This window comes from Nostoc sp. CALU 546, from assembly GCF_048836525.1.
In genome coordinates this window covers 1-57,671 of the sequence record NZ_JAWJTF010000055.1, presented here as the reverse complement: position 1 = coordinate 57,671, position 57,671 = coordinate 1, and the positions used below count along the sequence as shown (strand labels likewise).

54 protein-coding genes, 2 tRNA genes, 1 rRNA gene and 1 other RNA gene (1 of these 58 running past the window's edge) are annotated in these 57,671 nt (G+C 41.6%); 21 read left to right on the top strand and 37 right to left on the bottom strand.

Annotated elements, in window-relative coordinates; translation table 11 throughout:
• Positions 1-673, top strand: the 3' portion of a protein-coding gene (locus RRG12_RS24495) for a manganese catalase family protein (protein ID WP_069073296.1). Its footprint begins 20 nt before the window's first position; the window shows 673 of its 693 coding nt (coding positions 21-693); its start codon lies off the left edge, out of view; it ends in the stop codon at positions 671-673.
• Positions 674-1,008: 335 nt separating this feature from the next.
• Positions 1,009-1,749, top strand: a complete 741-nt coding sequence (locus RRG12_RS24490; RefSeq protein ID WP_420760968.1) for a DUF3891 family protein — start codon at positions 1,009-1,011, stop codon at positions 1,747-1,749.
• A gap of 102 nt (positions 1,750-1,851) precedes the next feature.
• Here RRG12_RS24490 and psaK read toward each other — a convergent pair whose 3' ends face one another.
• Positions 1,852-2,112 (bottom strand): photosystem I reaction center subunit PsaK, encoded by a 261-nt coding sequence (gene psaK, locus RRG12_RS24485; RefSeq protein ID WP_069073294.1) that lies wholly within the window; start codon positions 2,110-2,112, stop codon positions 1,852-1,854.
• A gap of 738 nt (positions 2,113-2,850) precedes the next feature.
• Between psaK and RRG12_RS24480 the strand changes: the two genes are divergently transcribed.
• Entirely contained in the window at positions 2,851-4,116 is a 1,266-nt protein-coding gene (locus RRG12_RS24480; RefSeq protein ID WP_420760967.1) for a glycosyltransferase family 4 protein, read from the top strand.
• A gap of 530 nt (positions 4,117-4,646) precedes the next feature.
• Positions 4,647-6,380 carry an Rqc2 family fibronectin-binding protein gene (locus RRG12_RS24475; RefSeq protein WP_420760966.1) on the top strand — a complete coding sequence of 578 codons (1,734 nt, stop codon included), beginning with the start codon at positions 4,647-4,649 and terminating at the stop codon, positions 6,378-6,380.
• A 131-nt stretch (positions 6,381-6,511) separates the two neighbouring features.
• Here the strand turns inward: RRG12_RS24475 and tnpA are convergent, their stop codons facing one another.
• Positions 6,512-6,922, bottom strand: coding sequence for an IS200/IS605 family transposase (gene tnpA / locus RRG12_RS24470; protein ID WP_420760965.1), 411 nt, complete (start codon positions 6,920-6,922; stop codon positions 6,512-6,514).
• Positions 6,923-6,959: 37 nt separating this feature from the next.
• On the opposite strand from tnpA, the gene RRG12_RS24465 reads away from it, so the two are divergent.
• Positions 6,960-7,091: a hypothetical protein gene (locus RRG12_RS24465; RefSeq protein WP_420760964.1), complete on the top strand. Its 132-nt coding sequence runs from the start codon at positions 6,960-6,962 to the stop codon at positions 7,089-7,091.
• Positions 7,092-7,334: 243 nt separating this feature from the next.
• Here RRG12_RS24465 and RRG12_RS24460 read toward each other — a convergent pair whose 3' ends face one another.
• On the bottom strand, positions 7,335-9,965 hold the full coding sequence (locus RRG12_RS24460) for a DNA polymerase III subunit alpha (protein WP_420760963.1): 2,631 nt from the start codon (positions 9,963-9,965) through the stop codon (positions 7,335-7,337).
• 193 nt (positions 9,966-10,158) lie between these two features.
• Between RRG12_RS24460 and RRG12_RS24455 the strand changes: the two genes are divergently transcribed.
• Entirely contained in the window at positions 10,159-11,451 is a 1,293-nt protein-coding gene (locus RRG12_RS24455) for a dicarboxylate/amino acid:cation symporter (RefSeq protein ID WP_420760962.1), read from the top strand.
• A gap of 20 nt (positions 11,452-11,471) precedes the next feature.
• On the opposite strand, the gene RRG12_RS24450 is transcribed toward RRG12_RS24455, so the two are convergent.
• From RRG12_RS24450 to RRG12_RS24430, 5 genes are all read right to left on the bottom strand, one after another.
• Entirely contained in the window at positions 11,472-11,651 is a 180-nt protein-coding gene (locus RRG12_RS24450; RefSeq protein ID WP_069073290.1) for a hypothetical protein, read from the bottom strand.
• A 177-nt stretch (positions 11,652-11,828) separates the two neighbouring features.
• On the bottom strand, positions 11,829-11,987 hold the full coding sequence (locus RRG12_RS24445; protein ID WP_420760961.1) for a hypothetical protein: 159 nt from the start codon (positions 11,985-11,987) through the stop codon (positions 11,829-11,831).
• A gap of 308 nt (positions 11,988-12,295) precedes the next feature.
• On the bottom strand, positions 12,296-13,411 hold the full coding sequence (locus RRG12_RS24440; protein WP_420760960.1) for a hypothetical protein: 1,116 nt from the start codon (positions 13,409-13,411) through the stop codon (positions 12,296-12,298).
• 420 nt (positions 13,412-13,831) lie between these two features.
• The gene (locus RRG12_RS24435; RefSeq protein ID WP_420760959.1) at positions 13,832-15,544 is read right to left on the bottom strand and encodes a diflavin flavoprotein; all 1,713 of its coding nucleotides are present in this window, start codon (positions 15,542-15,544) and stop codon (positions 13,832-13,834) included.
• A 187-nt stretch (positions 15,545-15,731) separates the two neighbouring features.
• Positions 15,732-17,471, bottom strand: coding sequence for a diflavin flavoprotein (locus RRG12_RS24430; RefSeq protein ID WP_069073286.1), 1,740 nt, complete (start codon positions 17,469-17,471; stop codon positions 15,732-15,734).
• Between the two features lie 1,182 nt (positions 17,472-18,653).
• On the opposite strand from RRG12_RS24430, the gene RRG12_RS24425 reads away from it, so the two are divergent.
• Positions 18,654-19,109 (top strand): helix-turn-helix domain-containing protein, encoded by a 456-nt coding sequence (locus RRG12_RS24425; protein ID WP_420760958.1) that lies wholly within the window; start codon positions 18,654-18,656, stop codon positions 19,107-19,109.
• A gap of 384 nt (positions 19,110-19,493) precedes the next feature.
• Here the strand turns inward: RRG12_RS24425 and ssrA are convergent.
• The 10 genes from ssrA to petL all read right to left on the bottom strand — a co-directional run bounded on the left by ssrA (position 19,494) and on the right by petL (position 26,978).
• Positions 19,494-19,883, bottom strand: a transfer-messenger RNA (tmRNA) gene (gene ssrA, locus RRG12_RS24420).
• A gap of 171 nt (positions 19,884-20,054) precedes the next feature.
• A complete protein-coding gene (locus tag RRG12_RS24415) occupies positions 20,055-21,002 on the bottom strand; it encodes a F0F1 ATP synthase subunit gamma (RefSeq protein ID WP_069073284.1) in 948 nt (315 codons plus the stop codon).
• A 97-nt stretch (positions 21,003-21,099) separates the two neighbouring features.
• Complete coding sequence (gene atpA / locus RRG12_RS24410) at positions 21,100-22,620, bottom strand: F0F1 ATP synthase subunit alpha (RefSeq protein ID WP_069073283.1); 1,521 nt, start codon at positions 22,618-22,620, stop codon at positions 21,100-21,102.
• 140 nt (positions 22,621-22,760) lie between these two features.
• The gene (atpH, locus tag RRG12_RS24405) at positions 22,761-23,315 is read right to left on the bottom strand and encodes an ATP synthase F1 subunit delta (protein WP_069073282.1); all 555 of its coding nucleotides are present in this window, start codon (positions 23,313-23,315) and stop codon (positions 22,761-22,763) included.
• Positions 23,312-23,884, bottom strand: a complete 573-nt coding sequence (locus RRG12_RS24400; RefSeq protein WP_181929327.1) for a F0F1 ATP synthase subunit B — start codon at positions 23,882-23,884, stop codon at positions 23,312-23,314. The genes atpH and RRG12_RS24400 overlap by 4 nt, the downstream gene beginning before the upstream one ends.
• A gap of 216 nt (positions 23,885-24,100) precedes the next feature.
• Complete coding sequence (locus tag RRG12_RS24395; protein WP_181929326.1) at positions 24,101-24,532, bottom strand: F0F1 ATP synthase subunit B'; 432 nt, start codon at positions 24,530-24,532, stop codon at positions 24,101-24,103.
• A gap of 424 nt (positions 24,533-24,956) precedes the next feature.
• On the bottom strand, positions 24,957-25,202 hold the full coding sequence (gene atpE, locus RRG12_RS24390) for an ATP synthase F0 subunit C (protein WP_012411162.1): 246 nt from the start codon (positions 25,200-25,202) through the stop codon (positions 24,957-24,959).
• Positions 25,203-25,350: 148 nt separating this feature from the next.
• On the bottom strand, positions 25,351-26,112 hold the full coding sequence (gene atpB, locus RRG12_RS24385) for a F0F1 ATP synthase subunit A (RefSeq protein ID WP_012411161.1): 762 nt from the start codon (positions 26,110-26,112) through the stop codon (positions 25,351-25,353).
• Positions 26,113-26,172: 60 nt separating this feature from the next.
• On the bottom strand, positions 26,173-26,613 hold the full coding sequence (locus tag RRG12_RS24380; protein WP_069073279.1) for an ATP synthase subunit I: 441 nt from the start codon (positions 26,611-26,613) through the stop codon (positions 26,173-26,175).
• Between the two features lie 269 nt (positions 26,614-26,882).
• Positions 26,883-26,978, bottom strand: a complete 96-nt coding sequence (gene petL / locus RRG12_RS24375; protein WP_084227316.1) for a cytochrome b6-f complex subunit PetL — start codon at positions 26,976-26,978, stop codon at positions 26,883-26,885.
• A gap of 214 nt (positions 26,979-27,192) precedes the next feature.
• Here petL and aroB point away from each other — a divergent pair, with 214 nt between their 5' ends.
• The 3 genes from aroB to RRG12_RS24360 all read left to right on the top strand — a co-directional run bounded on the left by aroB (position 27,193) and on the right by RRG12_RS24360 (position 29,446).
• Positions 27,193-28,305, top strand: coding sequence for a 3-dehydroquinate synthase (gene aroB / locus RRG12_RS24370; RefSeq protein ID WP_420760971.1), 1,113 nt, complete (start codon positions 27,193-27,195; stop codon positions 28,303-28,305).
• A gap of 82 nt (positions 28,306-28,387) precedes the next feature.
• On the top strand, positions 28,388-28,966 hold the full coding sequence (locus RRG12_RS24365) for a Uma2 family endonuclease (protein ID WP_420760957.1): 579 nt from the start codon (positions 28,388-28,390) through the stop codon (positions 28,964-28,966).
• Between the two features lie 171 nt (positions 28,967-29,137).
• Complete coding sequence (locus tag RRG12_RS24360) at positions 29,138-29,446, top strand: hypothetical protein (protein WP_420760956.1); 309 nt, start codon at positions 29,138-29,140, stop codon at positions 29,444-29,446.
• A 182-nt stretch (positions 29,447-29,628) separates the two neighbouring features.
• On the opposite strand, the gene RRG12_RS24355 is transcribed toward RRG12_RS24360, so the two are convergent.
• Positions 29,629-29,838 carry a hypothetical protein gene (locus RRG12_RS24355; protein WP_069073276.1) on the bottom strand — a complete coding sequence of 70 codons (210 nt, stop codon included), beginning with the start codon at positions 29,836-29,838 and terminating at the stop codon, positions 29,629-29,631.
• Positions 29,839-30,169: 331 nt separating this feature from the next.
• On the opposite strand from RRG12_RS24355, the gene trxA reads away from it, so the two are divergent.
• The gene (trxA, locus tag RRG12_RS24350) at positions 30,170-30,517 is read left to right on the top strand and encodes a thioredoxin (protein ID WP_069073275.1); all 348 of its coding nucleotides are present in this window, start codon (positions 30,170-30,172) and stop codon (positions 30,515-30,517) included.
• A gap of 437 nt (positions 30,518-30,954) precedes the next feature.
• On the opposite strand, the gene RRG12_RS24345 is transcribed toward trxA, so the two are convergent.
• The 4 genes from RRG12_RS24345 to RRG12_RS24330 all read right to left on the bottom strand — a co-directional run bounded on the left by RRG12_RS24345 (position 30,955) and on the right by RRG12_RS24330 (position 35,704).
• Positions 30,955-31,482 (bottom strand): dihydrofolate reductase family protein, encoded by a 528-nt coding sequence (locus RRG12_RS24345; RefSeq protein WP_420760955.1) that lies wholly within the window; start codon positions 31,480-31,482, stop codon positions 30,955-30,957.
• A gap of 35 nt (positions 31,483-31,517) precedes the next feature.
• The gene (locus tag RRG12_RS24340) at positions 31,518-31,772 is read right to left on the bottom strand and encodes a TIGR03643 family protein (protein ID WP_181929320.1); all 255 of its coding nucleotides are present in this window, start codon (positions 31,770-31,772) and stop codon (positions 31,518-31,520) included.
• A gap of 155 nt (positions 31,773-31,927) precedes the next feature.
• Complete coding sequence (locus RRG12_RS24335) at positions 31,928-33,730, bottom strand: ABC transporter ATP-binding protein (protein WP_069073272.1); 1,803 nt, start codon at positions 33,728-33,730, stop codon at positions 31,928-31,930.
• A gap of 180 nt (positions 33,731-33,910) precedes the next feature.
• Positions 33,911-35,704: an ABC transporter ATP-binding protein gene (locus RRG12_RS24330; RefSeq protein ID WP_420760954.1), complete on the bottom strand. Its 1,794-nt coding sequence runs from the start codon at positions 35,702-35,704 to the stop codon at positions 33,911-33,913.
• A 198-nt stretch (positions 35,705-35,902) separates the two neighbouring features.
• Between RRG12_RS24330 and RRG12_RS24325 the strand changes: the two genes are divergently transcribed.
• Entirely contained in the window at positions 35,903-36,967 is a 1,065-nt protein-coding gene (locus RRG12_RS24325) for an L-histidine N(alpha)-methyltransferase (RefSeq protein ID WP_420760953.1), read from the top strand.
• 124 nt (positions 36,968-37,091) lie between these two features.
• On the opposite strand, the gene RRG12_RS24320 is transcribed toward RRG12_RS24325, so the two are convergent.
• The 3 genes from RRG12_RS24320 to RRG12_RS24310 form a co-directional block, all read right to left on the bottom strand.
• Positions 37,092-37,304: a type II toxin-antitoxin system HicB family antitoxin gene (locus RRG12_RS24320; protein WP_069073269.1), complete on the bottom strand. Its 213-nt coding sequence runs from the start codon at positions 37,302-37,304 to the stop codon at positions 37,092-37,094.
• Positions 37,288-37,554, bottom strand: a complete 267-nt coding sequence (locus RRG12_RS24315; protein WP_069073268.1) for a toxin HicA — start codon at positions 37,552-37,554, stop codon at positions 37,288-37,290. The genes RRG12_RS24320 and RRG12_RS24315 overlap by 17 nt, the downstream gene beginning before the upstream one ends.
• Before the next feature lie 71 nt (positions 37,555-37,625).
• On the bottom strand, positions 37,626-37,817 hold the full coding sequence (locus RRG12_RS24310; RefSeq protein WP_069073267.1) for a hypothetical protein: 192 nt from the start codon (positions 37,815-37,817) through the stop codon (positions 37,626-37,628).
• Between the two features lie 67 nt (positions 37,818-37,884).
• Here RRG12_RS24310 and RRG12_RS24305 point away from each other — a divergent pair, with 67 nt between their 5' ends.
• From RRG12_RS24305 to RRG12_RS24295, 3 genes are all read left to right on the top strand, one after another.
• Positions 37,885-38,655: a pentapeptide repeat-containing protein gene (locus tag RRG12_RS24305; RefSeq protein WP_420760952.1), complete on the top strand. Its 771-nt coding sequence runs from the start codon at positions 37,885-37,887 to the stop codon at positions 38,653-38,655.
• A 70-nt stretch (positions 38,656-38,725) separates the two neighbouring features.
• The gene (locus tag RRG12_RS24300; protein WP_420760951.1) at positions 38,726-39,349 is read left to right on the top strand and encodes a TenA family protein; all 624 of its coding nucleotides are present in this window, start codon (positions 38,726-38,728) and stop codon (positions 39,347-39,349) included.
• A 72-nt stretch (positions 39,350-39,421) separates the two neighbouring features.
• On the top strand, positions 39,422-40,753 hold the full coding sequence (locus tag RRG12_RS24295; RefSeq protein ID WP_420760950.1) for a lipid-A-disaccharide synthase: 1,332 nt from the start codon (positions 39,422-39,424) through the stop codon (positions 40,751-40,753).
• A gap of 35 nt (positions 40,754-40,788) precedes the next feature.
• Here RRG12_RS24295 and RRG12_RS24290 read toward each other — a convergent pair whose 3' ends face one another.
• The 7 genes from RRG12_RS24290 to RRG12_RS24260 form a co-directional block, all read right to left on the bottom strand.
• Positions 40,789-41,979: an RNA-guided endonuclease InsQ/TnpB family protein gene (locus tag RRG12_RS24290; RefSeq protein WP_420760949.1), complete on the bottom strand. Its 1,191-nt coding sequence runs from the start codon at positions 41,977-41,979 to the stop codon at positions 40,789-40,791.
• Between the two features lie 152 nt (positions 41,980-42,131).
• The gene (locus RRG12_RS24285; RefSeq protein ID WP_420760948.1) at positions 42,132-42,710 is read right to left on the bottom strand and encodes a hypothetical protein; all 579 of its coding nucleotides are present in this window, start codon (positions 42,708-42,710) and stop codon (positions 42,132-42,134) included.
• Between the two features lie 148 nt (positions 42,711-42,858).
• Positions 42,859-43,245, bottom strand: coding sequence for a hypothetical protein (locus tag RRG12_RS24280; RefSeq protein WP_069073262.1), 387 nt, complete (start codon positions 43,243-43,245; stop codon positions 42,859-42,861).
• A 197-nt stretch (positions 43,246-43,442) separates the two neighbouring features.
• Positions 43,443-43,515: transfer RNA gene (locus tag RRG12_RS24275), tRNA-Phe, on the bottom strand.
• Between the two features lie 74 nt (positions 43,516-43,589).
• Positions 43,590-44,459, bottom strand: coding sequence for a metal ABC transporter permease (locus RRG12_RS24270; RefSeq protein ID WP_420760947.1), 870 nt, complete (start codon positions 44,457-44,459; stop codon positions 43,590-43,592).
• Positions 44,460-44,504: 45 nt separating this feature from the next.
• A complete protein-coding gene (locus RRG12_RS24265; protein ID WP_420760946.1) occupies positions 44,505-45,281 on the bottom strand; it encodes a metal ABC transporter ATP-binding protein in 777 nt (258 codons plus the stop codon).
• Positions 45,282-45,386: 105 nt separating this feature from the next.
• Positions 45,387-46,337 carry a metal ABC transporter substrate-binding protein gene (locus RRG12_RS24260; protein ID WP_420760970.1) on the bottom strand — a complete coding sequence of 317 codons (951 nt, stop codon included), beginning with the start codon at positions 46,335-46,337 and terminating at the stop codon, positions 45,387-45,389.
• 406 nt (positions 46,338-46,743) lie between these two features.
• Between RRG12_RS24260 and RRG12_RS24255 the strand changes: the two genes are divergently transcribed.
• Positions 46,744-48,366 (top strand): iron uptake porin, encoded by a 1,623-nt coding sequence (locus RRG12_RS24255; RefSeq protein WP_420760945.1) that lies wholly within the window; start codon positions 46,744-46,746, stop codon positions 48,364-48,366.
• Positions 48,367-49,003: 637 nt separating this feature from the next.
• On the opposite strand, the gene murA is transcribed toward RRG12_RS24255, so the two are convergent.
• Positions 49,004-50,371: a UDP-N-acetylglucosamine 1-carboxyvinyltransferase gene (murA, locus tag RRG12_RS24250; protein WP_420760969.1), complete on the bottom strand. Its 1,368-nt coding sequence runs from the start codon at positions 50,369-50,371 to the stop codon at positions 49,004-49,006.
• 408 nt (positions 50,372-50,779) lie between these two features.
• Between murA and RRG12_RS24245 the strand changes: the two genes are divergently transcribed.
• Together RRG12_RS24245 and RRG12_RS24240 are read left to right on the top strand one after the other, a co-directional pair.
• Positions 50,780-50,861: transfer RNA gene (locus RRG12_RS24245), tRNA-Leu, on the top strand.
• 71 nt (positions 50,862-50,932) lie between these two features.
• Positions 50,933-51,715, top strand: a complete 783-nt coding sequence (locus RRG12_RS24240) for a TrmH family RNA methyltransferase (RefSeq protein ID WP_420760944.1) — start codon at positions 50,933-50,935, stop codon at positions 51,713-51,715.
• A gap of 23 nt (positions 51,716-51,738) precedes the next feature.
• On the opposite strand, the gene RRG12_RS24235 is transcribed toward RRG12_RS24240, so the two are convergent.
• Positions 51,739-51,987, bottom strand: coding sequence for a hypothetical protein (locus tag RRG12_RS24235; protein WP_069073299.1), 249 nt, complete (start codon positions 51,985-51,987; stop codon positions 51,739-51,741).
• 382 nt (positions 51,988-52,369) lie between these two features.
• Here RRG12_RS24235 and RRG12_RS24230 point away from each other — a divergent pair, with 382 nt between their 5' ends.
• Positions 52,370-54,040 (top strand): dipeptide ABC transporter ATP-binding protein, encoded by a 1,671-nt coding sequence (locus RRG12_RS24230; protein WP_420760943.1) that lies wholly within the window; start codon positions 52,370-52,372, stop codon positions 54,038-54,040.
• 68 nt (positions 54,041-54,108) lie between these two features.
• Here RRG12_RS24230 and RRG12_RS24225 read toward each other — a convergent pair whose 3' ends face one another.
• Positions 54,109-55,032 carry a hypothetical protein gene (locus RRG12_RS24225; RefSeq protein WP_420760942.1) on the bottom strand — a complete coding sequence of 308 codons (924 nt, stop codon included), beginning with the start codon at positions 55,030-55,032 and terminating at the stop codon, positions 54,109-54,111.
• Positions 55,033-55,763: 731 nt separating this feature from the next.
• Between RRG12_RS24225 and RRG12_RS24220 the strand changes: the two genes are divergently transcribed.
• Complete coding sequence (locus tag RRG12_RS24220; protein ID WP_420760941.1) at positions 55,764-56,267, top strand: GNAT family N-acetyltransferase; 504 nt, start codon at positions 55,764-55,766, stop codon at positions 56,265-56,267.
• A gap of 35 nt (positions 56,268-56,302) precedes the next feature.
• On the opposite strand, the gene nadC is transcribed toward RRG12_RS24220, so the two are convergent.
• Complete coding sequence (gene nadC / locus RRG12_RS24215) at positions 56,303-57,169, bottom strand: carboxylating nicotinate-nucleotide diphosphorylase (protein ID WP_420760940.1); 867 nt, start codon at positions 57,167-57,169, stop codon at positions 56,303-56,305.
• A gap of 313 nt (positions 57,170-57,482) precedes the next feature.
• On the opposite strand from nadC, the gene RRG12_RS24210 reads away from it, so the two are divergent.
• Positions 57,483-57,671, top strand: a 16S ribosomal RNA gene (locus RRG12_RS24210); the annotation flags it as partial.

The window sequence follows — 57,671 nt, the reverse complement described above, 5'->3', positions numbered from 1 at the left end:
GACTATTCGTGCAGTTAACGTTAGTGAGCCAAATCCTCGTTTTGCTCAGTTACTTTTAGAGCAGTTTGGCGGCGCTACTGGAGAATTGAGTGCAGCACTTCAATATTGGGTTCAATCATTCCACGTTGAAAATGCTGGCATTAAAGATATGCTCCAAGACATTGCAATCGAGGAATTCAGCCATTTAGAAATGGTTGGTAAACTCATTGAAGCTCATACTAAAAATGTAGATCAAACTGAGGCTTATAAGAGTACTCTCTTTGCAGTCCGAGGAATTGGGCCTCATTTTCTAGATAGCCAAGGTACTGCTTGGACTGCAAGCTACTTGAATGAGGGTGGAGATGTAGTGCGTGATTTAAGAGCCAATGTTGCAGCAGAAGCAGGCGCTCGTCAGACTTACGAATCATTGATCAAGTTGGCAACCGACAAAGGAACTCAAGAGACTTTAGTGCATCTGTTAACACGAGAAATTTCTCATACTCAGATGTTTATGAAAGCTCTAGATTCACTAGGTAAGTTGACAGATCCATTCTTTGGTAATGTTAAGCCAGATGATACTGTTGCTCTCTACTACAACCTATCTACAAACGGAAATGGTAAAGATGAACGTGGCCCTTGGAATTCGGAGCCAACATTCAAATATATTGCTGATCCGCTAGAAAGTCACTCTTAATTGCATAGGTTGCAGTTAGAGTATAGGTTGATTTGATGTAAAGAGATTTTTAACAGATTCTTGAAAAGTTCAATCATCCGGTAGACAGCCACTCTCTTTAGTAATTGTTGGGCTGTTGAGCTATCTCTCATAAACAAAAAGATTCCTGACTTTTTAGAAAAGTCGGGAATTTCAACTGAGTATTTGGTTATTACACTCAAGTGAAAATACCTATAGTTATTATTCAGTCACACTAAAAAAGTTAGAGCGATCGCTCATCAATATCTACATCAACATTTCTGATTTCAGAAATTAATTCAACTCAAATTCAAAACTCAGAATTAGGAGATTAACTTGTGATTGTCAACGCTATGCCAAATGGTTGGGAAGTCATTTATCATCGTGCCCATGCTCTATTAGCAGCTCAACTGGCGGGACAATGGCGACGTAAAGATGCTCCAGCAAGGTTATATGAAACGATGACTGCAATTTCCCATCACGATGACCTAGAAAAAGAGTGGGAAGAAGATATTTTGACTGAAGCGGGTGTGCCAAAGGACTTCACCCTCAACTCAAATGCCGATGCAGATGCCGGTGTCGAGAATTTGGCTGATCTGGCAAAGAATGCCCTTTACCGTGGACGATGGGTGGCTCTATTAATCTCCATGCACATCAGCCGTTTAAATGAGCCAAGGCGGGGAAAGTCTTCAAAACTAGACAAAGTTTTGGATGAACAACTTCAAAATCAGCAACGTTGGCGCAAAGAACTGGGGATAAAAAAGGAGGAAGTTGATGCAGCCTATGCATTTATGCAATGGTGCGATCGCCTTTCTCTTATCTTATGTCAGCAACAACTACCTGAAGATGAGCGGTGTTTAGAGATTAGCAAGGGCCCTGAAGGTCAGCGCTATGACATCATGCAGCGCAGTGATAACTTGGTTGTTGTGAAACCGTGGCCGTTCCAGGACAATGAATTTACAGTCAACGTCGAAGCTTGCGAACTCTCCCAGGTAAAATTTGAAAGTAGTAACGAACTAACTAAAGCACTACAAGAAGCTCCCATTAAGGTACTAGAGTGGACATTTGTTAAGAGTTAGATAGTTGTCGCCACCACAATAAAAAAGAGCCAGAGAACTAACTCTCTGGCTCAAAGCTGGAGACAAAAGAATCTTCAAATAAAAGCTAACTTGGGTAAGAATCTAAATTCTTCCCAGGTTATGCAGCCCTAAGACAACGCCCACTCCTAAGATGTGACCAAAGGCGGTAGTTGCTAAAAGCGCTGGTAAACCAAAACCACCAAATAAATTAGATGAGGGTAGTTTTGGCTCTGCGTTGGGATACTTGATACTAGATTTGCCAAAGGCAATGGCAACAATATTAGCGAGAATGATAATCAGCCCAACTGTAGGACTCCATTGTAGGGGTGTAGTTGCAGCAGCGAGTAAGGTTGAAGTAAACACCTGATTTGCTCCTGAAATTTATTAATGATTGAAAATATAATCTGAAACTTTCTGAAGTAAATTCAATAGATTACTCAATTTTGCATCAATATTTAACAGTTATTCTCATTACTTAATACAATGTGAGTTGATCGTGACGCAAAAATCGCCAAAAAGCTTGATGGTTTCTCTACAAGATACTTGCGATCGCACATTATCTTCTAAAACAGAGTTCGTAGAATATGCTTAAATCCTGGAATTGACTGTGATAGATGGTTAGAATTTCAACAGCACGTAGAGCGGCTGCTTTTTCGCTTCGTCGAACTCACGTTAATGTATCTATCTATGGGACTATATCTGCACAAACAAGACGAAAGATATAATTTTTATCTATCAAAAGTATTAGATATTCTGAATTAATACAGCAATCCGAATTGAAATAAGAGAAAGCACGGAAGCTTAAAGTAAGTATCTGTATGCTTTTTAGCCATTTTGCCTTTCAAAGAAGATATACAAAAAAATATAATTTGAATCTATCAAAAGTGTGAGATACAAGTATAGAAATACTCCTATATCTAAAGAAATTAAATATTTGTACGCAACCTACATAGTATACTTCTGCTAGGAAGATGTAAATAAATATTAGACATAGTAAATTAAGATAAATATTAATCAAAGTTCCTAAACAATTCAAGGAAGCGTGCTATACACGAACTTGAAACAGCCTAAAACTTTGTGAAAATCAGCAACACACAAACTATGAACTCTACCACCGAAAAACGTATCGCCTTAATTTCCGTCCACGGAGATCCGGCGATTGAAATAGGGAAAGAAGAAGCTGGGGGACAAAATGTTTATGTGCGCCAGGTGGGTAAAGCACTAGCGCAGCTAGGATGGCAAGTTGATATGTTTACCCGCAAAGTGAGTCTGGAACAAGACTCGATTGTTCAACACAGCAAAAATTGTCGAACTATTCGTTTAAAAGCTGGCCCCCTTGAGTTTGTGCCGCGAGATGATATTTTTGAATATCTGCCAGAATTTCGGGATAATTTCCTCAAATTTCAAGTAGAAAATGACATTACATACCAGTTAGTTCACACTAACTACTGGCTCTCTAGTTGGGTGGGGATGGAGTTAAAGAAAATCCAACAGAGTAAACAGGTTCACACCTATCACTCCTTGGGAGCAGTCAAGTACAACACTATAGAAGATATCCCTCTGATTGCCAGTCAGCGATTAGCAGTAGAAAAAGAGGTGTTGGAAATAGCAGAGCGAATTGTGGCGACAAGTCCGCAAGAACAGCAACATATGCGATCGCTAGTTTCCACTGAAGGTAATATCGATATCATTCCCTGTGGTACAGATATTCAGCGGTTTGGTTCGATTGCACGAGAAGCAGCCAGGGCTGAATTGGGAATTGATAAAGAAACCAAAGTTGTATTATATGTAGGTCGTTTTGACCCACGCAAAGGGATAGAAACCTTGGTGCGGGCAGTAAATGAGTCTGGGCTACGCGATTCCAAGAATCTCCAGCTAATTATTGGTGGTGGTAGTACTCCTGGTAACAGCGACGGAATTGAACGCGATCGCATTGAGCAAATTGTCAACGAATTAGGCATAAGCGACTTTACTACTTTTGCCGGTCGTTTGAGTCAAGATATTTTGCCAACTTATTACGCAGCTGCCGATGTTTGCGTTGTTCCCAGTCACTACGAACCCTTTGGACTCGTAGCGATCGAGGCGATGGCAAGCGGTACACCAGTTGTAGCTAGCGATGTCGGTGGACTTCAGTTTACGGTGGTTAATGAAGAAACTGGTTTATTGGCTCCACCGCAAGATGTAGATGCCTTTGCTTCTGCCATCGACAGAATTCTCTTAAATCCAGAATGGCGAGATGAATTGGGTAAAGCTGGCAGAAAGCGCGTCGAAAACAAGTTTAGTTGGCATGGTGTTGCAACTCAGTTGAGTGAACTTTATACCGAACTGCTACAACCAGTTAAAGAAACTTTGTTGCTCACTAAATAACCTTCCAACCAATCCAATAGGATTTGGATCAGATCATCTACATACCGATAACTTTTGTAGAGACGCAAATTTTGCGTCTTTTTACGTCTGAAGTTCCCATGAACAACCTTAAAACAAATGGTATTGCCAACTAAACTTGTACGGAATTTGGCAATACAATTTGCTTATTTGAGTAATTGCTAATATCAATATAGGACTCATATTTGATTTGGTGAAAAAACTCAGTACAACTAAGAAGCCCTCCAATACTGCTCAGGTTTTGGATTTTTAACTCGGAATTGGGTTTTGGGAAAAGGTTAAAGGGTAAAGGTTAAAGGTTTTTTCTTTCCCTTTTCCCCAAAACCCGACAAGTATTGAAAAGCCCTATTGCCTAACTATTGCCTATTACCTATTGCCTATTGCCTGTTGCCTATTGCCTGTTGCCTGTTGCCTATTGCCTGTCTCCGCAAATTCGTTCATAAATCAAAGCGGATTCCTATATTAGAGACGATAGAAGTATACTGAGCATCGACCTTTGAACGCGAATAGCTATGCAACCAGTTGACTTCACGACCCTTACAGCTACTTGTAGCGAAATACGCGCTAACTGGCTGCCCTCGCGGACAGAGCAGGTTTATCAGCGCGATCGCTACACTATTGCCATCGCATTACGCACCCTGAAACAGCGGGATTGGCTACAGATTTCTTGGCATCCGCAAGCTGCACATATTTGTATTGGTGATCCACCGCCGCGATCGCCAGACACTTTTACCTTTAGCCAACAACTGATACACCAATTGGGTGGTTTGGCGCTGGTAGCTATTGAAGCGATCGCTCCTTGGGAGCGGGTTATTGATTTGCAATTTGCTCGTCGTCCCGGAGAAAGTGCCCTGTATCATGTCTATGCAGAAATTATGGGCAAGTATAGCAACGTCATTCTCACCGACGCTAACAATATAATTATCACCGCCGCTCATCAAGTCAGTCAGCAACAATCTAGTGTCCGTCCCATCCAAACCGGACAACCTTATGAAACCCCACCGAAACTGACTGGCACTGTCCCTAGTTTGAACGAATCCCAAGAACGTTGGCAAGAACGGGTAAGTTTAGTCCCAGGGGCAATCAAGCGGCAATTGCTCAAGAGTTATAGTGGCTTGAGTGCAGCACTGCTGGAGTTAATGCTGCTAGAAGCAAATATTGCACCAGAAACATCCACCGATACTCTCAACCCCGACGACTGGCGACGGTTGTTTGAGCGTTGGCAAGAATGGCTGCAAGCCTTGGATTCCAAAAAATTTCAACCCGCTTGGACAAAAGATGGCTACACCGTCATGGGTTGGGGTGCAGTTGAAAAGGTCAAAAATATCCAAGAGTTGCTTAACTGTTATTACAGTAACCAGATAGACCAACAGTTATTTTCCCAATTGCGCCATCAGTTGAGTCAGAAATTGAATAATATTCTGGCGAAATTACGGAATAAAGCTCAAACCTTTAAGACGCGTTTGCAGCAATCAGATCAAGCCGATGATTATCGGCAAAAAGCTGATTTATTGATGGCTCACCTGCAAAACTGGGAACCGGGGATGAAAGAAATTATCCTGGCTGATTTTGAGACAAATTTGCCAATTGCGATCGCACTTCAGCCAGATAAAAATGCCGTCCAAAATGCCCAAAGTCTTTACAAACAGCACCAAAAGCTGAAACGCGCTCGTGCTGCTGTAGAACCGCTACTATTGGAAGTGCAGACAGAAATTGATTATTTAGAGCAAGTAGAAGCTGCGATAAGCCAAATAGATAATTACCAAACAGCAGAAGATTTGCGAGCTTTAGAAGAAATCCGCGAAGAGTTGATTGGGCAAAAGTATCTGGAAGATCCAGAATATCGCAGTCGGAGTGCAAATGAACCCCTCAGCACCAATTTTCATCGTTACCTTACCCCCAGTGGCTTTGAAGTATTAATTGGTCGTAACAATCGCCAAAATGACCAATTGACCTTTCGTGTAGCAGGGGATTATGACATCTGGTTCCACGCTCAAGAAATTCCAGGGAGCCATGTATTACTACGCTTAGAACCGGGTGCTGTTGCAGAAGAAGCTGATTTGCAATTTGTAGCTAATCTCGCTGCATATTACAGTCGCGCCCGTCAGAGTGAGCAAGTGGCAGTAGTTTACACTCAGCCAAAACACGTCTACAAACCCAAAGGCGCAAAACCGGGAATTGCCATTTACAAGCAAGAAACCATCCTTTGGGGAAAACCGCAATTAACAATTCAAAATTCAAAATGACGTTCTTTACTTCACCAAAACCTAAATCAGTTATTTTAGTTGTTCTCCGCTTGCTTTTTTCTCTGGGTGCAAATTGATTAAATTAATCAGCTTTGAGTTGCCTGTAGATATTAGCAGTTTCTTTTTCTTGGTTATGCGCCTGCTTTTTCTAAATGGGAATTTACTGTGCCTTCAAGATGATGTATTTTTTGATTTTGAACATATATAACAGCTTGCTCAAGTTGCTTACTGCCCAAAGAAAATATACCATATCCTTCTTGCCAAGCAAATTTTTCTGATGTAGGGTAAAGATTCTGGTTGAAATGGTGAGAACTACTTCCTTTAATTTTTTTCACAAACTCTGCGATCGCGATTGTTGGCGGGATAGATACTACTAAATGTATGTGATCTTCAATACTTCCAATGGCATGGAGTCTACAATTTAAACTATTGGATTTATTAATGATGTAATTATAAAGCTCAGTTTCTTTATCGGAGGTAATTAGAGGTTGGCGTTCTTTTGTTGCCCAAACAATATGATAATAAAGTCGCCACAGAGACATAATATTTTTTAAATTTTGTATTTATTTACATATATTTATGTTTCCCATATTGCTGGAAAAAATTATCATATTAGCAGTGTCCGTCAGCCAGCCAGAAGGCAGCAGCCAGCCGCCAGCCAGCAGCCAGCCAGGGAATGAAATTCCCTGTCTGAAAGCTAAAGTCGTCTGAAGACGACTATGTGAAACTAGTCAACAATTAAACCAAGTTTTTTCTAGTCCTCTTCTAGAGGACTTGCACCATTAGACAGGGAATTCTATTCCCTGGCTGGCTGGCGGTTTGGTTGCTAAACCAATGAATTTGGTTAGCGGGATGCCCCCAACTAAAACCCATCAAACCCTGGTATTATTGGCGCATCTTCTTTAGTTTTACGCGGTTTCCACCCCACAATAGTTAAAACTAATACCCCTCATCTCAATTCGGTAAACCCTCTACCCGCATTAAATCCAATTCCCGTTCAAATATTTCATCAATTGGCAACATTTGACCATCAACAGTCATAAACTTATGGTCTTTTGTCGCCCGAATAATTGAACCATCTTCCAAACAATACTCAAATACTTCTTGTTGTCCGCGATCGTGCCACTGTGCTACAGGTTGCGTGTAAATATTTCCATTACTATCAACACTGTACACAGTACATTCAATGCCTTTTTCGACAATTTCTCCAATCGGCATTAATCCATATTCTACTGTCAATATTTCTGTGTCATAGCTTAAACAATATTCAGCAAACTTCAACATTTGCTCAAATAATTCATCCGCGACTTTTTTCTGAACGCCATTTTTCGCTGCGCCATCCACGAATTTTTCTCGCTGCTTTTGCATCTCAGAAACTTTCTTTTTACCCATCGCCCGACGCAGCAAGTCAGCTTGTCCTAAAGAATATCCCGCCATATCTTGAGCAATTTTCATGATTTGCTCTTGATAGACCATAATTCCATAGGTTTCGTCTAATATTGGTTCCAGAATGGTATGTTGATAATCAATTTTTTCTCGACCATGTTTGCGGTTGATAAATTTAGGTATCAGTCCCGCATCTAATGGGCCCGGTCGATAAAGTGCCAAAATTGAAGAAATATCTTCTATATTAGAAGGTTTCAAATCTCGCACGATCTGACGCATCCCGGAAGATTCTAATTGAAATATTCCTTCTAACTCACCTGCTTCTAATAATTCATAAGTTTTTTGGACATCTTTTGGCAAAGCACTATGTTCACCTTTAGCTAATATCCTCTGGGCTTTTCTTTCCTGGCGGGGAATTTCATCAGGATCGACCCGATATCCTCTCGTTTCTTGAATCAAATCCACAGTTTTTTGAATTAGCGTCAGGTTCCGCAAACCCAGAAAATCCATTTTCAACAAACCCATTGATTCCAAGTCTTCCATGAAATATTGGGTAATTACAGAACCGTCATTATTCTTTTGTAACGGCACAATTTCATCAAGTGGGTCGGCAGAAATTACCACACCTGCTGCATGAACACCAAAAGTTTTGTTAGTTCCTTCAATTCGCATTGCCATATCAAGCCAATGGCGAACATGGGGTTCTTTATCATATTTCTCTTTAAACTCTGGTTCTGGAGTTTTATCAGAAACCATAACCTTGAGTTTCGTTGGTTTACCCCGCACCACAGGAATCATTTTCGCCATTTTGTCAGCTTCCCCGTATGGAATATTCAACACTCTGGCGACATCTTTCAAAACCGCTTTAGAAGTTAGACGGTTAAAAGTAATAATTTGAGCAACTCTATCTGCACCATATTTTTCAGTTACATATTCAATAACTTTATCCCGTTGTTCAATACAGAAATCCGTATCAATATCAGGCATGGATTTCCGTTCTGGGTTCAAAAAACGCTCGAATAGTAACCCATGATGTACAGGATCAATATTAGTGATTCGCATTGCATAAGCAACTAATGAACCAGCCGCCGAACCCCGACCTGGCCCCACAGGAATATTATTATCTCTAGCAAATTTGATGTAGTCCCATACAACTAAAAAGTATTTGGAAAAACCCATCTGCTGAATCATTTTCAGTTCGTATTCCAATCTTTCTTTATAGACGGAATCGACTTCCTGGCGAGATTTGCGATTTAAGCGTTCTAAAAGTCCGCTCCATGCAACATCTTCGGCGTAAGTGTCAGCAGTATGACCAGAAGGAATGGGGGGTGTAGGAATCTGAGGCTCACCCATGATATGGTAAGGCTCGACTTTATCGGCGACTTCTTCGGTAGTTGCGATCGCTTCGGCAATTACATCATCCGGTAAATGGTCACGAAATAGCTGCCGCATCTCCTCACCAGATTTGAGATACTCCGTACCGCTGTAACGCATCCGCTTATCTTCAACAATTAATTTGCCAGTTTGAATACATAGCAAAGCGTCGTGGGCTTCAACGTCAAAACAAGATATAAAATGTGAATCATTAGTGGCAATGATTTTAATGCCTAGTTCCCGCGCAATTTTGACTATTTCAACATTCACAATCCGGTCTTCTTGGGAACCGTGGTCTTGAATTTCTAGATAATAATCATCACCAAATACATCTTTATACCACTGAGCAACTTTCCGCGCGGCATCTGGTCTATTACTGAGAATCGCTTGGGGGACTTCTCCACCCAAACAAGCGCTGGTGACGATCAAGCCTTCATGATATTCTTTTAATAAATCTTTATTAATACAAGGACGAGAAAAAATTCCTTTACCTTGAACACCTTTGAGGTGAGAAATTGTGGTTAATTTGACTAAATTTTTGTAACCTTTGGTATTTTTAGCTAAAACTACTTGATGATATTTGGGGCGGCGTTCTTGTTTCTCGATATCGCCGTTAATTACATACATTTCATTGCCGATAATCGGCTTAATATTTTGACTCCGGCAAATTTTGATCAGTTCAACGGCTCCATACATGACACCATGATCGGTAAGAGCGATCGCTTTCATTCCCAGTGCGATCGCTTGATTCACTAACTCTGGTAGCTGACTTGCCCCATCGAGCAAACTGTAGTCACTGTGAATATGTAACGGGACAAAGGACATAAGCATCTCCAACCACAAGCCAAGATACCTCTAGGGGCCTACCTTGTGGTATACCCTTTCGAGCTAGATTTTGCAAACCAACGGAATCTTAGATTAACAGTTTTTACCCAAAATTAAAGCTGTTCTTTTTCCGAAATTGTCACTATCATTAGTGTTGTTTTAACAGTTACAGCAGTTAACCAGTATTTAACTAATGAGTCAAACAGAGAGTACTACTTCGCCTGCAACCAAAACTCGCCCTTGGTGGCAGCGTATCCCTCTCACGTTGCAAATTCTCATCGCCTTAGTAGTGGCAGTCAGTGTCGGAATTGCCCTTGGTGCAGGGAATCCCAATCCCAGCAATGCTTCCTTAATCAATAATTTAGCAATTCCGGCGGAATTGGTGCTAAAGGCTCTCCGCGCCTTGGCTACACCCCTAATTCTGGTAGCAGTGCTGCATACTTTGATGACTACCAACATCCCTGGGACAGCCGGACGGCGGCTGGCAGTGCTACTTTTAACCAACACTACCGTAGCTATTTTAGTGGGGCTTTTCGTCGCGAATGTACTACGTCCGGGGACTTGGGGAAATGTAACGACCTCAACAAGTACAGAAATAGCTCCTCAGAGTCTTGACCCTTGGGGAATACTCAAAGATGCTGTCCCGGAGGCTATTCTCAAGCCATTGGTTGATAATAATGTCATCCAACTAATTGTGATTGCTCTAAGTTTTGGCATCGTTCTGCGGGCATTAAAATCTGAACAAATCGCTCAAGGCAAGAATGGATTCCAGCCGATAGAGGATGTCATCGGAATTTTATTTGAAGCGGTAGTCCGCGTCCTCAACTGGGTAATTGCCTTAGTGCCGTTCGCAGTCTTTGGAATTGTTGCTAAAACCGTGGCGATGCAGGGCTTTGCACCATTTAAATCTTTGGCTGCATTTATCGTCGCGGTGTTGTTAGCGCTGGTATTGCAAGCGTGTTACTACCTCACCAGAGTAAAATTTGGTTCTTGGGTACACCCGCTAAAATTTCTAGCTGGCGGTTCTGATGCCTTTTTGACAGCTTTCTCAACTTCTTCCTCGGCGGCAGCAATGCCCATAACCTTTGAAGTTTTGCAAACAAAAGTCGGTTTAAGGGAATCTTCTGCTGCCTTGGGGGCATTAGTCGGGGCAAATTTCAACAATGATGGCACTGCCCTCTATGAAGCAATGTCTGCGTTGTACATTTCCCAACTAATTGGGCAACATCTAAGTCTAGGACAGCAGTTAATTGTCATTCTTACCTCGATTTTTGCATCTGTAGGTGCGGCGAATATTCCCAATGCTGGACTGGTAACGATGACACTGGTCTTCACTTCTGTCGGCTTACCTACCCAGTATATTGCTTTGCTAGTTACTGTAGACTGGTTTCTAGATCGCTGCCGTACCGCGATTAATGTTATGGGAGATATGACTGTCAGTGCTTTACTTGACGGCAAAAAGCCCCATTCTGTAAACGAGGCTTAGTTTGCCGGTTTTTTAGCTCGCTAATGCTGTTGAGGCCCTTTGGCATCACATTCTTTAGTCCAGCAGCGTTCTAGAAGTTGCAGACGCCAGATCAATGCAAAGCGTTGAGGATTCAATACTAATTTAGTATCGTGACTAAATAAGGGCTGGTTCAAATACTGCCAAAGGGGAAATTGGATTTTGGTGTGTTTTGGAGTCATAAGAACAACAAATATTATAAAAGTTTAGTGGCCATAGTTGGCATTTTGTCTAAAAACTGCCTTGATACTCTTTTTCTAGTTAAAGGCTACACTGCGTTTTTACAATTGTCTTGGTGGCAATTGCGGAATTTCAGCAAATGAATTTATATTGTTTCCGCTTTAATACTGAAATTGCACTCACCCCTGACCATTGATGACATCAGCTAAGTTGTCAAAACCATTGATATTATTTTTCAGGTCATTCAGAAAGGTGACTGTGTTCTTGTTGAAGATGATGCTTTGGATGGAGTTGGCTGTAAGGATATCAAAGGCTGTCACTAATTGTAATTGGCTCATTAAATAGGATATTACCCACTGCTGAGAGATTATCTAGTTTTTCCACAGCAAAGTTTTGCAGGATAACTTATTCATCAGCCATTCCTTCAAAAGTGATTTCCAGATTGTTACTATTCATGAGTGAGTAGTAGATTTCGGGCAGTTAGAGGATATTTTAAAAGTTGCAAAATATACTAGAAATTCCGCTTCCAAACCTCTCCTCAAAAGTGCAAGAGGCTTTTAAACCCCCATTACCTTGTAGAGAATAGGACTAGGGGGGTTAAGTTTCCGAGGCTTAAATGTTAGCAATCATACTTTTCAAATAACCTCTAAGTTCGCTGGCCTTGCTTTCTAGAATCGATAATGTGGATTCCTATATCTATACCTTTAATATTGCAACTTATATACGACAAAAGCGCATAAATAAAGATAACTATGCCCAGCATCTCTAGCACTTCTTCTATAGTTGTTATGAAGACATAAAGCATGCTATTGGGGGTGTAGTAATATTCATAATATCCGCCTACCAATTCAGTAGCAATTGCACCCGCTACGTAAATTGTTCCAGAAATGAAAAATAAGCGTCGTGTCTTGCCAGGAAGAGTCGTGACAAATCGCCCAAATACTAGCAAAAAGAGGAGTACGAAGATAGCACCCGCAATCACCCAAGCATAGTAAAGAAAACCACTAGTATTAAATGTACCTCGCAGTGGTGTAGTTAGTCTTTCATGAAGACCGATCAATTCATCTAAGAATAAACCAGCAAAAACTATTGACAATCCTCTCCATGCCCAGACATCTTTATTCTTAGCTAACCTCTGAGCTTGGAAGATGATCTCCAGCAGAATAGAACAAAATAGTAAAGCTCCTCCAGAGTAAATTGTCGGAATATTATCTTCGCTGTTGAGATCGAATAGAATTCTAAAGATATCTCTCCCAGGGAAGTCAGGTAGATAGTAGACATTGTAATTAGCCAAAAGACTGATAATAGCCAAGCAAAGTACTACGCCAAGCAGTAATTTGAGGGTTTTGTTGGCAGAAAGATATACTTTCAATTTATGCGATGATTGCAATGGTGCGATCGCATCTACTGGTTTTATATAACTCTTTGACTCAATTACAGAGATGCGATCGCTGTTACCATTGTCTGAATAAGACTGGTTTTTCAAGATTTTGCGTCGCTCTGGCAATACAACATTTGACATGAAGTACTCAATGGTTTGCTGTCTAACAAAACCATGCATTGCCAGAATTTTTCCCAACTGCTCACCACTCAACTTTTGTATCTTAAGTGCTGTGTCTAATTCATCTGAAGTGATTAGTTCAGCTTCAACCAAATACATCCCAAGAGGCTTAAGCTCAAAACTTTGCGCGTCTATTTTCCTAATCAATAATATCTCCTTATTTTCACTGGCTAAATGTAATAAATTGTCTGACTTGGTCATGAAACATTACAATTACTGATTAACTCAGATTTTAAAGATTTCATAACCTTCTCTTAATCATATTTTGATGAAGCTAAATTCTTCACTATATACGTGTAAACTTATGATAAAAAAGTGTGAATTTATTATGTAGATACGTCAGTTCTACGGTTGCTGTTATTTTTAAATGCATTGATACAGGATTTGATCTCATGGTTTATAGCAGCCATCACTGACCAGCAGAACGCGCTTTTACCTGAAAACCTTTTTCCTAACAAAAAAATAAATCCACCTACACATGAAAGTGATAGATGGATTTATTTAGATGTATAAACATCTAGTGAAGTTGATTGTATTTCTAGCAGATAAAGTAAGTAACAAAAATGCTGCTAGAGTTGGATTGCAGGGTAATCTTCTAAGTTAGAGACTACCTGTAAAGATTTAGTAATGAGTGCCAGTTTTGCGATGGTTGATGGCAGTAACAGCATCAGGCTTGAGTAATTTGCCTTCGTCCACGGTTGCATACACAACCCAATGATCGCCACATTCCAAACGTTGATTGACTGAGCATTCCAAATATGCTAAAGCGTCGGTAAGGACAGTACAACCGTTATCTGCAACTGCTGTACTAAAGTTGGCAAATCGATCTTCCCCAGGCGCGAAAGATTTACGGAAATGCTTCATGTACTCTTGATGATTGCCTTCAGGTAAAATATTTAAGGCAAACTTCCCGCCTGGATACATTAAAGATTCGATCGCTCGCTCTTTAGCGATCGCAACTGTTATTCCGGGTGGATTGAAGGTGGCCTGAGAAACCCAAGCGCCTAGCATTGCGGTAGACACTTCTCCTTGTTTAGCTGTCACCACGCAAACGGAACCAACAATCCGACCAACAGCCTGTTCCACTGGGGTAGCAGCTTGTTGTGGTACACGTACCTTTTTAGCCTTTTTCAGTGTTTGGGCAAAGTCTGTACCTAGTTCTTCACAGAATTTGAGAGTGACATCATCAGGTTTAAACTTCACCTTCAGGGTGTCAAAGCCAAAGCGATATCCAGAATCTCGGAGTTTACCTTCGATTAAGTCAAATGCTTCGCCACTCCAGCCGTATGAACCAAATACCCCAGCGAGTTTACTGTTGTCACCGCTTGAGATCACAATCCCTAAAGCAGTATGAATGGGAGTTGGTGCATGACCACCGATGGTAGGAGAACCAATGATAAAACCCTCTGACTGTGCTAGGTTGATACGAATTTCATCAGGGGTAGCAAATTCGCAGTTGATTGATTTAACTGCAACTCCACCTTTAGTTAATCCCAGAGCGATCGCTTGTGCTAAAGTCGCCGTATTCCCGTAAGCTGAAGCGTAAAGTAGGGCAACGGAAATTTCGCGATCGTTATGAGAACGGCTCCATTCTCCATAAGCTTTGGTGAGTTCGATTAAGCTGCTACGTACCAAAGGCCCATGACCCACAGCATACATTCTCACCTGCAAATCTGATATTTTCTCCAAAGCTGCTTGCACATGAGGAGTTTGGGGAGCCATCAGGCAGTTAAAGTAGTAACGCTGGTCTTCTTTGAGCGCTTCCCAGTTATCATCAAACACTTCATCACCACAGAGATGAGTTGCAAATAACTTATCTGTGTAGAGAATTTGAGTTTGCTGATCGTAGGTACAAAGTCCTTCCGGCCAACGCGGACTAGGAGTGGGTAAAAATTTTAAAACATGACCCTTGCCTAAATCCAGAGTTTCTTTCCCCCGCATCACCAAGACTTTCAAATCATGATCTAGGAAAGCAGCACGCAAATTGTTCGCACCGGGAAGAGAACAGACAAAAGTTACCTGTGGTGCCAATTCTAAAATTGCTTTGAGGGTTGCAACTCGATTGGGACTAAAATGACCCAGGATTATATAATCCAAATGTTGCAAATCTAAAGTCTGCCGCAATGCCTCTAAATAAATTTCGGTAAAGCTTTCTGGCGGTGGATCAATAAGTGCGGTTTTATCAGCTTCAATTAAATAGCAATTGGAGGTAGTACCTCTTTCAAGTGCGTATTCAATTTCAAACCGCAGACGTGACCAACTACGTGCTCTGATCGCCTTAGTATTTGTAGCAATTGGTAAAACTTGTACGTCGCGTGGCTTGGAATTGGTCATAGCTGTTTTAAAGTTGGGGAATAGGGAATAGGGAATAGGGAATAGGGAATAGGGAACAGGGAACAGGGAACAGGGAACAGGGAACAGGGAATAGGTTATAGAGTATGGATCATAGGAAACAGGGGATAGTTTTCTTTTCTGTCCCCTGTCACCTGTCCCCTGTCACCTATTACCTCTTCCCTATTTCTTAGTAGTAATTACCTACTTTGCGATGGCGAACAGCTGTCAGCCCATCGTTTTTGGAAACACGACCTTCTTGGACGGTGCAGTATAAAATCCAGTGGTCGCTGCATTCCATGCTGCTCTGTATTTCACATTCCATGTATGCCAGAGCATCTGTCAGAATTGGTGAACCGTTTTTCGCGGTTTGAGTTTTTACTCCCGCGAAGCGATCAGCACCGGGATGCAAGCGCTTGAGGAAGTGTTTCTTGAGTTCTTGATAATTGCCTTCTTCCAAAACGTTGAGGACGAAGCGATCGCCTACTTGCATTAAGGAATCAATGGCGCGGTCTTTAGCAACGGCAATTGTGAATCCTAATGGTTGCAAACTCGCTTGCGTTACCCAGGATGCCAGCATTGCACTGGATACATTTTCTTTTTTAGTTGTGACTATATATAGTCCGCTGCTAATGCGACCCAGCGCCTTTTCCATGTTGACATCAAGGGACTTGATTTGCTTGATGTTGCGATCGCGCACTAGCAATTGTCCGATGTCTTTACCCGCTTCTTCACACAACTGGAATGTTGATGCGCTGGGAGCCTCTCTAATCCGAATCGCTGGGAAGGCTTCTTTGATGCCAGAATCGAGAAATTTTCTTCGGAGTGTATCAATGGGTTCATCATCCCCACCGTAACATTCAAACAGCCCAATCAGTTGCTTGTTCTTGGCGACAGCTAGCACCGAACTGATGCTAGCTTGGGCGGCGGCGGAGGTAGTTGGAGGCATACCAATAATGATGCCTGCTGCTCTCCCAGCTAGTTCTTGAATTTCTTGGCTTTCAGCAGTACTCAGATCCAGTACTTCTACGCCAACGCCAGTTTTCAGTATACCTTCGGCAATTGCGTGACCAAGGCGTTCACCATACCCATATTCTGAGACAAAAAACAAGCCAACTGTTGTTTCTGCTTTAGCTTGTTTTTGGCTCCAATTTTCGTAGCACCCGGTTAGAACATCTAAGTGGTGGTATAATAAAGGCCCGTGACCATTGGCGATTATATTAATCTTCCCTAGCTCACCCATCCGCTTCATCGCATTCAGCAGCGAACGAGCGTTAGGGCCCATTAAGCAGTCATAGTAAAATCTAAAGTCAGCTTCGATCGCTTCTAAATCTTCATCGAAGGTGCGATCGTCACAGAAGTGCATCCCAAAAGCATCACAGGTATAGAGAATTTGGGTTTTGCGGTCAAAGCTAAAGATTGTATCCGGCCAGTGCAGGTTAGGCGCACTCACGAATTCCATTTCGTGTCCTTTGCCGATATCTATGCGATCGCCACTTTTGACAATCCGCTTGGAAAAAGGATCGTGTACTAAGCCTTCTAAAAACTGAAGTGCAACTTTTGAGGCTAAGACGGTAGCTCTAGGAGCTAACTGGAGGACATCTTCTACTAAGCCGCTATGATCTGGCTCTGTGTGACTAACAATTATGTAATCAATTGTCTTGGGGTTAACAAGACCTTTGAGAGTCTCTAAATACAGGTGACGAAACTTCTGGTGAGAAGTATCAATCAAAACTGTTTGTTCGCCCCTAATTAGATATGAATTATAGGTTGTACCGTTTTGCAGTCCGAATTCGATATCGAAGCGATCGCGATCCCAATCAAGAGAGCGAATCGCCGTTGTATTAGGGGCAATTTCTACAGTTTGTATAGTTAACCGATGTTGAACGTTCTCTGCGTGGGCATCGCCGGTCGTAGACATCGCTACCATTATTCGTCTCCGATCGCAAATTAACAGGTTTTTCTTCTGCCCCCATTCTCTCTATTATTTTTTGTTTAAGTTGTAATAAATATCAGTTTTTGAAAAATTTAACTTGTATCAATTATGGCTGTTTTTTAGCAAAAAATATGACTCGGAAATATACTACATATTAATTTTTTCTAAGAATTTACTGAGTAGTTAATTTTGCTATTTATCTATTCATGTCTTAATTCAAAAATATCATCTCTATTATATTATTTGACAATAAAAACTGAAAACCTGCAAACTAAAAAAAATTACACGTTTAAGACTGTTATATTAGCCTTTATTTTTGAAAATGACCTATAAATGCTAATTACAGACCATAATTTACAAATAAATCTGATGATTGTGGCACACATTATTGAGCGATCGCAAAATAAATATCTTAAAAAAATAGATTGAAATATCAATCATAAAAAGCTGGTTTTTTTAAGATACTCTCTTACAACTAAGTATAAAAGTGGGAAAGGTAGGAAAGGTAGGAAAAGTAAGATAAGTTGTTTTAGATTTTAAATCTACATCAAATAAAGCTGCTAACACTGCTTTCTCAAATTGGTATTGAATATATTTTTATCTCAAGCAAGAATCTAGTTGTGTAAAATATAAATTTTATGTAAACTTGATGAAGCAGATACTTTTTTGGAGATTAGCAAAGCAATTTTGCAGAGACTAGTTGAATCAAAAGAAACTAGGCTTGCATATCTTTTTTTATTCATCCAAATGGAAAATAGCGTAAAAATCATTTTTAAAGTTTCCATAAATCTCCGTAACCATACGAATCATCTCAGAAGTTTGGTGATACAGTCCTTTATTATCGACTTTAGACATTAATCAGAATAACGCCAGCAAATTCTTATTTTCATAGCCATAAGCTACAGCTTCAGGCTATTAAATAAATTTGCCTATACAGGCTAATGGTGTCATCTCTGATATGCCTAACTTTTTACAAAAATTGCTGATGATAAATTGCAAACTTTGATAATGTTCTCGATCCAAATACTTATCACGTAGCAGTCTTCTAGACGCTGACAACCTTAATACTTGTAGTTTAGCTTTTAGAGAGTGTAATAAAATACCAAGCTACTTAAGTATATAGGCGTAAATAGACATAAAAATGGCAAAAATTTATTTCATAAAAGGTTATTAACTATGGGATGCCGATTAAAAGTCTTTCTAACTGAGGAAGAAAAGCTGACTTTAGAAGAGTTGAGAAAAGCCAAAGATGTACCTCAACGTACTAGGGATCGTGCTCAAGTTTTACTACTGAATACTCGCGGCTTAAAAAATGAGCAAATTGCTAAAGGCCTGAACTGGGCGATTTCAACAGTACGTCAAACCCTTCATCGCTGGGAAAAGATGGGTTTAGTGGGTTTATGGGATGCTCCTGGCCGAGGAGGAAAACCGCGATATTCGGAATCAGATTTGGTTTATCTAGAAAATTGTTTAGCTCAAGAGTCAGAGAGTTATAACTCTAAAGAATTAGCAAAAAAACTGGCATCTGAGCGTCAAGTCAACTTGAGTGCAGATAGATTACGACGGGTACTTAAAAAAAGGGGAAGGAGGTTTGGAAGCGCACGCAAAGAACCCCAGAAACAGAATAATTAGCTGATTGAAGAAGAATTCAGAAGTCAGAATGGGCTAAACCTTAGCTATCCGCTAACAGGAGTCAGAATAAAGACGCTCTCTACAAGACGCTAAAAGCGAACGCGGACTCGCTTTCCACAACGCTATCAGTCGGGGATTCAGACCGGCGCAGGAATTGTTGCACCACCAACTTGAAAATTTGGTGGGGGTGCAAAAACGTCGATTATTCAGACGCGACTCGAAAATACTCGCTCTAAGTGAAGCATCCCGAAGGGTATACGCTACGAAGCACCGCCAGTCATACAGAAAACATTGCTGAATTCTGACTCCTGACTCCTGAATTCTGTTCGATAAAACAAAATCCACCTAAACATTAAAGTGTTTGGTGGATTTGTTACTTATTTTTAGTGGATCCGAGCAGAGTCGAACTGCTGTCCAAATTGGGTATTGACCCCCCGCTCATTCACAGGTTTAGCCTTTCTGACCCTCAAGGCGGGAATCGTTCATTATCCCGAACGTAGGATGCTCTGATTTAATCTTAGCCAGCAAGCCAACCAGAGAACGCTTGCTAGAGCATCCGTTGGGGGTTGGTCTTCAGTCCTTAACGGAGTCAAACTAAAGACGCTCGAACCTATAAGAGGTGTTTAGGCAGCTACTAGAGCATCCTTACGAGCAAAGCTAACGATGTTATTCGCATTTACTTTTTGTTTGAGCCTTTGATTTCCGAGAGGAGACTCACTCTCGACCTGAATCACAGAGCAGCGTTCGCCAACCTGTCGAAACCGTGACGGACCCATGCGCTTCATACTTCAATTATAATACGGGATCTTTAATTCGTAATTCGTAATTCGTAATTCGTAATTATTAAAGTCAGAATATATGGCTCTAATTACTCAAAATAGCCAATCGCTAATTTTAAAACAACTAGCAATTGGCTATTTAGCGTGATCCACAACAAGTATTTTTCTAAGTTAGTGCTTCAGCACCGCCCACAACCTCAAGGAGTTCTTGAGTAATTGCAGCTTGTCGGGCTTTGTTGTAAGACAGGGTGAGGGTGTTAATCAGTTCACCAGCATTTTCACTGGCATTACTCATGGCTGTCATCCGCGCTGCTAGTTCACTAGCCGCCGATTCTTGCAGCGCCCGCAATAGCTGGTTACTCAGATACAGAGGTAACAGAGAATCAAGAATCTGTACTGGATCTTGTTCAAAAATCATGTCAGGAGCCAACGGACGAACTTGGCTAGTCACTTTCTCCCGTTCAACTTGAAATTGACCACCACGGGTTGTTAAGCGGAAGATTTCGTCATCGCCTGCTTCTAAACCTTGTGGATCAAGGGGTAGTAAGGTTTGTATTACCGGACGTGAGCTAACCAAAGAGACAAATCTGGTATAGATTAATTCGATGCGGTCAACTTCTTCCGAAAGGAACAAGGAAAGTAGTTGGTCAGCGATCTGATTGGCTTCTGCTGCGGTGGGGATTTGCTCTAAGCCGGTGTAAGTAGCATCGATGGGCTGATCGCGGCGTTGAAAGTACTGGGTAGATTTGCGTCCGACGAGTACAAATTTATAGTCTAAACCTTCTGCCTGGATTTCCTTGGCGCGGTTTTCTGCACGACGGATGACGTTATTATTGTAGCCGCCGCATAGACCGCGATCGCCTGAAATAACCAACAACCCGACTGACTTAACTTGGCGTTTTTTCAGTAGTGGTAGGTTTGCTTCTTCAAAGCGCAGACGGCTTTGCAAACCATACAATACTTGTGCCAAGCGATCGGCAAAGGGACGAGTCGCTAGCACTTGTTCTTGCGCCCGACGTACTCTAGCCGCAGCTACGAGACGCATGGCTTCTGTGATTTTTTTGGTATTTTTGACCGACTGAATGCGATCGCGTATTGCTTTTAGATTGGCCATATTCTTGAGTTAGGAGTTAGGAGTTAGGAGTTAGGAGTTAAGAGCTAGGAGTATTTCATTAACTTTTAACTCTTAACTCTTCACTCCTCACTATTAATTACGCTGCTGCTTTGAAGGTCTTCTTGTATTCGGTGAGTGCTTCTTTCAAGGCAGCTTCTTCTGCGTCACCTAGTGCTTTGGAGGCTTTTACTCCTTCGGCATACTGGGTTTTACCAGTCTTTAAGTAGTCCCGCAGACCTTTGGTGAAGGTGGTTACTTGATTTACAGGCACGTCATCTAAGTAACCATTAATACCAGCGTACAAAATTGCTACTTGCTCGTATACCGAGAGTGGCGAATTTTGTGGCTGCTTCAGAAGTTCGCGCAACCGTTGACCCCGTGCCAACTGGTCTTGAGTGGCTTTATCTAAGTCAGAAGCAAATTGAGCGAAGGCTTGTAGGTCGTCAAATTGGGCTAATTCCAATTTAATCTTACCGGCAACTTTTTTCATTGCCTTGGTTTGAGCCGCAGAACCCACACGGGATACAGAAATACCGGGGTTTACAGCGGGACGGATACCAGCGTTAAACAAGTCAGAAGACAGGAATATCTGACCATCGGTAATCGAAATTACGTTGGTGGGGATGTACGCTGAAACGTCACCAGCTTGGGTTTCGATGATTGGTAGGGCGGTCATGCTGCCTTTACCTAATTCGTCACTCAGCTTGGCGGCTCTTTCTAACAAGCGAGAGTGGATGTAGAATACATCGCCAGGGTAAGCTTCGCGTCCGGGTGGACGACGTAGCAATAGGGACATTTGGCGGTAAGCTTGGGCTTGCTTGGAAAGGTCATCATAAATTACCAGGGTAGCTTTGCCTTTGTACATAAAGTACTCAGCAATAGTTGCGCCTGTGTAAGGAGCTAGGTATTGTAGGGTTGCTGGTTCACTGGCACTAGCTGCGACGACAACGGTGTAATCCATTGCACCTTTTTCTTGCAATGTCTGCACCACGTTAGCAACTGTGGAAGCTTTTTGACCGATCGCAACGTAGACACAAACTACATCTTCTTCTTTTTGGTTGATGATGGTGTCGATTGCGATCGCAGTTTTACCGGTTTGGCGATCGCCAATAATCAATTCCCGCTGACCACGACCGATAGGAATCATTGAGTCAATAGCTGTGATCCCCGTTTGCATGGGTTCGTGTACAGACCGACGGGCAATGATACCTGGTGCTGGAGATTCAATCAAACGGCTTTCTGAGGATTTGATGTCTCCCTTGCCATCGATGGGACGACCCAAAGCGTCTACAACTCTTCCAATTAGAGCTTCTCCCACAGGTACTTGGGCAATTCTACCAGTAGCAGTTACAGAACTACCTTCTTGAATTTCTAGCCCTTCACCCATCAACACCGCGCCCACGTTGTCTTCTTCTAAGTTTTGAGCGATGCCAATTGTGCCATCTTCAAATTCTAAGAGTTCCCCAGACATAGCCTTTTCCAGACCATAGATCCGGGCAATGCCGTCACCAACTTGGAGGACAGTACCAACGTTAGCAACTTTGACCTCTTGATCGTATTGCTCGATTTGTTGTTGGATAATGCTGCTAATTTCGTCAGGTCTAATTGATATGCTCATGTGTCTATCTTTTTTGCTTTCGAGACGGAAGTAAAAGGGACTGGGGATTAGGGATTGGGGATTAGGGATTGGGGATGGAAAGAATTTATGACTATAATCTTTTTCCTAGTCCCCAGTACCCAGTCCCCAGTCCCAATTTTCTAGCTATTGGTTAAGCGCAATGAAAGGCGGCGCAACTGACCCCGGATACTGGCGTCAATTACCTGAGAACCTACTTTAATGATCACACCACCAATTAACTCGCTGTCTACATTGGTTTCTAGTTCTACCTGGCGAGCATTCGTAATGGCGATCACCTTTTCTGTAATTGCCTGCTGTTGAGCTTCTGTGAGGGGAACGGCTGAAATTACTTCCGCTAATACGGTTTGATTCAGCTGCCGCAACAGCGCCAAATACTGTTGAAAAATTGATTCCAAAAATGCAATGCGCCGTTTATCTACCAATACCAGCAAAAAATTGCGTAAGTAGGGGTTAGATCCTTCACCGAGTATTTGTTTGATGAGAGCTTTTTTGTTCTCAGACTGAATAAACGGGTTGCTGAAGAAGTTATGTAGCTGTTTGTCTGCTCTGAGCAGGCCGAGGAAAGTCCGCGCATCTTCCCCGAACTCTTCTGTCAAATTTTTCGATTGCGCTATTGACAAAAGTGCCTGTGCGTAAGGTTGGGCTACTTCAGCTGCCGCTACCTGACTTGTCATACATTGCCTCCCAGTTGTGCGATGCTGCGGTCAATTAAACTTTGTTGAGCATCGTCGGCAATCCCGCTTTTGAGTTGCGATTCGACTTTTTGCAATGCTAGTGTAGCTACCCGTTGCCGCAGTTGAGCGATCGCTCGATCAGTTTCGGTGTTTAAATCTGCTGCTGCTGTTTGTTTCAAGCGTTCTACGTCTTGCACTGCCTTCGCTAACAAGGCTTCTTTCGCTTTTTGAGCGTTTTCTACGGCAGATTGGCGGATGCGTTCTGCCTCTGCCTGAGATTGCTTCAATTGCTCTTGCGCTTGGGAAAGGGCAGTCTTTGCCTCTTTTAAGCGCCCTTCTGCTTCCTGAATTGCGGTGGCAATATTGGATTGTCGCTCGTTCAGGATATTGCTTAAAACTTTACGTCCGAAGTAGAATAATATGCCAATCAGAATCGCTAGATTGATCAGATTGGTTTCAAAAATGTCTAGGTTTAGACCGAAACCACCTTCTGCTGCGCCTTCTGCCAATTCAGAGTGAACAGCGTTCGCTTCTGCGGCAAGTAATAAGAATGTCCCCATGATACCCATTTACAAGTGCGCTGCTCGCTGCTAATACGTTGTATTTTCCCCAAGGGAAATTTTAAGTATCTTTCCCCGAAGGGAAATTTAAGTATCTTTTCCCCGTAAGGAAGTTAAGTATCTTTTCCCCGAAGGGAAAAAAGTGCCTTTTTGTGACACTTAAATTTTGCGCTCTGGACTAGGGCCCAGTTGCGCGTATGCTTTCACAGAGCCAGTCTAGTTAGCTTATCTAACTGGAGTTGGCCCCAATAGTTTTTCTAGAATCTGCCTGCTTAGAGAATCAACTTGTTGCTCTAAGGTGCGAAAAGCTTCCTGCTTTTGTTGTTCTATTTCAACAGAAGCTTGTTCTCGTTGAGTCTGAGCTTCTTTTTGGGCCTCAGCAATTTTCTCAGCAGTAATTTTCTTAGCTTCAAGTTGAGCTGCTTCTATAGTCGCTTGCGATTGTCTGCGAGCGTCTGCGAGTTGCTGCTCATATTCGGTAGCCAAGCGCTCGGCTTTAGCCAAGCTCTCCCGCGCCTCAAGGGTATTCGTTCGGATGTAACTATCGCGATCGTCTAGTACCTTGGTCAGTGGCTTATAGAAAATTGCATTCAACAAAGCTGCCAAGAGCAGGAATTGCAATGCCATGAAGGGCAAGGTAGCATCGAAATCAAACATTTGTCTCCTCTTTGGCTGGAGTAGCAGTTTTCATGGCTAGCAACGTCATCCAACCTTTCATATTTTAGAGACCCATAGCCAACAAGGGTCAAGTAATTTTGGATTTTAGATTTGCAATTTTGGTGAAGCAGCGCGGTCTTCTCCCAAGGGGAGACGCCAAGGGCGATGGGGGTTTCCCCCATGAGCGACTGCTGAACCCAAAGGGATTAACACTAATCCAAGGGTATGTTCTTCTGAGCATTTTAGATTAATGATTTGAGATTTGTTTCACCAATCACCTTCGGCACATGTACCGGAAACTCTTGATAATCCAAAATCCAAAATCTAAAATCTAAAATCACATTAGAATGACTAAATACCTAAAACCTCTTAGATTGTAGAGGCGTGATGATTCACGTCTCCACACTCACAAAATTTTCAGGTATTAGCCGAAGGGGTTAGCAAACAGCAATACCAAGGCAATTACTAGACCATAGATAGTCAAGGATTCCATGAATGCCAAGGTTAATAGCAGAGTACCGCGAATTTTTCCTTCTGCTTCAGGTTGACGAGCAATACCTTCTACTGCTTGTCCAGCAGCATTACCTTGACCAATACCAGGGCCAATTGCAGCTAAACCAATCGCTAAAGCAGCAGCGAGAACTGAAGCAGCCTGAACTAATGGATCCATGTTGATTTTCCTTGCTTTGATTACAAAACTAACAAAAGTACGTTAACGATTAGAAACGTGGTTTTCACGCTGCACATAAGTTCTTTGATCGCGCTTTGCGATATTTTGAGCGAATATGCTCTTGGAACTGTGCTATCAACTGAGAAGTTTAATGCTCCTCATGTTCTTCTCCGCCATGCCCCTCCATTGCCTCATGAATGTATGCTCCGGCGAGGGTGGCGAAAACCAGGGCTTGAATGGCACTGGTAAACAAACCCAAGGCCATTACAGGCAGAGGTACAAATAGAGGAACTAGCAGCACCAACACCGCTACAACCAATTCATCCGCCAAAATATTACCAAATAGCCGGAAGCTTAGGGAGAGAGGTTTGGTGAAATCTTCAAGAATTGCGATCGGCAACAAAACGGGTGTTGGCTCTATATATTTCTTAAAGTAGCCTAAACCCCGCTTGCTAAAACCTGCGTAAAAGTACGCCAAGGAAGTCAGCAATGCCAATGCAACAGTCGTATTGATGTCATTGGTGGGAGCTGCCAATTCGCCTGAAGGTAGCTTGATGAGCTTCCAGGGAATTAGTGCGCCTGACCAGTTCGATACGAAAATAAACAAGAACAATGTGCCAATAAATGGCACCCAAGGGCGGTACTCTTTCTCACCGAGTTGGTTTTTGGCCAAATCACGAATGAATTCTAGGGCGTATTCCATCAAATTTTGGATGCCCTTGGGAATTCTTTGTGCATTTCGAGTAGCAGCTATTGAGGCCACTACTAGAATACTAATCACAAACCATGAGGTGAGAAAAACTTGCCCATGAATTTTAAGATTGCCCAACTGCCAGTAGAAATGATGTCCTACTTCTAATTCGGCGAGGGGAAAAGAATTAAAGGCGTTTAAGACACTAAGCATTTGCATTCTTCAAGCATTTTCCCCAACGAGCGAGGATGGGATTACTATCTTTGTGAGCCTGAATTCTTAAGAATCAGGAATGAACGCAATTTGCACCATATAGACGAGGAGCGTGGCTTTGTAAGTTAGAAATCCCAAAAAAATGGGTAGAATCTGTAGCTCACGCCATTGAGTTGCTACGATCATGACTCCCATAAATAGAGCAAAACGAGTTTTGCTCAGACTGGTTTTCTCACTACCGAGCTGCTCAACATCTCTAGCCAACATTTTTAAGTAAACCACACCTGTACACGCCCCAATTAAATAATTTAGGGCAATGTTTAAGGAATAAAAAATCCACACAGAGATAAAAATAACCCCCGTCAAGACAAGCGTGATTACCAACAATCGCTGGAAGAGTTGATAGAACTCTTGCATGGAGTTATCCGATTCTGTGTCTTCAGAATCGGTTTTAGCATCTTGTTGCGTTGTCGGAGTGGGCGCAATTGATTCGTCAGACAAGCTCACGGGACTTGAAACCAGTACAGTTAAATATGATGACTGCACATTCAGTCAGCTGAATCATATCACGATGCGGTAACAATACTTTAGGAAAAAACAATTAACTTCTTGTCAACATCAGAGAGTAAGTGCCGACGGACTAAAGCTTACAGCACTTTTACCAAGTCCGCCGACGTGGACGTGGTGAAAAAATAAGGGTTTTATAGCCCATTCGTAAATTGAGGGCAGGCAAGATGCCTACCCCACAAGAGTTTTGGGTTGAATCTATCTCTCGATTAAATTATCTTGGCAGTCCGTAGACCGAACAGCAAACCTACAGATAAGCCAAAGAATAAACCCAAGAAGACGACATAAGATACAATTGCAAACATTTATTGCTCTCCAGAATACTTCCTAAATCTATTGAATCATTAGTTGTTGGGCATTGGGAATGGGGCATTGGGCATGGTGGTAGAGGGGAAATACTTACTACAACTTTTCCCCTGCTTCCTTGTTTCTTAACCAATCCCCAATTCCCAATGCCCTATGCCCATTTCCGAGATTGCGATACAATACAGCCCACGGACGCTTGTTTGGGATTGGGCAATGACTTCTGTAATTAATGTAAATTTACCAGAGCAGTCTTATGAGATTGCGATAACTTCGTCGAGCTACGCTAACGCACCTTCGAGTTTAGATCAATTAGGTCAACAGATGGCCAGTCTCAAGCTAGGCAAGAAGGTACTGCTGGTTTCTAATCCGACGATTTTTAAGCATTTTGGCGAAAGAGCGATCGCATCTCTAACAGCTGCCGGATTTGAAGTCGCTAGCTGCACTCTACCACCTGGTGAACGCTATAAAACCCTCAATTCTATCCAAAAACTCTACGATATCGCCTTGGAAAACCGCTTAGAACGTTCTTCTACTATGGTGGCTTTGGGGGGAGGTGTAATTGGCGATATGACTGGCTTTGCAGCTGCAACTTGGTTGCGCGGTATTAATGTTGTCCAAGTGCCTACTTCTCTGTTGGCGATGGTGGATTCGGCAATTGGTGGCAAAACTGGCGTGAATCATCCCCACGGTAAAAACTTAATTGGGGCATTCCACCAACCGCGTTTAGTTTTGATTGACCCAGATGTGTTAAAAACTCTACCTATGCGTGAGTTTCGGGCAGGGATGGCAGAAGTTATTAAGTACGGTGTGATTTGGGATGCCGAATTGTTTGCCCAGTTAGAAGCAAGTAAACGTCTAGACCAACTCCGCTATGTAAAACCCGACCTATTGCACAGCATATTAACCCGCTCTTGTCAAGCTAAAGCTGATGTTGTTAGCAAAGATGAGAAAGAAGGAGGATTACGGGCGATTCTCAACTATGGACATACCATCGGTCATGCAGTGGAAAGTTTGACTGGTTATCGTCTAGTAAATCATGGTGAAGCGGTAGCCATTGGTATGGTAGCAGCCGGTCAAATTGCTGTGGATTTAGGACTGTGGCAAAAAGAAGACACAGAACGTCAAAATGCTTTAATTCAAAAAACGGGTTTACCAACTCAATTACCAACTGGGGTAGATATTGAAGCAATTATTGAGGCGTTGCAATTAGATAAGAAAGTCCAAGCCGGGAAAGTGCGGTTTGTTTTACCAACGGAGATTGGTGTAGTAACAGTTACCGATGAGGTGTCATCGGATATTATTCGCCAAGTTTTGCAGGGAATGTGAAGAATTTAGGAGTCAGAACAAAAATTAGTTGCTCTGTCATTCAATTACGAATTACGAATTACGAATTACGAATTATTGAGTCATGATACTCCAAGCAAAGAATCAATTAACCTTGCAAGAGTTTCTAAATCTTCCGCCAGAAGAGGGAGACATAACTTATGAGCTAGTTGATGGTCAGGCAATTCCTAAAATATCACCAAAATTTTTTCACGCGAAACTTACCCGCGTTCTTCTCAATTTGATTGAGCAATCGTGTGAGGGGAAAGGAGAAGTTTGCCCGGAATGGGCTGTTGCATTAACTCGTCGGGGACGAGATTGGATGCCAATTCCAGATATTTTATACATTTCTTATGAGCGTTTACCCGCCAACTGGGATGAAAACGAAGCTTGTCCTGTTCCTCCTGATTTGGTGATTGAGATTATTTCCCCAGGACAAACCTTTGGACAAATGGCGGCTAAAGCCAAAGACTATTTAGATGCTAAGGTGCTGCGCGTGTGGATATTAGATATTAAAGCCAGAAGCATTACTGTTTTTTATCCAAATGCAGCACCACAAACTTATATGGGAGAGGAACTACTCACAGATTCTTTGTTTGAAGGACTGCAATTTACTATTGAGCAGGTGTTTCAAAAGGCAAAAATACCATTAGCTACTGAATAGTACATTTTTTACATCCAGCACAATTCTCTTGCTCTTAACATCCATCAAAAATTTCAAGATTAATTCATCCATTTGTGGGAGATAATTAGCAACCCCATAAGTGTATTTTGCTTATAATCAGACCAAAACAAGATGGTTTGAATCAGCATTCACACAAGGGATGTATCAATCATGTTAAACCTGATATTTGCCGGATGTATAAAAATAAAACCCTGGGTGGTTTCAACAGCTTTTTTATTGGCTTTACAGACTTCCGCCAATGCTGAACAACCCCTTCCTCGTTTGACTCCTACACAAGCTCAAAATTTATCTCGTGACTTGGTTCCACATAACTCTCAGGACTTTTTTAGGCAAGGAAAAGATTCAATTGAGAGAGAAATTCAAATTCTTAGGCAAAGACAACTGCGCTCAATTAAACCTATTCTTAAGATTGATTCAGTACCTCAGATAAAAAGACCAGATACTCAGCGAAAACCCTAAAATCTTAATCTAAAGTAAGAATTATCATCTTTACTATGACATTTTAGATCGCTACTTCTTGTCATTAATTCTTAAGCCATAGCACCTAAACTACACCTACAGGCATTGCAATTACTATGCTCTGCTTCGATATAACAGAGTTTTTGTGTTTTCAATAAACTTTGCAACACAAATTTACAATTTTAATCGTCTAGCAAACTCATCAATGCGTGAACCTCAACGTCTTGAGGCTCTGACAATTGATGCTGTAACTCTAATAATTCATCTTGTAATGCTTCTACTACATAGAGCATATTAGATTCTTGTGCAATTTTTAGCTGATTTTCTTTAATTTTGATTTGTTTTAGCAAGTTGTTTTCAAGATGAATTGAATTGTAATGTTGAGTAATCATAGTTTTACATTTATTATTAATTTATGGAATGCTATTAAATTTACCACCTGTGTATTATTCCACAGTTTTCTCACTTTTTAAATATCTCGTGATTTAATCTTCATTACTCGTTCGGAACCTAACGCACTGAAGTAGTCTGAATGGTAAGTTACATTTTGATCGCATTCTACGTACAAGAAATGTGTGTTATTAAATATACGCTACTCAGCAAAACTCAGCTGCGCGGGTTTACCAATGTAGCTGACTGGTGAATCTGATACTCAGAAGGGAGTATAGTTTATATAGTTAGTCCTTTGCTGAAATTTTAGTTTGATACTAAAGGAATTAAAAAATGTCTACTGATACTCACATAGTTGCTTACGTTGAAGAAAGTGAATTTGATGTTGTTTTAAATGGAAGTGAAGAGAAAGTTGTTGTTGTTGATTTTACTGCTACTTGGTGTGGCCCCTGTCGCCTAATCAGTCCGTTAATGGATCAACTTGCCGAGGAATACAAAGGTCGCGCTAAAGTCGTTAAGGTAGATGTTGACAGCAACAAGCCGATTTTCAAAAAATTCGGTCTTCGCAGCATTCCAGCAGTTTTAATTTTCAAAGATGGCATTTTAGCAGAAACTATCGTGGGAGTTTCTCCTTACGAGCAGTTTAGTGAGGCTGTTCAGAAACTTCTTGAGGTTGTTTAAACTGAATTCGTAATTCTTAATTAACAGTGGCGTTTTAGGTGGAGTTCAAATTACCCGAAGTTCCGAACGTCGGCTTCCGAGCATCGGACTTCTCACCAATTGAAGCAAAATTATAAATTTTTAACCTAATACAGTTCAGTTAAGGTTACTGGTGTAGATAATTTGTTTTTGAAGACGCGATGAATCGCCGTCTCTACAAGTTTTTTGGGCTTATCTGAACTGTATGGATTTTTAACCTTTTCTTTTTCGCCTTGCAATACGCTTGGGTTTAGTTTCTAAACCCAAGCGTATTGCAGTTTATGGTTTTTGACGCTAACCCAAGCGTATTGGCTTATATAGGAATCCGCTTTGATTTCTGAACGAATTTGCGTAGACAGGCAATAGGCAATAGGCAATAGTCAAGAAGGCTTCTTAGTTGTACTGAGTTTTTTCAGAAATCAAATATGAGTCCTATAGTGTGCTTGAAGTAAACCACTTGGATATTGTTTTGATTGAATCAATTCCAATTTTTCTTCAGGGGTAGGCGGTGGGAAAAGTTGTATGCCGCCACCTAAGATAGTTGGAATAATTGAAATAATATATTCGTCAATCAAATTGTGCTGAAGAAACGAATTGATTAATGCTCCACCACCAACTAGCCAGATGTTTTCTAAGCCTTGAGCCTCTATATTTGCTAACGCCTGTTGTACTGTATCTGAAACAAATACAACGTCTTCGCGGTCAGATTTGAGATGGCGCTGAGTGAAAACGAAAGATTTTTTGTCTGGATAAGGCCATTTATCAAAACCAAGCCCTACTTCATAGGTTTTGCTGCCTAATACGATCGCATCAATCGATTCGTAGAAATCAGTGTAACCATAGTCTTCCCCTTCTATATCAAGGATTGATAGCCAATCAATTCCGCCATCGCTGCGAGCAATGTAGCCATCCAAACTAGCTGCAATGTAGAGTGTAACTTTCGTCATTTTGCTTCTGAATTTGGTATTTTTCACCCAATTCCTTACGTTTTTTGATTGTGCGATTTAAACCGACCTGCAATAAATTCTCGCTTCGATAAATGCTTTGTATTGCGTTTGGTAACTCGCTCTCGCCACATCTTGAAACTAGATTCCTTCATTTCGCGCCTCATTAGGGCGATTACCTGTTTCTCCAGAAGCCCAAACTGAGCCTCAATGGCATCAAAAGATGTTCTATCTTCCCATGCCATTTCAATGATGCGATTGATAGTTTCCGAATCGAGGTTAGGTAGCTTCATTCCTTGGCTGGCAATTAATAAATTTGAGCTATAAAAAGGAATTCAGGAGTCAGAATTCAGTATGAATTCTACATTAGTTAGTGGTAGGTTTGAATCCTCCATTAATTAATTCTGAATTCTGTATTCTGGATTATGTATTCTTCTTCAAATATATTTTACTTTTCGTTTTGAAGAACCATTGTATCTGCTGCACCCAGTTGGAGGGCATAGAGGTTGGCATAGACACCTTGCTGATTGACAAGTTCAGTGTGAGTACCTTGCTCTACAATTTGTCCCTGCTGAATGACTAATACCTGATCTGCCTGAGTAACTGTACTGAGACGATGGGCAATTACAAAACTGGTACGACCTTGAAGCAAGCGGGCGATCGCACTCTGTACTAGTGCTTCTGTACGTGTGTCAATGCTGCTGGTGGCTTCATCAAGAATCAGAATTCGCGGGTTAATCAACACCGCACGAGCAATACTGATTAATTGTCGCTGTCCCTGACTTAGGGGCGCTCCCCGTTCACCCAATTGAGTTGTATAGCCTTGTGGCAATGAGGTAATGAACTCATGTACATTTGCCAGTTGTGCAGCCGCTTCGATATCAGCTTGGGTGGCATAAGGAGCGCCAAAGGCAATGTTTTCAGCAACAGTACCACTGAACAGAATATTGTCTTGCAGAACGATGCCTATTTGACGCCGCAGACTTGCTTGAGTAACACTACGCACATCAATATTATCAATTTTCACTGCACCGCCAGATACATCGTAAAAGCGCAAAATCAAGTTAATGATTGTACTTTTTCCCGAACCGGTCGGCCCGACTAACGCAACCATCTGCCCTGGATAGGCGTGCAAATTCACTCCTTTGAGAACCAGTTGATCTGGGTTGTAGCCAAACTTGACATTCTCAAATGTCACCTCACCTTGAATAGGCGGCATTTCTGTCGCATCGGGTGCGTCTTTGAGTTCTGACGGCTCATCTAGTAATAAAAAGATTCGCTCTAATCCGGCAAAGGCAGATTGAGCTTGGGTGTAAAACTGGCTGAGAATTTGGATAGGGCGGAAGAACTGCTGGACGTAAAGTAAAAAGGAGGTCACTACACCCACTGTTGCTGCTTCTGTAACTGCGAGATAACCACCATAAGCCAGCACGCCTGCTGTTGCTAGTGTGTTGAGAAAATCGATGGAGGGCAAAAAGGCTGAAGTAATTGCCACAGCTTCGACGTTGGCATCACGATTGGCGGCATTGAGAACGTCGAATTCTGCGATGTTCGTCTGTACACGATTAAATGCCTGTGCTTCTCGCACGCTGCCAATATCTTCTTCTAACTTGGCGGAAAGCTGCCCAATGGTTTGTCGGGTGACGCGAAATCTGGCTCTCGCCCAACGTGCAAACAAGCTTGTGGTAAAAATCATCAGTGGCACAACCAGGTTGCTCAACAAACCGAGTTGCAGGTTGATTGAGAGCATCGCAATGATTATACCGATCAAACTGAAAGTGTTGCCCAGCATTTGGGCGATCGTCAGTCCAAATGCCTGATTCACGGTATTAACATCATTCAGCAGACGGCTCATTAAATCGCCTGCTTCGCTGCGATCAAAAAAGCTCAGTGGCAAACTTTGGATTTTAATGAAAATATCTTGCCTCAGTTGAGCCAGCAATCGCTGCATAATCCAACCGACTCGAATGATTTGACCCCGGATTGCTAATACACCAAGTCCGTAGTTTAGTCCAAGTAGACCTAATAACAGCAGCAGTCCTTGCAAATTACCTTGTGCAATGAGACGATCAATCGACCAGCCGAGGAAAAATGGCCCAATTGCCTGGGTTATAGCACCAATCAATACTAAAGTCAGGGCTATGGGAATTTCTTTGCGATAGAGTAGCACGTATTGCAAAAAGCGCCGCAGGGTGGAGAGTTGCTGACTCGCGTTTTCCTCAGATGCAACAACGGGAATAGTGCCTCTCATAAAAATTTTGGATTTTAGATTTTGGATTTTGGATTAAAAGTCTTTATTAAGTTAAGTCGGTGCGATTAAGGCTAATTGGTGGGGCTGTCATTTGTCATTTGTTATTGATAAGGGTTTTAAGACTATTTACGTTTTGGTTTATTCCCACCGACTTATTTAGAAGGGTGTGAGCAAAATTAATTATGCTAATTGAGGATTATTTTTCTCCTTTGGTTTTACTTGAGATTCTAAAATCACCCCGTAGAGTGGGCTGGCTTGCATCAATTCTTCGTGAGTGCCTTGTGCTACCAATCGTCCTTTATCTATCAGAAAAATGCGATCGGCATTCTTGACGGTGCTAATGCGTTGAGCTACTACAAAAGTTGTACAAGCTTTTTGGCGCATGAAGCCATCTAGTTCGGCTTGAATCTGGGCAGCAGTTTTGGCATCCACTGCTGAGGTACTATCATCCAAAATCAGAATGCTGTAATCGGTTAGTAAGGTACGAGCGATCGCAATTCTTTGTTTTTGTCCACCAGATAAGCCCACGCCCCGTTCTCCCACAATTGTCTCGTAGCCATCGGGTAAACCGCTAATAAAATCGTGCATTTGTGCGGTTTTGGCAACTTCAATTACCTCTTCTAAGGTTGCATCGGGTTTGGCGTAGGCAATATTTTCGCGGATTGTGCCAGAGAAGAGGGTGGTTTCCTGAAATACAATACCAATACGCGATCGCAGACTTTTGAGCGTAAAATCTTTTACATCTCGTCCGTCAATCCGAACTGCTCCCCCTGTGACATCATAAAAGCGGGCAAGCAAGTTCATAATTGTGCTTTTCCCGGAACCAGTCATCCCTAAAACGGCGATTAGCTCTTTGGGCTTGGTTTCAAAGGAAACTTCTTTGAGAGTTTCGGTTGTTGCTCCTGGATAGCGAAAGGAAACATTTTCAAAGGTGATTCTACCAACGCAGGTGTCAAATGGGACAGCGCCGGGGCGATCGCGAATTTCTACCTCTGCATCTACAACTTCATAGACTCGTTCGGCGGAAGCAGCTGATTGAGCGATCGCAGGTGCAGCAAATCCAATTAACAAAATTGGTTGGAGAATCAACGCTAGGTATGAATTAAACGCCACCAGTTCGCCAATGGAAAATCTATTCCCAATTACCTGCGCTCCCCCGTAGCCGAAAACTGCCAGTGTTACTAAATTACTCAGCAAAAAGATTACGGGGAAGGTATCACGGATGGCGCTAATGGTTTTCATGTTTGCTTTGACTAGGCCATCATTCAGTGTTGTGTAACGCGACCTTTCAGTTGATTCCCGCACAAAGGCTTTCACTACCCGAATTCCGAGTAAGTTCTCTTGCAATACAGCATTGAGGTTACTCAGTTGCTCTTGTACCTGTCGAAAAAGTTTGTTATTTCGGTTGATGAATCGCGCCATTAACCATCCGGCTAGGGGTACTACCGTTAGCGTAATCAGCGCTAATTGCCAGTTCATCACCAGCAAAACTACCGAAATAGTCACCAATGTCACAATTGAACCGATGACCTGAATTAAGTTAGTGCCAACAAAGGTACGGATCTGCTCAATGTCACTGGTGACACGGGTTAGTAGTTGGGAAGTCTGCGCCTGGTCATGATAGCTGAAACTGAGAGTTTGAATTTTGCTAAAAATTTTGTTTCGCAGGTCATAAGCTACACCCTGAGACACTGCTTCTGCTAAATAGCTTTGTCCAAAGTTAAATACACCACGAGCGATCGCAGCGACTACCATCCAGGCGGCGCTGTATAGCACAATTTGGAGGTTTTGTTTGATGATTCCCTGATCTATTCCCCACCGAAATAGTTGTGGGGTAACTGCGTTTGCGATCGTCAACAGCAACAGACTGACCAATGCTCCTAGCGAAGTCCATCGGTAAGTGCTTAAACTCTTAAGCACGCGCTGGATTGACTGTATTGACGAAGTTTCCTGGAGTTCTGGTTGCTGAACCACTGGAATTCACCCCTGTATCTTTGGAAAATTATCTCGTATTTTGATTGTAAAAAACCACATTGGCTAATTGAGAGTGAGGAATGTGGGATCTATTTGTCGTGGAAATTCCAAATTTTGGGACAACGGTATGGGAAAATACCTCTTTGGCAAGCATTGCGGCTAATTTTAAATACCTAAGAAAACCAAAGAACAAGAATAATGGCTCAAAATTTTCATAGCAATTCCCCACTTCCCTCGGATATCTCAACTGTTATCAGCCGCACAGCCAAGCCAAGTTCTGAGTTCTACTCTATTTTTTCTGAAGAAGAAGTTTTAGAAATAATTCATGCATTAGAATTCAGACGAGAAATACCATTAAAGTATTCTTATAAAGGTAGAGGCGCAAACATCTGGAATGAGTTTTATCTCAAATATCTTATTCCTACATGGTATCGAACATCAAATGTAGAAATTGAACTTTTAAAGAATAACTTTCAATACTTGAATGACAATATTCAAAATGGTAAAAAAGTCAATATTGTAGATGTAGGTGCAGGAAATTCATATCCGGTTAAAGATTTTATTCAAAGACTTAATAAATTAGCAAAAATCAATAAATATATCGCATTGGATATTAGCGATGAATTGCTGAATTTATCTAGAAAAAACTTCAAAAAATGGTTTCCTCTCGTCGATTTTATCAGTTCTACAATTGACATCGAAAATAGTTGCGTACCCAAAACTTTATTCCAACAAAATAAAGCTAACCTTGAAATTGATGACACAGCAAAAATATTTTTTCACTTAGGGGTTACTATTGGTAATCATCAAAATAGAGACAAGGTATTCAAAAACTTTAGAGATAGCATGGGGAAAAACGATTTTCTGGTATTCACTAATGAAATTGGCTCTAACTCCAGATGGGATGGAAACGTGAGAGGTGGCTGCAAGTATCATGTAGAAGAAATATATGGATGGGTAAAAAACAAAATTGGGATTAAATCTGAAGATTGTGAATTAGTGAGGAAGTATGATTTAAAAACAGATAGTATAATCGCTAATATAAAACTACATCAGGATTACACTATAAATTTTAATCAGATGGGGATAGATAAAAAGATTGAAATCTCCGCAGGTGAAGAAATTACTATTTGGCGACATCATAAGCATGAAATGCCTGCACTTTTACAAGAACTAGAACGTTCTGGATTACAACTTATTCAATATAGTACTAACAAATACAAATCACATATTATGGTAATTTGTAAGGTTGCCAGTAACTAACCTTTTCAATTATATTTTGCGCTGTTCAGATACCCAACTTATCAAATAAGTTGGGTATCTAACTTTTCACGTATAATTTAGGATTGCTATGGGTTATTATTATGGCAGTAGGATTTTGTATCAATTAAATGTACATCAAACGTGGTCTAGGTTGAGGAATTGGACGCCCTAAATCCTTAGCCGTTTCTATCCATTCCTGCATAACTAATTCTATATTATGCAAGGCTTCTTGGTAACTATCGCCGTCAGCAGCACAGCCTGATAATTCTGGTACTTCAGCAATAAAGGCTTGATCTAATTCACTCCAGTAGAGAATGATTTCATAGCGAAACATCATTTTTACTTCCTAGTTTATACTTGAGAATTACTGCCCGAACTTGTTTAATTTGATAGCTTTTGGCTTTTCCTCTTTTATGTTGTAGGTTCAATATTTCTTCAACATCGGCTTTGATAAAAATACGATGATCGCCACGAATCCGTTCATCAAAGCCTAGTGTATATAAAAGTTGCCACAGTTGGGCGAAAGGGATGTCTGTATCAGAAGTCCCAGAGAGAATTTTGTCTAAGAGTTTGTCTTGCTGACTCACGTTTTTCTGACTGCTTTAATGTTTCTATAGTCTCATATTTATTTAAAATCGGAGCATACAAAAACAAATGACTATTGTGGAGGCACATCATTTTGCTTGACATTGATCGCTTGTTTATAAAATAGAGAAATGCGATCGCGTTGCAAACGCAACAGAAGATATCGCTTGTGAAACACTGGTATCAAACCCAACTGATAACCGCTATACCCAAATTTATAAGTAATATAGGTAACTACAGAGGTCAAATTGTTAAGATTGCTCATATCATAATTCTGAGGTATAAATCCATCTCAGTTAGTGTTGGTATTGAGTAAGAAATATTACATAAATATGAAAAACCACATTCTAGGTGTAGCCGCATTTTTAACCACGATTAGTTTGACAACCAGTGTACAAGCAGCAAATTCTGAACATGTTAGACAGTTGTTGGCAACTAAACAATGTCAAAACTGTGATTTGACTAGCGCAGGTTTAGTGATGGCTGACTTATCTGGAGCGAATTTGAGTGGTGCTAATCTCACAGGTGCTAACCTCAGCCGTGCAAACTTGAGCGGTGCAGATTTGCGGGGTGCAAACTTGAGTGGCGCTAGTTTATTTGGTGTTAACTTGAGCGAAGCTAAATTTAGTGGGGCAAATTTGACGGGTGCTGACTTGAGAAATACCTATCTAGCAAATGTAGAACTGACTGGTGCTTACCTAAATGGTGCTAACTTCCAAGGTGCAGTTGGTATACCATCACAAATTGCTTCACCAGAAGAATTTTATGCTTGGGGTGTAGCAGAAGCACAAAAAGGCAACCAACAGCAAGCAATTAGTTATTTTAATCAAGCGATCGCTATTAAACCAGAATATGCGGGTGCTTACTTAGCTCGTGGTGTCGCCCGTTACCAAATACTAGATAGACAAGGTGCATTCCAAGACGCCCAAGTTGCCGAAAAATTGTTTACATCCCAAAACAACGGTACTGGAACGCTAACAGCCCAAGCTTTTATTAAAGAACTGCAAACACCCGTCAATGAAAAAGTAAGCGCTGGTAAACCCAGTTTTGTTGACTTTTTGGGAAGTCTTGGCTCAGTCTTGCTCCAGTTCTTCCCTTTTTAAGTACTTTTTTTAAGTGGGAGAGTTAAAAGAACAGAGGGATAATATGCAGATGACAAATGACAAATAACAAATGACTTTATCTAAGGAATTATGGGCAGCAAATCAAGACTTAGCCCAAGCTTGCCTAGAGCATCCTTTCGTTCAAAGCATTGGCGATGGTACTCTTGAGCAAGTTAAATTTGCTTACTACGTAGGGCAAGATGCTTTTTTTTTAGAAGCTTTTGCCCGTGCGTACAGTATTGCCGCAGCTAAAGCACCAGACTGGTTAGGCTTCACTACATTTCATAACTTAGCTAGCGGTGTTTTAGAAGAACTGCGGTTGCATAGTAGCTATGCTTCGCAGTGGGGAGTCAATTTGCATTCTGTAGAACCACAATCTGCTACCCGCCGCTATACTGATTTTTTATTAGCAACTGCTTGGGGTGGAGATGTGGGCTTAACTGCTGCGGCGATGTCTCCCTGTATGCGTTTGTATGCCTTTTTGGGAGAAAAGTTGGCTTGTAATGGCATTCCTAATCATCAATATGCAGACTGGATTCGTACTTACAGCAGCGCAGACTTTCAACCACTAACACAACAATTAGAAAATTTAGTTGACAATTATGCCACTACCAATCCTGTTGTGCATTCAACCTATCGTTATGCTATGTTTTGTGAGCATGACTTTTTTCAGGCTGCGTGGATTTTGGAGTAATGTACCTAATTAAGTCAGCGAAATAAATTCAACGTATGTAAATAATGGCCCCTAACTACTGACCATTAACTAATGACTGAAGTAGATATTCTCATCCTATCAAATGGCCCAGGTGAGGTAACAACCTGGGTGCGTCCAGTAGTAAAGGCATTGCGGCAAGAACTAGGGGATGATCCTTCTGTAGTGAGGATTTCTGTGGTATTGTCACCTTGCTCAAATGCCAGTGGAAAAGAAGCTGCGATCGCTCTTTCTTACCCAGAAGTAGATAGAGTACAAGGAGCAGAGCATTTTTGGCAAATTTTGCTTTGGGGCAAAACATTTGAAAATTGGGACTGGAGAAGTCGCGGTGTAGTTGTTTTCCTCGGTGGGGATCAAATTTTTCCCGTAGTCATAGGTAAAAAACTCGGATATCGCACAGTGGTTTACGCCGAATGGGAGGCCAGGTGGCATAACTGGATTGATCGCTTTGGTGTAATGAAACCCAAAGTTGCAGCCAAAGTCCCAGCAAAATATGCCCACAAATTCACTGTCGTCGGAGATTTGATGCTAGAAGCTAGTAGTCAAGAGTCATTAGTCATTAGTCATTTGTCCTTAGCAAACGACAAAGGACAAATGACTAATAATATAGACACGTCAGCTACTTTCCACAAGGAAGGACAAGAGATTGAATTGATTGGTTTACTCCCTGGATCAAAAGCAGCAAAATTATCCCAAGGAGTGCCATTAACTCTAAGCATTGCCGAATACATTCATGCAAAAAGGCCGCAAACCAAATTTGTGATTCCTGTAGCCCCAACTCTGGATTTACAAACTTTAGCTAGTTTTGCCGATCTCAAAAAGAACTCTATTGCTGAAATCTTTGGCTTTGGCGGTGCTTCCTTAATTCTCCCAGAGGACGGTAGAGGGAAGGCATTGCTTAAAACAACAACGGGCTTAACTGTGGAACTGTGGCAAGAAAACCCTGCATATCATTTATTGTCCCAGTGCTGCATCTGCTTAACTACGGTGGGGGCAAACACTGCCGAACTCGGTGCTTTATCAATACCAATGATTGTTTTGCTGCCAACGCAGCAACTTGACGCCATGCGTTCTTGGGATGGTTTACCTGGGTTGCTGGCAAATCTGCCAGGTGTAGGTACGCCCTTTGCCAACGTAATTAATTGGCTATTCCTAAGATTTGTGAGACGCAAAGGTTTATTAGCATGGCCAAATATCTGGGCACAGGAAGAGATAGTGCCAGAACTTATGGGTAAACTTCAACCGCAAGAAATTGGGGAAATGGTTTTAGATTTATTAGCCCATCCAGAAAAATTGGATGATATCCGCGATAAACTCCGTAATATTCGCGGTGAAAGCGGTGCAGCCCAGAAGATAGCACAGATTGTTGGTGAGGAAATTGGTTGACACTCCCCGCGATAAATCGACGGGGATTCTTGAATCTAAGACATAACTTGCTCATGCAGGTTTGCACCAACAAGAGTAGAGGTTTCATCTCCCCAAGCGTTGCTTGCGTCTAGCGCAAAGGTTCCGGTATGCCCTACCGTACCCAATCCCCGACTAAGGATTATTCTGGCTGCGTTTTTGTCCCTGTCCATGACGCATCCACACAAACATACGTGTGTTCTAGTGGATAGAGTTTTCTTAACGACTTCACCGCAGCTAGAGCATTCAAGGCTTGTGTATTGCGGATTAACCGCAACCGTGACACGTTTAAATACTTTACCAAAGTACTCAATCCATACACGAAACTGATACCAAGATGCATCATTAATAGACTTAGCTAAACAATGATTTTTCACCATATTTTTAATCCTCAAATCTTCATAGGCGATCAAGTCGTTAGACTGAATTACGCACCGTGCTAATTTCACAGCATGGTCTTTACGTTGCCTACTTATTTTGAGGTGGCGTTTGCCTAAAATCTGTCTAGCACGTCCTCTATTTCTTGAACCTTTTACTTTTCTAGAGACACGACGTTGAGAGCGCTTGAGAACTTTTTCACCAACACGAAGAAACTTAGGATTTTCGACCATTGTTCCATCTGAATCAGTGTAGTATTCCTTCAACCCCACATCTAACCCAATGGTATTGCCAGTAGGTTCTATATTCTCAGAACGGTCTATGTCAATACAAAATTGAGCATACACACCATCTGCACGTTTTACCAATCTTACCCGTTTTATTTGGTTAATTTGGTAGAAGTGCAAATCACGAGTACCTTTGAGCTTTAAGCGACCAATACCTTTTTTGTCGGTAAAGGTTATGGATTTTCGATTATCTGCAAGCTTCCATCCTGACGTTTTATATTCCACAGAACGACAATCTTTCTGGAATTGAGGATACCCCTTTGAACCTAGAATACCCTTCTTGCAGTTGTCATAAAACCGAGAGATAGAAGACCAAGCTCTTTCAGCAGAAGCTTGACGAGCCATTGAGTTAAGTTCATTAGCAAAGGGAAAATTAGCCGCAAGTACAGCACAGTATTTCTGCAAATCATTTTTACCAGTATTTTTAACGTCCATCCATAGCCGAATACAGCTATTACGAATAAACTTTCCAGTCCGAATTGCATCATCTATCGCTATTAATTGCGCTGACTTCCCATAAGCTTTGAACTCAAAAACAAGCATTGGTTTTACCTCCTATCTTGTACTACCATAGCTGGTATAAGATATTAGGGAAATTGATCAAGTTTTTCAATCTTGGCGGTTGAATAAATTCAACCACTCGCTTATATCCCCCACATGAATGACGGGGGCTTTACGCATCACACTCGTAACAATTAAAGACCAACAGATTCTAAATCATCTGGCACCGTTGAGTCATTAAGGGCATTGCGGAAGTATTCTCCTGACAATCCAGTTGCGGAAAAAATTGGTGTACCAGCCTGGAGGTCAAAAATATAAGCAGTATACTTTGTTGAGCGACGAGGATTTGAAGATTGAAAGCCGCTAATGTCAAAGTTTCCTTTGACTACTACTAACATCAATGGCGGTTCTTTACCCATAAAATCAAACTCACCAAAACCAGTAGAAGGAATTTCAGCAGCTTTGATTGGACGGGCAAATATTGCTTCAGGTATGCCGCTGAGTATCTTAAATCGGCAAGAGTGGGCAAGAGTATAGTTTACAGCAGCTTGCTTAATTTCCTTTTCCGAAGCTGAAGTTAGCGGACGTTTTTGAAATATGCTCAACCGATTAACTTCTTCAGGAAAGATTTTGTTGAAGATTTCGGGCGGAAGGATGCTGAGTTGATTCTGAAGTGAGCAACGATCTGACAAAGTATTTGACAAAGCAGAGATAGATAGTACTGTACAAATACTTGCTGACACTAGTGCCAAGCTCATTGAAAGTTTTTTCATAATTTTATTTTTAATTCCTATCCTCCATAATTCTAATTAAAAAATGTAATCTTTAGTGTTACGGACGGATCATTGTGCTTACATACTATTGCTGAGTAGAGGGAGGCTAAAGAAATAAGAAATTTCTCCCTCATGCCCCTTATCTCTCTTAATCCGAAGATTCTCCATCCCTGCGCCCAAGTTCATAAATGCCAGCGCCCATACAAGCTAATATACCTGTACTAATTCCCCAACTCTCACCTAAACTAATTTCCAGACCCCAGTTACATAAAGCACCAACTACTAAAAAAGGCACGATACTGAAGAGAGAAGCGTAGAAAGCATTTTGAGATTCTCTGGCTTTACGAGTCTTTTCAAATTCTGATTGGCTAGTATAAAGCGATCGCTCGGCAAAGTTAAACCAGCGGTTGAGTTGCTCGATTACCCATTCATTAACTGGGGAAAAACCTAGATATAGCGCCAACGACCACAAACTCGCTCCTGCGATCGCGATCGTGTCTAACTCAAAACGGAAAGGTAAAATTTCAGTCAGCATTGCTTGGGGGAGTCCTGCAAAGGGTTAACTTTAGCTGTCAGTAGATGCCAAATAAACCTCTTGTGCAATTTTAAGCATAAAGGTTAACAAGATTTCAACTACTTAGAAACTCTCCCACTTCTTAGCTTTCAGAGTTTTAGGCTTTAGCTTTACGTCAGTTTATGCCTTATGTCAGTTGTGTTTTTCTCTGTGAAGTATGCCAGGAACCGGACTTGAACCGGTGACACGAGGATTTTCAGTCCTCTGCTCTACCAACTGAGCTATCCCGGCTGGGGCTTTTGTGAGCCACGATTAATCAATGTAGCAAACATCAAAGAATATAGCAAGGCCTTAAAAAAAAATATTTAGGCGGCTGTCAATTTCAACTTAAACCAGATGAAAACGGCTACAAATAGTAGAAACTGGACAAGAACAATACTTGGGCCAGAAGCAAGGTTGAAAATACCTGACACCATGATGCCAGCAATGCTGCTGATGGAACCAACAATCACCGACATGATTAGAAAGCGGCTAAAGTGGTGACTCATCAGTTTGGCGGTGGAAGCGGGAATAACCAAAAAGGCGTTTACCAGTAAAACGCCAACAGCTTTAATCGCTACAGCAACGGCGAGTGAAAGCAAGACCACAAAAGCATAGCGGTACAATTGAACGGGAACGCCTTGAACCTGCGCCACATCGGGGTTAAGGGTCAATAAAATTTGCTGTCGCAGGGTTGAGAGTAAAAATATACTACCTCCCACAAGTACTAGCAGGGTCAAAATCAAATCTGTGGTATCGATCGCTAAAATATCCCCAAACAGCACAGCCATCAAGCTGCCACGATATCCTTTAATTAAGCTTGTGAGAATTAAACCGATCGCTAATGCCCCAGATAACACTATGCTAAGTACGCTATCGCTCGCTAAGTCGCTTTTATCGATGAAGTAGAGAACAATAACACCAAAAACTAAGGTAAAAGGTAATAGCATCCAAGTAGGATTTACCTGTAGCAGCACACCTAACGCCACACCTACCAATGCTGCATGACCAACCGCATGGCTGAAAAAGGATAACTGGCGTAAGGTGACAAAACTACCCAACATCCCGCCAAGTATGCCCATCAACGCAGCACCTACGATCGCACGCTGTATAGAAGCAAGTTGTAATAACTCTAGCAAGTCATTGCTGCTGGCGATCGCAAGCCAAGCTATCTGACAATCATTGAAAAAATTCATACTTATGGGCATTAACTAATTCTGAGAGTCTAATTACAAATTATTTTAATGTTGGTGCTGATAGCGGCTGAAACCTGGGCCGTAGGTTGCTAACAGGTTTTGCGGTGAAAGGGCAATTTCTGGCTTACCAGTACAAACAATGCTTTGGTTTAGACAAAGCACGCGATCGCAATGGCGATTTACCATATCAATATCGTGGGAAACTTGCAATACTGTCCAACCTTCCTCCCGCTTTAACTCATTTAGCAAAGCGTAAAAATCTGCTGCACCTTGCACATCAACACCAGCAAAGGCTTCATCTAGTACCAATAGTTTCCGAGGCATTACCAAACAATAAGCCAATAAAACCCGCTTGAGTTGACCACCGCTAAGAGTACCAATAGCTTGATGCTGTAAATGATAAGCATCAGTTCGCCGTAAAGCTTCTGTTACTGCTGCCGATTTTTCTCGGTCTTGTCTCCACAGCTTGGAAAAAAATAAATCCCCCCTTTTACCTTCCTTAGCCCATCCCAGTCCTACCAATTCGCTGACAGAAATGGGAAAACTACGGTCAAAGATGAAATTTTGCGGCATATAACCCAACAAGTGACGTAAACGCCCCAGTCTTGCAATTGGGCGACCTAATATTTCAATCGTACCAGCACTTCGAGGTATCAAATCTAAAACCGCTTTTACCAGGGTACTTTTACCAGCACCGTTAGGGCCAACTATGGCTGTATCTGTTCCTGGTAATAATTCAAAGGAAACATCTCGAACAGCTAGATAGCTGCCTTGATAGACAGTTAATCCTTCTACTTTCAAAATAGCAATATCATTTGTCATTGGTTATTTTTCATTGGTTATTTGTCATTTGTCATTTGTCATTTGCAAAGGACATAGACGCGCTAGCGGCTTCCCGCAGGGTAGGACATCTGACAAATGACAAACCTATTTACAAGCTGTTTCTAGAGTTTGCAAGTTAGCTTGCATCGCTTTGAAATAATGCTGTGGATCTGTTTCGCCAGTTTCTAATGAATCTAGCGTCTGCAAAGTTAAATTTAAATCTTGGGATAGGCTGGTTAGAAGTTTGTTATCTACTCCTGGTTCACTAAATAAAGCTTTAACTTTGTACTTTTTCACAGCATTGACTGCATTTTGCACATCCGCTGGTGAAAGTTGATCTTCGGGAATTTGCACCACAGCAACTTGCTTGAGTTTATAGCGTTGAGCTAAATATGGAAACGCATCATGAAAGGTAATAAAGGTGCAACTAGGATTTTTTTGTAAAGTCTGTTGAAATTCGCTGTTTAAATTTTCTAATTCTTTAATATAAGCAGCAGCATTAGCTTCATAAATAGCTTTGTTCGCTGGATCAGCAGCAACTAATCCATCCCGAATATTTGTTACTTGCTGTTTTGCCAAAACTGGATCTAACCATACGTGTGGATTTCCTTGGGCGTGGCTGTGATTGTGGTCGTGGTCTTTTTCTTCTTTCGCTGTTTTCACAACAGGTGAGATTTCATTTAAGGGTTTAATACCTTTACTGGCATCAATTTCAGTTAGTTTTTTATTTTCGGCATTTTTGATAGTATTTTCCAGAAACTCCTCCAAACCTAAACCATTTTTTACTAACACATTCGCAGTAGCGATCGCTTTGACATTTTGTGGTGTCGCTTGATATTCATGTACCTCCGTACCGGGCGGCACTAAAATTTCTACATCTGCCACGTTTCCAGCTACCGCCTTAGTAAACAAATATATCGGCAAAAATGTCGCCACTACTTTAGTTTTTCCCGACTGCGCCGTTGGGGTAGAAGCAGGTTCCTGTACTTGCGGCGACTGTTCGGAAGTTGTTCCCTGATTCGGATTCGATTGGCTACAGCTAGCCATTGACAACATTAGCAGAGCAATTATAGACAAGATGCCGCTTCTTTGTCTGCCTGTTCTAAGTCCTCTGTAATTCATCATCACGGTCTTTTCCCCTCAAAACGGATGCTTGTTTTGCCTCTGTCATAATTCCTATTGACAATGAGACTGATTATTGATTTTATACTATAATAATTCTCATTCTCATTCACAGCACATCATATCATTCTGGATTTCCTGTGTAATGAATAACAACAACACTTTTGCAGACGGTACAGCCTTCTGCAATTTAGTTTTCCCTGAATAATTAGGATTTCTTGACTTTTTTTGTTAAAAAGTTTGCTTAGTTCTGATAAAATTACTGAGAAATATTTTCATGAAAAACACGTTTAAAAAAACGTGTTTTAGGTGTGAATTGGAGATTGGTGTGAGGAAAAAAATGCAAAAATTCTGTAAATATCTGCTGGTTAGTCCAGCAGTTTTTAGCGTAATGCTATTTGTGAATACTGCTGCATTTGCAGGTGAAACTTCCAGCAATTCTGAAATCAACCAACCGCAAGTTTTAGCCAATCCAGACACAAGAACTCAGAACATAGCCCCAGATCAGATAATGGGGCAAGTTACCTCCGTGTCTCAATTTTCTGACGTACAACCCACCGACTGGGCATTCCAAGCATTACAGTCGTTGGTTGAGCGCTATGGCTGTATTGCAGGATACCCAAATAGCACTTATCGCGGTAATCGGGCATTAACGCGATATGAGTTTGCTGCCGGTTTGAATGCTTGTCTTGATCGGGTTAACGAACTAATTGCAACAGCTACAGGCGATTTAGTTAACAAAGAAGATTTAGCCACATTACAAAAGCTGCAAGAAGATTATTCAGCAGAACTGGCGACACTTAGAGGTCGTGTAGATGCAGTAGAAGTACGCACTGCTGAATTGGAGGCGAATCAATTTTCAACCACAACCAAACTGCAAGGACAAGTTGTTGCTGTCGTTAGCGATGTTTTGTCAGGAAATACAGTCAACGGTGAAGAAATTACAGACGAGAACACAACATTAGGAGTACGGGCGCGAGTAGAATTTGTCACCAGCTTCACAGGACAAGATACACTCTTTACCAGAATCCAGGCTAATAATATTCTCAGCCCGAATATTGGTACACCAGAGGGTAACTTATTCTTTGCTGGCGAGGATGGTACTACTAATGCTGCGATAGATGCACTGTTCTACAGATTTCCTTTGGGCGAAAAAACACAGGTGATCGCGATCGCTAATGGAGGTGCAGCAGACGACGTTACCAGCACTGTCAACCTCTTTGACGGTGATGGTGCTTTTGGTGCTTTGTCTACCTTTGGTACACGCAACCCAATTTATAACCAAATAGGCGGCGCGGGGTTGGGAGTAACACACGAGTTTAGTGATAAATTAGCACTAAGTCTAGGGTACTTGAGTGGTACAGCGAATGACCCTACCCTTAATAATGGTTTGTTTAATGGTGCTTATGGTGCGCTGGCGCAGTTGACAGTTAAACCAAGCGATCGCATTTCTATCGGTTTAACTTACATCAATTCCTACAACCAACCACTACTCACAGGTAGCAATGCTGCCACTTTCCAGGATATAGCAGCTATCCAGGGTTTACCAGAAGATCAAGTAGGATTTTCCAGTAATTCTTACGGCGTCCAAGCATCCATTGGCATCACTGATAATATCGTTTTGGGTGGTTGGGCTGGATACACCAACAGCCAAAGTTTAAGAGGAACCAGTGGAGATGTTGATATTTGGAACTATGCTGTCACCCTCGGCTTCCCTGACCTCGGTAAAAAAGGTAACTTAGCAGGTATTATCGCTGGTGTGGAGCCAAAAGTGACAAGCTCTGACATCGCAGGATTGGCTAGTGATCCTGATACGTCCTATCATCTTGAGGCGTTCTACCAGTATAAGCTGAGTGACAATATCACCATTACTCCAGGAGTTATTTGGTTAACATCACCAGATCACAACAACGACAATGATGATGTTGTTATTGGTGCATTGAGAACCACATTTAGTTTCTAATTTTTAAAATCTTAAAAGAAGACGCAAAGGATAAATTTGCGTCTTTTATTTTGTGTGTAGTCTCACAAATAAAACTCCGTATTTTTGCTGGGATTGATATCTCAAAACACTATAGTGATTCTGAATATAGATCAATACAGTTCAGATAAGACCAAAACACTTGTAGAGACGGCGATTTATCGCGTCTTTATAACGATTTATCGGATTTTTGCGCTCTACAATTTCCATCAAAAAACCTTAACCGAACCGTATTGAGACTTGAACTTACTACCCATAAATGCTCAAAGTGTTCGTAGTGATTTATCAGATAACCAATGCATGGGTACTTTAAATACAAAAAGACCAGCCTCCCACAGCTGGTCTAGAAAATGTTTTTTTGCGTTGTCTTCTCAAGAGAGTTAAAACCCAATTGCGCGTTCCCAAAATGCAACGGGCAACTTTTCTTAACAATATTGTAACAGCCAACACAGATTTTTCTTGAAAATTCATCAAAAAAAGATATGCATAAAACTTAAAAGCCTCTATCTATCAGGAGAATTCAGCAGAGCGCAGGGTATAGATAGTGGAGGTAAGGGAGAAAACTTTACCTTGTCTCCCTCATCTCCCTTGTCCCTGCGCCAGTTTCAACCGATCAATTTCAACTTGACAGGCTACTGATGCTGGGAGCTATTTCTGCATCTGCTGATGTTTCGCCCACGCGGAGGATTTTAGCCCCCAACTGCTGCAATTTCATATCGAGTCGATCATAGCCGCGATCGAGGTGCTGTAGTCCTTGAATCGTGGTTTGCCCTTCTGCTGCCAGTCCTGCTATGACTAGCGCGGCTGATGCTCGTAAGTCTGTACCTAAAACTGGTGCGCCAGATAATTTTGGTACCCCCCGAACGAAAGCAGCGTTGCCTTTAACACGAATGTCTGCTCCCAAGCGATTCAACTCTGAGGCATGACGCAAGCGATTTTCAAAGACGGATTCGTTAATTACACTGTCGCCTTCTGCCAATGTCAGCAAAGCCATAAACGGTGCTTGCATATCTGTGGGAAAACCTGGATGGTATTGAGTTTCAATATCCGTTGCCTTAAGGCTTTCCGCTGGCAGAATATGTAATTGGTCAGGCTTTTCATCAATTATTGTCACTCCAATATCCCGCAGCTTGGCAATCACTGGGATGAGATGTTCTGGAGCCACTGGCGAGAGAAGAAGTTCTGAGCGGGTAATTGCTGCTGCTAACAAAAACGTCCCGGCCTCAATGCGATCGGGAATGATGCTGTAGTCAACAGAATGCAACTTGGGGACTCCTTCAATAATAATCCTGCTAGTCCCCGCGCCCTTAATCTTCGCTCCCATCGCGTTACAGAAGTTAGCTAGATCAACTACTTCTGGTTCTCTGGCAGCATTTTCGATGATCGTTTCACCCTCTGCCAGGGTAGCCGCCATCATCAAGTTTTCTGTCGCTCCAACACTGGCGATGTCTAAGTAAATCTTCGCACCTTTTAATCTCCTGCTGCTGCCAGGGACGTAGGCATTACAAATGCCATGCTCAATTTGTACTTCCGCTCCCATTGCTTGCAGTCCGCGCACATGCAAGTCAACTGGTCTAGCTCCAATAGCACAACCGCCTGGTAAGGGCATCTGCGCTACTCCCAGTCTTGCCAGAATGGCACCAATGGCGAAAAAACTCGCCCTTAACTGGGTAACTAGTTCGTAGGGAGCTTTTGATGTTTTAATCTCGCTGGCGTTGATGTCTAAAATGTCACCTTGTCGTGTTAATTGTACACCCAAGGCCGATAACACCTGACCCATCCGCTCAACGTCCGCTAATAAGGGGACATTGCGGATACGACAATCGCCGGGACACAGCAAGGCTCCAGCCATGATTACCAATGCTGAATTTTTTGCCCCGCTAATTTTCACATGACCCCGCAAAGGATGCCCACCCCAAATTTGCAAGACTGAGGAGTCTGCCTCTGGAGCAATTTTGGCATCTGGTAAGCTGGTAGAAGGATTAATAAGCCTACCTCCAAAAGTAATACGTATTTTATATGTTTGAAGTTGGTTTTGATTCTACAGTAAAGATTCAAAATGTCCACGTTTTAGGGCAACGTCTTGGATAAAAAAATTGTTTTTTGGGTAAATAATCCGGGCTGAGAATAAGTAACAGCAAGCATTTTGAGCTTTTTGAAAATTTTCAAAAAAAGAATGAATAAGTAGCATTTTTAAGCAAAAAAAAATACTCAGTAAAATAACTTAAGTGTTCTCTAAAAATCAATGCTCTACTGTTGAGTTAATATTTTTATTTGACCGATCTCCTAAAAAACTCGTTTACAATTTGAGCCTTTTAACAAGGCGTTACAATTTTACTTGACAAAGGTAAAACATAACGCAATAATAAGAAATTGTCGATAAGCACAAATGCCAGCGGAACTGGCGGAATTGGCAGACGCGCTAGATTCAGGTTCTAGTGCCGCAAGGCTTCCGGGTTCAAGTCCCGGGTTCCGCATATCATCAATTTTGGATTTTAGATTGCCAATTTTGGATTAATCTAAAATCCAAAATCTAAAATCTAAAATCGTGTTGACCAGTTTACAAAATTCCCTAGTCAAGCAAATTCGCAAGCTGCATTCCACAAAGGAGCGGCACAAGCAGCAGTTATTTTTACTAGAAGGGACGCACCTGTTAGAAGAAGCTTGTGCGGTGAATTACCCTCTAGAAACAGTGTGTTGTACCCCAGATTGGCAAGCAGCCCATTCCTCACTTTGGGATGAAGCTTGTAGTAGATGCGATCGCGCCGAAATTGTCAGCAGAGAAGTTTTGGATGCGATCGCGACCACAGTCCAACCTGATGGTGTGGTGGCAACGGCAAAACGAGGCCAACAGCAAACTCAAATACCATTTACTGGTTTAGTGCTAGCTTTAGAAACCGTACAAGATCCCGGCAACCTGGGTACGATGATTCGTACTGCTGCCGCCGCCGGAGCATCAGGGTTGTGGGTAAGTGAAGATAGTGTAGATTTAGATAGCCCCAAAGTTCTACGTGCTTCAGCAGGGCAATGGTTTCGCCTAGCAACAGCCGTAACCGAAGATTTAAAAGCGACAGTGCAAGAAAGTCAGCAAGCAGGAATGCAGGTAGTGGCAACTTTACCGAGTGCGACTTTAACTTATTGGGAAGTGGACTGGCGAAAACCCAGTATGATTTTACTGGGAAATGAAGGTGCTGGATTGTCGGCAGATTTAGCAGCGATCGCAGATCAGCAAGTCAGAATTCCTTTGAGTCCTGGAGTGGAATCTTTGAATGTGGCGATCGCAGCCGCTTTAATGTTGTACGAAGCTCAACGGCAATTGATTTGCCAGTAGGCAAATCTGAGTAGTTCACCTTTTTACCCCAATTGGGTTTTTGTTTTTTCTTCGAGATATTGTTCAATATCAGCAACTGCGTCCTCAAGAGCCGCTAAATCAATATCTATCAAGTCTTCGTCGAGTTCTACTTCCGTGAAATTACTAGTATGCAGTTGGGGGATCTCTTCTTCCTCAATTGAAATTTCTTGTAAGATATCCTCCAACTGTTCGAGGGATTGTTGAAACACTTGATCAGCGGCGCGGCGCTGTTCTGGCTGGCTTTGCTCCATAATATTAATTTGAAAATCCTGATTTACTGACTTAATTTTGATTCTAGTTCCTACGGATTTAAATTTTGCACTTATAACATCATAGTTGTGTGCTGTATCAACTTTAGCAGTGCTTATCAAGAATATCGATAGCTGTCTCCAATTAAGAGGAGCCAGAATTCAGAATTCTGAATTGCTTATTACTCTACCGATAAAGGGATAGAGTAATAATCAAGGAAAAAGATTCAGCGGCGCTATCGCCCAGTCGTACAGAATTTATTCTGTTAGCGATAGCGGGGCGTTTAGCCCATTCTGACTCCTGAGTTCTGAATTCTTCTTCATTTGATAGACTATCCTAAATTTGAAATTATAAAAACTGGTAGCTCAGGGCTGATAACTAACTATGAGTGAAGCCTTATTCTGTATCGAAAATCTGCGAGTTGCCTATCCTGCACGGAGTGGAGAAGAAGCAAGCTGGGCGGTTGATGATGTCTCTTTCACCTTGAAACCAGGTGAAAGAATGGGATTAGTGGGAGAATCAGGTTGTGGTAAATCAACTATTGGACGGGCAGTAATGCGTTTACTACCAGCCTCTAGTCGTGTTGAGGGACGCGTGACATTTCAAGGACAATCGGTGTTTGACTTGACACCTAACCAGTTGCAGAAATTTCGGGGAGAGGCGATCGCGTTAATTTTTCAAGATCCCATGACACGTCTCGATCCACTGATGACGATTGGTAAGCATTGTATCGAAACCCTCCAGGCGCACTCACCACAATTATCAACGCGGGAAGCGAAAGAAAAAGCACTTGCTACTTTAGCTAAGGTGAATATTCCCGCTAGTCGTTGGAATCAGTATCCTCATGAGTTTAGCGGTGGAATGCGCCAACGGGTAGCGATCGCCTTAGCTTTACTCCTCAATCCCAAGTTAATTGTTGCTGACGAACCCACAACCAGTTTAGATGTCACTGTTTCCGCACAGATATTGACAGAATTAACTCGCCTGTGCGGTGAAGAAAACATGGGATTGTTGCTGATTTCTCATGATTTAGCAATGGTGGCTGAGTATTGCGATCGCATTGGCGTGATGTACAACGGCAAAATGGTCGAAATGGGTTCTACAGAAACCGTATTTAGACAACCTCAGCATGAATATACGCGATCGCTTTTAAAAGCAGCTTTACATATTCAAGCAGTAAATGATAGTGGAGAATTGATAATTGCCAATGACGGAGAAAAGCAATTACCGATTATTAATGAGAAATCCCCAATTTTGAGTGTTACAGAACTCAAGCAACATTACACCATAGAACCTAACTTTATCGAACGACTGTTTAATACACAAACGCAGACAATTAAAGCAGTAGATGGAATCAACCTGGATCTTTATCCAGGAGAAATTCTCGGCTTAGTTGGGGAATCAGGTTGTGGTAAAAGTACGCTATCACGAACAATTTTGCAACTAATTCGTCCCACTAGTGGCAAAGTTGAGTTTTTAGGACAGGATTTAACTAAACTGTCGCGTCAAGAAATTCGTTCTTCACGGCGACAAATACAAATGGTCTTTCAAGATCCTCATGCTTGTCTCAATCCAGCCATGACAGTGGGACAAAGTATTGCAGATCCTTTATTTATCCATAATCTTGCCAATCCTACCAAGGCAAAAGAACAGGTTTTGTGGATGCTAAATAAAGTCGGGTTAACACCGCCAGAAGTTTATTATGAGCGTTATCCCTCAGATTTATCTGGTGGACAACAACAAAGAGTAGCGATCGCTCGTGCTTTGATTACTCACCCTAAACTTTTAATCTGTGATGAACCCGTGAGTATGTTAGACGCCAGTGTGCAGTCGCAAGTGCTGGATTTGATGTTGCAATTAAAAGAAGAGTTTGAGTTAACTTATCTATTCATCACTCACGATCTTTGGTTAGCTCGATTTTTGTGCGATCGTATTGCCGTAATGAATGGCGGTAAAATTGTCGAACTCGGTCTTACAAAAAAGATTTTTGCCAATCCTCAGCATCCTTATACCAAAACCTTACTAGCAGCTGCCCCATTACTAGCACGCGCTTAACTAAGTAAAATTAGGAGTTAGAAGTTTTAAACTCCTAACTTCTGTACAGACGCGATTAATCGCGTCTCCTAACTCTCTTCCCTTCCCTCAAGTAATTTAGTTCCTTCTCCACTCGATCCATATAGCTCAACAAACCTTTTAAACAGCAACGCACTCTCGTGATTTGAAGTCCTACTTAAGTTGAATAAACGCTCTATATTTTTATCAGCTAAAGCTTTTAGGTACGGCAAATCTTCAAAAAGTGTCAAACAAGAAGCAAAATGCAATATTATTTGTAATAATGGCTTTGGCCACTCTAAGTCACTATAAATATCTATAAACAACTGATGTTCTGAGTCAGTTAAAGGGAAAGCATTAAATATCACAATTATCCTTTTGTGATTATAGACTGGAATACTCAGTTCAACAGTGTAGGGAGTATGTAATATTAAATCCACATCCACAGTTGGCTGCCGCCAAATTCTCAAAGGATTAGCTGGTGAATCTAATATCGTTTGAAATGTGATTTTACCACCAACATTTGTAGTTTGAAACTGGCTGATATTAAGAATTTTAAGATTATTAAGGCTAAATCTATGAACTGTTTCTAAATGTTTTAAGTTCAATAGATGATAAATTTGGCAAATATAGGGGAAAGGTAAAATATACTCCTGGCTAATCATGTGTAGCTTTCTTATTTGCAGCTTGTTAGCTTGAGTACGAGCGAGATATTCTTGATATTGGGTGGGGTCTAAATCATTGCTATTGAAGCTTTCTTCTGGCTTTAAATATAGCCAACTCATAAAAAAGAAAGAGGCTGTAAATAGCTGAAATATTTCTATAGCAGATAAAGAACCATCGGCAAATACAGCTATACTTCTATCGGTTATCCCGAAAAGCCAAGATGGAATACCAAAAAGCCAAATGCTATTTTTTATTTTATCTATAAAAAGCGCTATTTCGACAATATTTGGAATATTACTATCTTGATTTTTTAAACAATTAATAGACATAACAGGTTCACTTAATTTTAATCTATAGATTTGATGCTTATGTGTATGCTTATATTTATATTGATTAATTTTAAGGACTTATTAATGGTGACAACCTCTATCTTGAGTTATATATAAAACTTGTACTGATTAATACGAACTTAAAATCAGTTTTGTAAATATGACTGCAAAATATAATTTAGTGTTAGACATAAACCTAAATTCTATATGTATAAAAACATAATTGAATTGCCTGTAAATCTTGCTAATAAAGGATTTATACGTTTTCAAAGGATAAAAGCTTATAGTAAAAATGTTGCTGCAATATTTATGTACACTGAATTTTAAAAAAACAAATTATCTCAACAGTAAAAAAATACTATATAAATATTCAGAGAAAAGATTTGATTTTTCCTGACATAATAGAACTATCTATTTCTTTAGGATGAATGCTGAACGATGCGTTAGGAATAAAACTTAGAATTTAAAAGTAAGGAGTTATAAAGTCTCTCTGTTACACAAAATACAGTAGGTAGTGCGTTTGAATTTTCCTCTAGTTATAGCAACGGTGGTGTCTTTCGTAGTGGTCTATCGCATACTTGCTAGTAGAGTTAGCAATTATCTGATGTAAGGTACGAGTCCCCTACCTGGTAAAGTATCTGTGACAATCACGATAGAATCCGTAGAATTGCTACTGTTAACACTGTATTATTTTTAAATATTTTCTGAAGATTTTTTCCGAGACAGTATCAATGACTATTCGCCATGCGACTGAAACTGACTTGCCTGCAATTGTGGCAATTTACAACACCGCAATTCCCAGCCGCATGGCAACCGCTGACTTAGAACCAGTATCAGTGGAAAGTCGCCTTGCTTGGTTTAAGGGGCGATCGCCTTCACAACGGCCACTTTGGGTAATTGAAGTAGATGGAGTAATCGCTGGATGGCTTAGTTTCCAATCCTTTTATGGGCGACCCGCTTATAGTAAGACTGCCGAAATTAGTATTTACATAGCCCCTAGCTTTCATCGGTGTGGCTTGGGACGGCAACTCTTAGCACAAGCAATTAACGAAAGTCCTAGTTTAGGTATAAAGAGCCTAGTTTGCTTCATCTTTGCCCACAATCAGCCCAGTTTAAAACTCTTTGAAACGTTTGGCTTTCAGCGCTGGGGACATTTACCTAACATTGCCGAACTTGATAGTGTTGAACGGGACTTAGTGATCATGGGACTACGAATTAGTAAACCTGTTGTTTAAAGCGATCGCACAAGTGATGATCCGCCTCATTTTATTTAAATTACAATCCTCATACTCAAATCCAGCCACTTTGACTGAGTAATCGGCGCACTGCTCGAAATATAGTCAACACCCGTTTCCGCCACAGCGCGAATCGTTTCCAAATTCACATTCCCCGAAGCTTCAATTTTCACTCGGCTATCCTGCTCACGAATCAACAGCACCGCCTGACGCATCATATCCAAAGGCATATTGTCCAACATAATAATGTCAGCCTTGTGCTGCAAAGCTTCTTTCACCTGCTCTAAACTTTCCGTCTCAACCTCTATAGTCAAGGGATAAGGAATCTGAGAACGAATACGGGTAACAGCTTCTCCAATTCCCCCAGCAGCAGCAATGTGATTATCCTTAATCATCACTGCATCATCCAATCCCATACGGTGATTAATTGCTCCACCCAAGGCAGTCGCGTACTTTTCCAACAGTCTCAGCCCTGGTGTCGTTTTACGCGTATCCACCAACTGAGCAGGTAAATCTGCAATTTTCTCTACATATATATTAGTGAGCGTGGCAATCCCACTCAACCGCATAGCCAAATTGAGCGCCACTCGTTCCCCCATCAGCAGCGCATCCAGCGAACCATGAATTTCAGCTACTACCTGTCCCGGCTCACACCATGCACCTTCAGCCGCAACCGCCACAAAGCTGACTTTTTCATTCAAAATCTGAAACACCCTAGCTGCAACTGGTAAGCCAGCAATTATCCCAGAAGCTTTAGCGATCCATTTAGCAGAGCCTAGCGTCACATCTTCTACTAGTAGCGTATTTGTAGTGCGATCGCCTCTGCCAATATCCTCTATCAACCAGCCACGTAATAGTGGATCTAAAATCAGCCACGGCGGCAAAACACCAGAATTCTTCACAACTTTAATTGCTTCCTTAGTGACTTTCAGGAATACTATAGCCTAAAACCCTTACTCGCCAAGGCTTTGATAGTGACTGAAAACAATCCCAAAAATATTTTGGAAAAAGTAGTTGACACAATGAATTAGGTTCGCTATATTGAATAAGTGCCTGAAGCGGAGCGCGAAAGAGCGACGCCTGAAGGACACCGAACCTTGAAAATATTATAGTTTGAAAGCCATTATACAACAAGTGGCCTGCGTCAAGCAAATAAAGAGAACTAAGCTGGAGTTTTAAAAGAGCAGCTAATTGAGCTATAGAGCTTTCCAATACAAAACGGAGAGTTTGATCCTGGCTCAGGATGAACGCTGGCGGTATGCTTAACACATGCAAGTCGAACGAAATCTTTCGGGATTTAGTGGCGGACGGGTGAGTAACGCGTGAGAATCTGCCTTCAGGTCTGGGACAACCACTGGAAACGGTGGCTAATACCGGATGTGCGGCAAGGGGAAGAGAGAACAG

Excerpts from the sequence above, each read along its gene's own strand:
- RRG12_RS24480 (WP_420760967.1), top strand. The coding sequence starts at position 2,851 with ATGAACTCTACCACCGAAAAACGTATCGCCTTAATTTCCGTCCACGGA.
- RRG12_RS24475 (WP_420760966.1), top strand. The coding sequence starts at position 4,647 with ATGCAACCAGTTGACTTCACGACCCTTACAGCTACTTGTAGCGAAATA.
- tnpA (WP_420760965.1), bottom strand. The coding sequence starts at position 6,922 with ATGTCTCTGTGGCGACTTTATTATCATATTGTTTGGGCAACAAAAGAA.
- RRG12_RS24465 (WP_420760964.1), top strand. The coding sequence starts at position 6,960 with ATGTTTCCCATATTGCTGGAAAAAATTATCATATTAGCAGTGTCCGTC.
- RRG12_RS24460 (WP_420760963.1), bottom strand. The coding sequence starts at position 9,965 with ATGTCCTTTGTCCCGTTACATATTCACAGTGACTACAGTTTGCTCGAT.
- RRG12_RS24455 (WP_420760962.1), top strand. The coding sequence starts at position 10,159 with ATGAGTCAAACAGAGAGTACTACTTCGCCTGCAACCAAAACTCGCCCT.
- RRG12_RS24450 (WP_069073290.1), bottom strand. The coding sequence starts at position 11,651 with ATGACTCCAAAACACACCAAAATCCAATTTCCCCTTTGGCAGTATTTG.
- RRG12_RS24445 (WP_420760961.1), bottom strand. The coding sequence starts at position 11,987 with ATGAGCCAATTACAATTAGTGACAGCCTTTGATATCCTTACAGCCAAC.
- RRG12_RS24440 (WP_420760960.1), bottom strand. The coding sequence starts at position 13,411 with ATGACCAAGTCAGACAATTTATTACATTTAGCCAGTGAAAATAAGGAG.
- RRG12_RS24435 (WP_420760959.1), bottom strand. The coding sequence starts at position 15,544 with ATGACCAATTCCAAGCCACGCGACGTACAAGTTTTACCAATTGCTACA.
- RRG12_RS24430 (WP_069073286.1), bottom strand. The coding sequence starts at position 17,471 with ATGGTAGCGATGTCTACGACCGGCGATGCCCACGCAGAGAACGTTCAA.
- RRG12_RS24425 (WP_420760958.1), top strand. The coding sequence starts at position 18,654 with ATGGGATGCCGATTAAAAGTCTTTCTAACTGAGGAAGAAAAGCTGACT.
- RRG12_RS24415 (WP_069073284.1), bottom strand. The coding sequence starts at position 21,002 with ATGGCCAATCTAAAAGCAATACGCGATCGCATTCAGTCGGTCAAAAAT.
- atpA (WP_069073283.1), bottom strand. The coding sequence starts at position 22,620 with ATGAGCATATCAATTAGACCTGACGAAATTAGCAGCATTATCCAACAA.
- atpH (WP_069073282.1), bottom strand. The coding sequence starts at position 23,315 with ATGACAAGTCAGGTAGCGGCAGCTGAAGTAGCCCAACCTTACGCACAG.
- RRG12_RS24400 (WP_181929327.1), bottom strand. The coding sequence starts at position 23,884 with ATGGGTATCATGGGGACATTCTTATTACTTGCCGCAGAAGCGAACGCT.
- RRG12_RS24395 (WP_181929326.1), bottom strand. The coding sequence starts at position 24,532 with ATGTTTGATTTCGATGCTACCTTGCCCTTCATGGCATTGCAATTCCTG.
- atpE (WP_012411162.1), bottom strand. The coding sequence starts at position 25,202 with ATGGATCCATTAGTTCAGGCTGCTTCAGTTCTCGCTGCTGCTTTAGCG.
- atpB (WP_012411161.1), bottom strand. The coding sequence starts at position 26,112 with ATGCAAATGCTTAGTGTCTTAAACGCCTTTAATTCTTTTCCCCTCGCC.
- petL (WP_084227316.1), bottom strand. The coding sequence starts at position 26,978 with ATGTTTGCAATTGTATCTTATGTCGTCTTCTTGGGTTTATTCTTTGGC.
- aroB (WP_420760971.1), top strand. The coding sequence starts at position 27,193 with ATGACTTCTGTAATTAATGTAAATTTACCAGAGCAGTCTTATGAGATT.
- RRG12_RS24365 (WP_420760957.1), top strand. The coding sequence starts at position 28,388 with ATGATACTCCAAGCAAAGAATCAATTAACCTTGCAAGAGTTTCTAAAT.
- RRG12_RS24360 (WP_420760956.1), top strand. The coding sequence starts at position 29,138 with ATGTTAAACCTGATATTTGCCGGATGTATAAAAATAAAACCCTGGGTG.
- RRG12_RS24355 (WP_069073276.1), bottom strand. The coding sequence starts at position 29,838 with ATGATTACTCAACATTACAATTCAATTCATCTTGAAAACAACTTGCTA.
- trxA (WP_069073275.1), top strand. The coding sequence starts at position 30,170 with ATGTCTACTGATACTCACATAGTTGCTTACGTTGAAGAAAGTGAATTT.
- RRG12_RS24345 (WP_420760955.1), bottom strand. The coding sequence starts at position 31,482 with ATGACGAAAGTTACACTCTACATTGCAGCTAGTTTGGATGGCTACATT.
- RRG12_RS24340 (WP_181929320.1), bottom strand. The coding sequence starts at position 31,772 with ATGAAGCTACCTAACCTCGATTCGGAAACTATCAATCGCATCATTGAA.
- RRG12_RS24335 (WP_069073272.1), bottom strand. The coding sequence starts at position 33,730 with ATGAGAGGCACTATTCCCGTTGTTGCATCTGAGGAAAACGCGAGTCAG.
- RRG12_RS24325 (WP_420760953.1), top strand. The coding sequence starts at position 35,903 with ATGGCTCAAAATTTTCATAGCAATTCCCCACTTCCCTCGGATATCTCA.
- RRG12_RS24320 (WP_069073269.1), bottom strand. The coding sequence starts at position 37,304 with ATGATGTTTCGCTATGAAATCATTCTCTACTGGAGTGAATTAGATCAA.
- RRG12_RS24310 (WP_069073267.1), bottom strand. The coding sequence starts at position 37,817 with ATGAGCAATCTTAACAATTTGACCTCTGTAGTTACCTATATTACTTAT.
- RRG12_RS24305 (WP_420760952.1), top strand. The coding sequence starts at position 37,885 with ATGAAAAACCACATTCTAGGTGTAGCCGCATTTTTAACCACGATTAGT.
- RRG12_RS24300 (WP_420760951.1), top strand. The coding sequence starts at position 38,726 with ATGACTTTATCTAAGGAATTATGGGCAGCAAATCAAGACTTAGCCCAA.
- RRG12_RS24295 (WP_420760950.1), top strand. The coding sequence starts at position 39,422 with ATGACTGAAGTAGATATTCTCATCCTATCAAATGGCCCAGGTGAGGTA.
- RRG12_RS24290 (WP_420760949.1), bottom strand. The coding sequence starts at position 41,979 with ATGCTTGTTTTTGAGTTCAAAGCTTATGGGAAGTCAGCGCAATTAATA.
- RRG12_RS24285 (WP_420760948.1), bottom strand. The coding sequence starts at position 42,710 with ATGAAAAAACTTTCAATGAGCTTGGCACTAGTGTCAGCAAGTATTTGT.
- RRG12_RS24280 (WP_069073262.1), bottom strand. The coding sequence starts at position 43,245 with ATGCTGACTGAAATTTTACCTTTCCGTTTTGAGTTAGACACGATCGCG.
- RRG12_RS24270 (WP_420760947.1), bottom strand. The coding sequence starts at position 44,459 with ATGAATTTTTTCAATGATTGTCAGATAGCTTGGCTTGCGATCGCCAGC.
- RRG12_RS24265 (WP_420760946.1), bottom strand. The coding sequence starts at position 45,281 with ATGACAAATGATATTGCTATTTTGAAAGTAGAAGGATTAACTGTCTAT.
- RRG12_RS24260 (WP_420760970.1), bottom strand. The coding sequence starts at position 46,337 with ATGTTGTCAATGGCTAGCTGTAGCCAATCGAATCCGAATCAGGGAACA.
- RRG12_RS24255 (WP_420760945.1), top strand. The coding sequence starts at position 46,744 with ATGCAAAAATTCTGTAAATATCTGCTGGTTAGTCCAGCAGTTTTTAGC.
- RRG12_RS24235 (WP_069073299.1), bottom strand. The coding sequence starts at position 51,987 with ATGGAGCAAAGCCAGCCAGAACAGCGCCGCGCCGCTGATCAAGTGTTT.
- RRG12_RS24230 (WP_420760943.1), top strand. The coding sequence starts at position 52,370 with ATGAGTGAAGCCTTATTCTGTATCGAAAATCTGCGAGTTGCCTATCCT.
- RRG12_RS24225 (WP_420760942.1), bottom strand. The coding sequence starts at position 55,032 with ATGTCTATTAATTGTTTAAAAAATCAAGATAGTAATATTCCAAATATT.
- RRG12_RS24220 (WP_420760941.1), top strand. The coding sequence starts at position 55,764 with ATGACTATTCGCCATGCGACTGAAACTGACTTGCCTGCAATTGTGGCA.